At 71.9% G+C, this 57,217-nt stretch carries 50 protein-coding genes (2 of these 50 only partly in view); 9 read left to right on the top strand and 41 right to left on the bottom strand.

All coding sequences use genetic code 11. The features are described from left to right. The 5 genes from ACSURM_RS30150 to fmt all read right to left on the bottom strand — a co-directional run. Positions 1–110, bottom strand: the 5' end (the start) of a protein-coding gene (locus tag ACSURM_RS30150; protein WP_436958924.1) for a ribonuclease domain-containing protein. Its footprint begins 295 nt before the window's first position; only the first 110 of its 405 coding nucleotides appear in the window; its start codon is at positions 108–110; its stop codon lies beyond the left edge, outside the window. Positions 111–159: 49 nt separating this feature from the next. Beyond that, a complete protein-coding gene (locus ACSURM_RS30145) occupies positions 160–1,203 on the bottom strand; it encodes a sugar-binding transcriptional regulator (RefSeq protein WP_436958923.1) in 1,044 nt (347 codons plus the stop codon). 90 nt (positions 1,204–1,293) lie between these two features. After that, positions 1,294–1,980 carry a ribulose-phosphate 3-epimerase gene (gene rpe, locus ACSURM_RS30140; RefSeq protein WP_359050505.1) on the bottom strand — a complete coding sequence of 229 codons (687 nt, stop codon included), beginning with the start codon at positions 1,978–1,980 and terminating at the stop codon, positions 1,294–1,296. A gap of 55 nt (positions 1,981–2,035) precedes the next feature. Further along, a complete protein-coding gene (locus ACSURM_RS30135) occupies positions 2,036–3,454 on the bottom strand; it encodes an RsmB/NOP family class I SAM-dependent RNA methyltransferase (protein WP_436958922.1) in 1,419 nt (472 codons plus the stop codon). Positions 3,455–3,528: 74 nt separating this feature from the next. Next, positions 3,529–4,461, bottom strand: coding sequence for a methionyl-tRNA formyltransferase (fmt, locus tag ACSURM_RS30130; RefSeq protein WP_436958921.1), 933 nt, complete (start codon positions 4,459–4,461; stop codon positions 3,529–3,531). Positions 4,462–4,675: 214 nt separating this feature from the next. Here fmt and ACSURM_RS30125 point away from each other — a divergent pair, with 214 nt between their 5' ends. Then, positions 4,676–5,218 (top strand): hypothetical protein, encoded by a 543-nt coding sequence (locus ACSURM_RS30125; RefSeq protein ID WP_436958920.1) that lies wholly within the window; start codon positions 4,676–4,678, stop codon positions 5,216–5,218. 215 nt (positions 5,219–5,433) lie between these two features. Here the strand turns inward: ACSURM_RS30125 and ACSURM_RS30120 are convergent, their stop codons facing one another. Then, positions 5,434–7,593, bottom strand: a complete 2,160-nt coding sequence (locus tag ACSURM_RS30120; RefSeq protein WP_436958919.1) for a primosomal protein N' — start codon at positions 7,591–7,593, stop codon at positions 5,434–5,436. Between the two features lie 329 nt (positions 7,594–7,922). Here ACSURM_RS30120 and ACSURM_RS30115 point away from each other — a divergent pair, with 329 nt between their 5' ends. The 4 genes from ACSURM_RS30115 to ACSURM_RS30100 all read left to right on the top strand — a co-directional run bounded on the left by ACSURM_RS30115 (position 7,923) and on the right by ACSURM_RS30100 (position 13,072). Next, positions 7,923–9,218 (top strand): helix-turn-helix domain-containing protein, encoded by a 1,296-nt coding sequence (locus tag ACSURM_RS30115; RefSeq protein WP_436958918.1) that lies wholly within the window; start codon positions 7,923–7,925, stop codon positions 9,216–9,218. Between the two features lie 13 nt (positions 9,219–9,231). After that, entirely contained in the window at positions 9,232–9,981 is a 750-nt protein-coding gene (locus tag ACSURM_RS30110; RefSeq protein ID WP_436958917.1) for a toll/interleukin-1 receptor domain-containing protein, read from the top strand. Continuing rightward, positions 9,978–11,924 carry a hypothetical protein gene (locus ACSURM_RS30105; protein WP_436958916.1) on the top strand — a complete coding sequence of 649 codons (1,947 nt, stop codon included), beginning with the start codon at positions 9,978–9,980 and terminating at the stop codon, positions 11,922–11,924. Before ACSURM_RS30110 ends, ACSURM_RS30105 begins: the two co-directional genes overlap by 4 nt. Before the next feature lie 71 nt (positions 11,925–11,995). Continuing rightward, complete coding sequence (locus ACSURM_RS30100; protein ID WP_436958915.1) at positions 11,996–13,072, top strand: hypothetical protein; 1,077 nt, start codon at positions 11,996–11,998, stop codon at positions 13,070–13,072. Positions 13,073–13,145: 73 nt separating this feature from the next. Here ACSURM_RS30100 and metK read toward each other — a convergent pair whose 3' ends face one another. The 13 genes from metK to pyrR form a co-directional block, all read right to left on the bottom strand. Then, positions 13,146–14,354, bottom strand: a complete 1,209-nt coding sequence (metK, locus tag ACSURM_RS30095) for a methionine adenosyltransferase (protein WP_436958914.1) — start codon at positions 14,352–14,354, stop codon at positions 13,146–13,148. 248 nt (positions 14,355–14,602) lie between these two features. Further along, positions 14,603–15,808 (bottom strand): bifunctional phosphopantothenoylcysteine decarboxylase/phosphopantothenate--cysteine ligase CoaBC, encoded by a 1,206-nt coding sequence (gene coaBC / locus ACSURM_RS30090; RefSeq protein ID WP_436958913.1) that lies wholly within the window; start codon positions 15,806–15,808, stop codon positions 14,603–14,605. 99 nt (positions 15,809–15,907) lie between these two features. Next, on the bottom strand, positions 15,908–16,180 hold the full coding sequence (rpoZ, locus tag ACSURM_RS30085; protein WP_030620214.1) for a DNA-directed RNA polymerase subunit omega: 273 nt from the start codon (positions 16,178–16,180) through the stop codon (positions 15,908–15,910). A gap of 53 nt (positions 16,181–16,233) precedes the next feature. Beyond that, entirely contained in the window at positions 16,234–16,791 is a 558-nt protein-coding gene (gene gmk, locus ACSURM_RS30080; RefSeq protein WP_436958912.1) for a guanylate kinase, read from the bottom strand. Between the two features lie 61 nt (positions 16,792–16,852). Continuing rightward, entirely contained in the window at positions 16,853–17,176 is a 324-nt protein-coding gene (locus tag ACSURM_RS30075) for an integration host factor (protein WP_003977346.1), read from the bottom strand. Positions 17,177–17,476: 300 nt separating this feature from the next. Further along, positions 17,477–18,379 carry an orotidine-5'-phosphate decarboxylase gene (gene pyrF / locus ACSURM_RS30070; protein WP_436958911.1) on the bottom strand — a complete coding sequence of 301 codons (903 nt, stop codon included), beginning with the start codon at positions 18,377–18,379 and terminating at the stop codon, positions 17,477–17,479. Continuing rightward, the gene (locus tag ACSURM_RS30065; RefSeq protein ID WP_436958910.1) at positions 18,376–19,482 is read right to left on the bottom strand and encodes a quinone-dependent dihydroorotate dehydrogenase; all 1,107 of its coding nucleotides are present in this window, start codon (positions 19,480–19,482) and stop codon (positions 18,376–18,378) included. Before ACSURM_RS30065 ends, pyrF begins: the two co-directional genes overlap by 4 nt. A gap of 51 nt (positions 19,483–19,533) precedes the next feature. Continuing rightward, complete coding sequence (gene carB, locus ACSURM_RS30060; protein ID WP_436958909.1) at positions 19,534–22,842, bottom strand: carbamoyl-phosphate synthase large subunit; 3,309 nt, start codon at positions 22,840–22,842, stop codon at positions 19,534–19,536. Next, positions 22,835–23,977, bottom strand: a complete 1,143-nt coding sequence (carA, locus tag ACSURM_RS30055) for a glutamine-hydrolyzing carbamoyl-phosphate synthase small subunit (protein ID WP_436958908.1) — start codon at positions 23,975–23,977, stop codon at positions 22,835–22,837. Before carA ends, carB begins: the two co-directional genes overlap by 8 nt. Next, a complete protein-coding gene (locus ACSURM_RS30050) occupies positions 23,974–24,534 on the bottom strand; it encodes a hypothetical protein (RefSeq protein WP_436958907.1) in 561 nt (186 codons plus the stop codon). The genes carA and ACSURM_RS30050 overlap by 4 nt, the downstream gene beginning before the upstream one ends. Then, complete coding sequence (locus tag ACSURM_RS30045) at positions 24,531–25,817, bottom strand: dihydroorotase (protein ID WP_436958906.1); 1,287 nt, start codon at positions 25,815–25,817, stop codon at positions 24,531–24,533. The genes ACSURM_RS30050 and ACSURM_RS30045 overlap by 4 nt, the downstream gene beginning before the upstream one ends. Before the next feature lie 4 nt (positions 25,818–25,821). Further along, complete coding sequence (locus ACSURM_RS30040) at positions 25,822–26,799, bottom strand: aspartate carbamoyltransferase catalytic subunit (protein WP_030620241.1); 978 nt, start codon at positions 26,797–26,799, stop codon at positions 25,822–25,824. Between the two features lie 90 nt (positions 26,800–26,889). Further along, the gene (pyrR, locus tag ACSURM_RS30035) at positions 26,890–27,471 is read right to left on the bottom strand and encodes a bifunctional pyr operon transcriptional regulator/uracil phosphoribosyltransferase PyrR (RefSeq protein ID WP_030795014.1); all 582 of its coding nucleotides are present in this window, start codon (positions 27,469–27,471) and stop codon (positions 26,890–26,892) included. A 253-nt stretch (positions 27,472–27,724) separates the two neighbouring features. Here pyrR and bldD point away from each other — a divergent pair, with 253 nt between their 5' ends. After that, positions 27,725–28,228 carry a transcriptional regulator BldD gene (gene bldD, locus ACSURM_RS30030; RefSeq protein ID WP_014671524.1) on the top strand — a complete coding sequence of 168 codons (504 nt, stop codon included), beginning with the start codon at positions 27,725–27,727 and terminating at the stop codon, positions 28,226–28,228. Positions 28,229–28,391: 163 nt separating this feature from the next. On the opposite strand, the gene nusB is transcribed toward bldD, so the two are convergent. From nusB to ACSURM_RS29965, 13 genes are all read right to left on the bottom strand, one after another. After that, positions 28,392–28,826, bottom strand: a complete 435-nt coding sequence (gene nusB / locus ACSURM_RS30025) for a transcription antitermination factor NusB (protein WP_189996298.1) — start codon at positions 28,824–28,826, stop codon at positions 28,392–28,394. A gap of 2 nt (positions 28,827–28,828) precedes the next feature. Next, complete coding sequence (efp, locus tag ACSURM_RS30020; protein ID WP_289972538.1) at positions 28,829–29,395, bottom strand: elongation factor P; 567 nt, start codon at positions 29,393–29,395, stop codon at positions 28,829–28,831. Positions 29,396–29,439: 44 nt separating this feature from the next. Then, complete coding sequence (locus ACSURM_RS30015; RefSeq protein ID WP_436958905.1) at positions 29,440–30,546, bottom strand: aminopeptidase P family protein; 1,107 nt, start codon at positions 30,544–30,546, stop codon at positions 29,440–29,442. Between the two features lie 70 nt (positions 30,547–30,616). Next, positions 30,617–31,600, bottom strand: a complete 984-nt coding sequence (locus ACSURM_RS30010) for an AAA family ATPase (RefSeq protein WP_436958904.1) — start codon at positions 31,598–31,600, stop codon at positions 30,617–30,619. A gap of 167 nt (positions 31,601–31,767) precedes the next feature. Beyond that, positions 31,768–32,859, bottom strand: a complete 1,092-nt coding sequence (gene aroB, locus ACSURM_RS30005; RefSeq protein ID WP_436958903.1) for a 3-dehydroquinate synthase — start codon at positions 32,857–32,859, stop codon at positions 31,768–31,770. Further along, positions 32,856–33,338, bottom strand: a complete 483-nt coding sequence (locus ACSURM_RS30000) for a shikimate kinase (RefSeq protein ID WP_436961209.1) — start codon at positions 33,336–33,338, stop codon at positions 32,856–32,858. Before ACSURM_RS30000 ends, aroB begins: the two co-directional genes overlap by 4 nt. Before the next feature lie 32 nt (positions 33,339–33,370). Beyond that, complete coding sequence (gene aroC / locus ACSURM_RS29995) at positions 33,371–34,555, bottom strand: chorismate synthase (protein WP_436958902.1); 1,185 nt, start codon at positions 34,553–34,555, stop codon at positions 33,371–33,373. 161 nt (positions 34,556–34,716) lie between these two features. Beyond that, positions 34,717–35,556 (bottom strand): shikimate dehydrogenase, encoded by an 840-nt coding sequence (locus ACSURM_RS29990; RefSeq protein WP_436958901.1) that lies wholly within the window; start codon positions 35,554–35,556, stop codon positions 34,717–34,719. Continuing rightward, positions 35,537–37,186: an endolytic transglycosylase MltG gene (mltG, locus tag ACSURM_RS29985; protein WP_436958900.1), complete on the bottom strand. Its 1,650-nt coding sequence runs from the start codon at positions 37,184–37,186 to the stop codon at positions 35,537–35,539. Before mltG ends, ACSURM_RS29990 begins: the two co-directional genes overlap by 20 nt. A 122-nt stretch (positions 37,187–37,308) precedes the next feature. Next, the gene (gene ruvX, locus ACSURM_RS29980) at positions 37,309–37,773 is read right to left on the bottom strand and encodes a Holliday junction resolvase RuvX (protein WP_436958899.1); all 465 of its coding nucleotides are present in this window, start codon (positions 37,771–37,773) and stop codon (positions 37,309–37,311) included. Positions 37,774–37,788: 15 nt separating this feature from the next. Beyond that, entirely contained in the window at positions 37,789–40,461 is a 2,673-nt protein-coding gene (alaS, locus tag ACSURM_RS29975) for an alanine--tRNA ligase (protein WP_436958898.1), read from the bottom strand. After that, positions 40,461–40,820, bottom strand: coding sequence for a hypothetical protein (locus ACSURM_RS29970; protein WP_030780949.1), 360 nt, complete (start codon positions 40,818–40,820; stop codon positions 40,461–40,463). Before ACSURM_RS29970 ends, alaS begins: the two co-directional genes overlap by 1 nt. Before the next feature lie 16 nt (positions 40,821–40,836). Beyond that, positions 40,837–41,274, bottom strand: a complete 438-nt coding sequence (locus ACSURM_RS29965) for a DUF948 domain-containing protein (protein ID WP_106980632.1) — start codon at positions 41,272–41,274, stop codon at positions 40,837–40,839. A 153-nt stretch (positions 41,275–41,427) separates the two neighbouring features. Here ACSURM_RS29965 and ACSURM_RS29960 point away from each other — a divergent pair, with 153 nt between their 5' ends. Continuing rightward, complete coding sequence (locus tag ACSURM_RS29960) at positions 41,428–43,599, top strand: ATP-binding protein (protein WP_436958897.1); 2,172 nt, start codon at positions 41,428–41,430, stop codon at positions 43,597–43,599. A gap of 20 nt (positions 43,600–43,619) precedes the next feature. Here the strand turns inward: ACSURM_RS29960 and rpsD are convergent, their stop codons facing one another. From rpsD to ACSURM_RS29935, 5 genes are all read right to left on the bottom strand, one after another. Then, positions 43,620–44,234, bottom strand: coding sequence for a 30S ribosomal protein S4 (rpsD, locus tag ACSURM_RS29955; protein WP_344350542.1), 615 nt, complete (start codon positions 44,232–44,234; stop codon positions 43,620–43,622). Positions 44,235–44,537: 303 nt separating this feature from the next. After that, positions 44,538–45,893: a replication-associated recombination protein A gene (locus tag ACSURM_RS29950; RefSeq protein ID WP_436958896.1), complete on the bottom strand. Its 1,356-nt coding sequence runs from the start codon at positions 45,891–45,893 to the stop codon at positions 44,538–44,540. 43 nt (positions 45,894–45,936) lie between these two features. Then, positions 45,937–46,593, bottom strand: coding sequence for a vitamin K epoxide reductase family protein (locus ACSURM_RS29945; RefSeq protein WP_359044743.1), 657 nt, complete (start codon positions 46,591–46,593; stop codon positions 45,937–45,939). A 207-nt stretch (positions 46,594–46,800) separates the two neighbouring features. Further along, a complete protein-coding gene (gene hisS / locus ACSURM_RS29940; RefSeq protein ID WP_436958895.1) occupies positions 46,801–48,063 on the bottom strand; it encodes a histidine--tRNA ligase in 1,263 nt (420 codons plus the stop codon). 13 nt (positions 48,064–48,076) lie between these two features. Continuing rightward, positions 48,077–48,784 (bottom strand): MBL fold metallo-hydrolase, encoded by a 708-nt coding sequence (locus ACSURM_RS29935; RefSeq protein WP_436958894.1) that lies wholly within the window; start codon positions 48,782–48,784, stop codon positions 48,077–48,079. A 169-nt stretch (positions 48,785–48,953) separates the two neighbouring features. On the opposite strand from ACSURM_RS29935, the gene ACSURM_RS29930 reads away from it, so the two are divergent. Then, positions 48,954–49,778 (top strand): peptidylprolyl isomerase, encoded by an 825-nt coding sequence (locus tag ACSURM_RS29930; RefSeq protein WP_436958893.1) that lies wholly within the window; start codon positions 48,954–48,956, stop codon positions 49,776–49,778. Between the two features lie 189 nt (positions 49,779–49,967). Further along, positions 49,968–51,197: a DUF349 domain-containing protein gene (locus ACSURM_RS29925; RefSeq protein WP_436958892.1), complete on the top strand. Its 1,230-nt coding sequence runs from the start codon at positions 49,968–49,970 to the stop codon at positions 51,195–51,197. Positions 51,198–51,302: 105 nt separating this feature from the next. Here the strand turns inward: ACSURM_RS29925 and relA are convergent, their stop codons facing one another. The 4 genes from relA to secD form a co-directional block, all read right to left on the bottom strand. Continuing rightward, a complete protein-coding gene (relA, locus tag ACSURM_RS29920; RefSeq protein ID WP_436958891.1) occupies positions 51,303–53,840 on the bottom strand; it encodes a GTP pyrophosphokinase in 2,538 nt (845 codons plus the stop codon). 311 nt (positions 53,841–54,151) lie between these two features. Continuing rightward, positions 54,152–54,691, bottom strand: coding sequence for an adenine phosphoribosyltransferase (locus tag ACSURM_RS29915; RefSeq protein WP_436958890.1), 540 nt, complete (start codon positions 54,689–54,691; stop codon positions 54,152–54,154). Next, positions 54,688–55,794: a protein translocase subunit SecF gene (gene secF, locus ACSURM_RS29910; protein ID WP_436958889.1), complete on the bottom strand. Its 1,107-nt coding sequence runs from the start codon at positions 55,792–55,794 to the stop codon at positions 54,688–54,690. The genes ACSURM_RS29915 and secF overlap by 4 nt, the downstream gene beginning before the upstream one ends. A gap of 3 nt (positions 55,795–55,797) precedes the next feature. Then, on the bottom strand, positions 55,798–57,217 hold the 3' portion of the coding sequence (secD, locus tag ACSURM_RS29905) for a protein translocase subunit SecD (RefSeq protein ID WP_436958888.1). Its footprint extends 389 nt past the window's final position; the window shows 1,420 of its 1,809 coding nt (coding positions 390–1,809); its start codon lies beyond the right edge, outside the window; it ends in the stop codon at positions 55,798–55,800.

The raw sequence follows: 57,217 nt of genomic DNA, 5'->3' as shown, positions 1-57,217 counted from the left end.
GCGGACGCACCCGGGGAGGCCGGCGGGGAGCCGCCGGAGCATCCCGTCAGGAGAACGGCGAGACAGATCAGCAGCCCGGCGAGGGCGCGGGGGACGAACCGTGGCGGCATGCGTCGATGCTGCCACGGCCGTCCCGCCCGGGCCCGCCGGGAGGCGCCGTCAGGCTCCGTCGGGGTCCTGACGGCTGAGCGCCGGCCGCGGTGCCTGGCCCGCCGTCAGCAGGTGGTCGGCGGCCGAGGTGTCGGTCACCAGGCTGGTGACCAGCCCGGAGCGCAGCACCGCGTCGATCGCGGCGGCCTTGCGCTGCCCGCCCGCGATCGCCACCACCTCCGGGATACGGCGCAGCTGGTCGGTCTTGACCGTGATGCACCGCTCCCCCAGGTCCCGGCCGATCCGGCGCCCCTCGGCGTCGAAGAGGTGCGCCGACATCTCGGCGGCGACACCGAGCGAGGCGTAGTGCGCGCGCTCCTCGTCGCTCAGCATGTCGTGCACGGTCGAGATGCCCGGCTCCCAGGAGCCGATGGAGACACAGGCGACGGTGACCTTGTCGAAGTACTCGAAGGCCCGGGCGATCCCGGTCTGGCTGCGCAGGGCCGCCGCGGTGGCCGCGTCCGGCAGCAGCATCGGCGCGTAGATGGGGTGCGCGTCGCCGCCCGAGACCTGGGCGGCCCGGCGGACGGCCTCCACCGAGCCGCGCTCGGCGGTCCCGGCGTCGTACACGCCCGTCAGCTGCACCACCGTGCACGGCGGCAGCCGGTCGAGCGCCGCCGCCATGTGGATGGTGGACCGGCCCCAGGCCAGCCCGAGCACGTCGCCCTCGTTGACGAGTTCGCCGAGCAGGTCGGCGGCCACCTCACCGAGGTTCTCGGGGTCCGGGGTCTCCTCCGCCTCGGCCGGGGACTCGACCACGACGGCGTGCCGCAGGCCGTAGCGGGCGCGGAGCGCGTCGGAACGCTCGGCGTCCAGCTCGGCCGGCACCCGGATCTCGATGCGTACGAGGTCCCGCTCGAGGGCGGTCTCCAGGACCCGGGCCACCTTGAAGCGGCTGACGCCGAACTCCTCCGCGATCTGGATCTTGGACTTGCCCTCGAGGTAGAAGCGGCGGGCCATGGCCGCCGCCTGCACCAGCTCAGCGGGTCCCATCCGCATGGCTGACCGGCCCGCCGACATACCCGACACGGCGATCTCCTCACTGCTGTTCACACTCTGGATTCGCCGTTCATCCTCGCAGATTCGGGGCGACTGATCCGCCCTGATGGGCGGGCTTCATTCAACCGTTCACTTCGCCGTGGCTCAGTGGTCGCATGCCCAGGACGCCTTGGCGGTGGCCGACTCCGCCTGGGCGCGCAGCGCGCGCACGGCCTCGGCCGGGTCCTCGGCCCCGTACACGGCCGAGCCGGCGACGAACACGTCCGCTCCCGCGTCCGCGCACCGCTCGATGGTCGCGGCCGAGACACCGCCGTCGACCTGGAGCCACAGCTGCAGTCCGTGCTTCTTGATCAGCTCCCGGGTGCGGCGGATCTTCGGCAGCATGATGTCGAGGAACGCCTGGCCGCCGAAGCCCGGCTCCACCGTCATGATCAGCAGCATGTCGAGTTCCGGCAGCAGGTCCTCGAACGGCTCGATGGGCGTCGCGGGCTTCAGCGCCATGGACGCGCGGGCGCCCTTCGCGCGGATCTCCCGGGCGAGCCGCACCGGGGCGGCCGCGGCCTCCACGTGGAAGGTGACCGACGACGCCCCCGCCTCGACGTACTGAGGGGCCCAGCGGTCGGGGTCCTCGATCATCAGGTGGCAGTCCAGCGGGGTGTCCGTCGCCCGGGCCAGGGACTCCACCACCGGCACGCCGAGGGTGAGGTTCGGGACGAAGTGGTTGTCCATGACGTCGACATGGAGCGAGTCGGCGCCGCGGACCGCCTCGGCCTCGTCCGCGAGGCGGGCGAAGTCGGCGGACAGGATGCTGGGATTGATCTGCACGGACATGGCCCCCAGCCTATGCCCTGCCGGGGAGGGCGGGTCAGGCCCGGGGCGGCCCGCGCTACGCGGTCCTGCGGATCAGGGCCAGGTACATCGCGTCCGTGCCGTGCAGATGGGGCCAGAGCTGGACGTCCGGGCCCTCGCCGAGGGCGGGGAGGCCGGGGAGCAGGGGCCGGGCGTCGATCAGGTCGGTGTCGGGGCGCTGCTTGAGGACGTCGGCCACCACCGCCCGGGTCTCGGCGAGGTGCGGGGAGCAGGTGGCGTAGCCGACGACCCCGCCGACGCGCACGGAGTCCAGGGCGGTGCGCAGCAGGGCGCGCTGGAGCGGGGCGAAGCTGTCCAGGTCCTCGGGGCGGCGGCGCCAGCGGGCCTCGGGGCGGCGGCGCAGCGCGCCGAGGCCGGTGCACGGGACGTCCACCAGCACCCGGTCGAAGCTGCCGGGGCGCCACGGCGGACGGGTGCCGTCGGCGGCGATGACCTGGTACGGGCCCGGGTTGCCGTGCAGCGCCTTGGCGACCAGGCCGGCCCGGTGCGGCTGCTTCTCGGAGGCGAGCAGCACGGCACCGCGTTCGGCGGCGAGGGCGCCGAGCAGCGCGGCCTTGCCGCCGGGTCCGGCGCAGCCGTCGAGCCACTTCTCGTCGGGCCCGTCCAGCGGGGCGTTCGCGAGCGCGAGGGCGACCAGCTGGCTGCCCTCGTCCTGCACGCCGGCCCGGCCCTCGCGCACGGCCTCGACCGCGCCCGGCTCGCCGCCCTCCGCGAGCCGTACGGCGTACGGCGACCAGCGGCCCGGTACGGCGGCGTCCTCGCGCAGCAGCTCCTCGGTGGTGGCCCGCCCGGGGCGGGCGACCAGGGTCACCTCGGGCCGTTCGTTGTCGGCCGCCAGCAGCTCCTCGATGCCGGCCCGGCCGCCGCCGAGGGAGTCCCAGAGCGCGGAGACGACCCAGCGCGGGTGCGAGTGCACGACGGCCAGGTGGTCCTCGGGGTCCTCGTCGTAGGGCGGCGCGACCTTCTCGGTCCAGCCCGCCAGGTCGTCCTGCGCGACCTTGCGGAGCACGGCGTTGACGAACTTGGCCCGGCCGTCCCCGAGCACCACCCGGGCCAGCTCCACGGAGGCGGAGACGGCGGCGTGCGTCGGGATCCGGGTGCCGAGCAGCTGGTGCACGCCGAGGCCGAGCACGTCCAGCACCGGCGGGTCGACCTCGCGCAGCGGCCGGTCGACACAGGCGGCGATGACGGCGTCGTAGGTGCCCTGCCGGCGCAGCGTGCCGTACACCAGCTCGGTGGCCAGCGCGGCGTCCCGGGCGTCGAAGTCGCCCTTGTCACGGGCCTTGCGCAGCAGCGGCGGCAGCACGAGGTTGGCGTAGGCGTCCCGCTCGTCCACCGCGCGCAGCGCCTCGAAGGCCAGGATGCGGACGGGGTCCTTCTGGGGACGGCGGTAGGGCTTGGCGGGCCTGCGGGGCCGCCGGGAGGACTCGCTCACGAAAAAGGTGCTCCGGAGATAGAAGGGGATGCCTCTCCAGCCTAGTCGGCGCCTCCCCACCCCCGTCCGGGGCGTCAGCCGCCGAGCGTCTCGTCTTCCGCGATGCGCACCCCGCGCGCCCAGTCGGCCGCGCGCATCGGCTTCTTGCCCTGGGCCTGCACCCAGAGCAGTTCGACCGCGTACGAACCGGTGCCCACGTGCACGCTGTTCTTGCCGACCGCGAGCCGGCCCGGCGCGAGACCGGTCCGCTCGGGTACGGGGGTGACCTGGACGAGCTTGAGCCGCTCGCCGCGGAAGGTGGTCCAGGCGCCGGGCGCCGGGGTGCAGCCGCGCACGACCCGGTCGACGCGCAGCGCGGGCGCCGTCCAGTCCACCCGGGCGTCGTCGACGGTGATCTTCGGCGCGAGGGAGACGCCCTCGGCGGGCTGCGGCACGGCCTTCAGGGAGCCGTCCTCGATGCCGTCCATGGTGGCGGCGAGCAGTCCGGCGCCCGCGAGGGCGAGCCGGGTGAGCAGGTCGCCGCTGGTGTCGGTAGGGCGGATCTCCTCGGTGACGGTGCCGTAGACGGGCCCGGAGTCCAGGCCCTCCTCGATGAGGAAGGTGGACGCCCCGGTGATCTCGTCGCCCGCCATGACGGCGTGCTGCACGGGCGCGGCACCGCGCCAGGCGGGCAGCAGCGAGAAGTGCAGGTTGACCCAGCCGTGGGCCGGGATGTCCAGGGCGGGCCGGGGCAGCAGGGCGCCGTAGGCGACGACCGGGCAGCAGTCCGGGGCGATCTGCTTCAGCCGCTCCAGGAAGTCCGGGTCCCGGGGCTTGAGCGGCTTCAGCACCTCGATCCCGGCCTCCTCCGCCCGCTCGGCCACGGGGGACGCGACCAGCCTGCGCCCGCGCCCGGCCGGCGCGTCGGGCCGCGTGACGACGGCGGCCACCTCGTGCCGTCCGGAGGCGAGCAGGGCGTCCAGGGCGGGAACGGCGACCTCGGGGGTACCGGCGAAGACGAGCTTCATGGGCGGGATCGGGCCTCTCGGGCGGGGTCGGTCGGGCAGCGCACCAGTCTATGACCATGGACGGCGCACGGGTGGGCGACCGGCGTACGCATATGCCCGTACGCCCCCACCCCGTGACCAGCGGAGGGTCGGCGCGTTGGTCAAGAAAGAGTTGACCACATCGGGCCGCTTTCGCGGCCGAATTCCTTTCAACGCCGGTTCGAGAGGCTTGTTCATGGCCGACCACGCAACCCACGACGCCCAGGCCCGGGCCAGCCTGCACTTGCTGGTGCGGGACATCGAGCGGGTCCGCCGGCAGGTGGACGCGCTGCGCACGCTCACCGCCCAGCTGGGCAACGTCTACCGCCCGCGCCGCTCCGGCCCGTCCACGGGCTTCGTCGTCTACGGACGCGCCCCCGCCCCGACGGTCCGCCTCGCCCAGGAACTCCGCGACAGTGTCGAGACGCTGGTCACGGCCGCGGTGGACTTCGACCGCTCACTCGGTTTCTCGTGGGACGCGGTGGGCTCGGCGCTCGGGGTCACCAAACAGGCGGTGCACCGCCGTTACGGCGCCCGCCGGGCGGCGGCCCAGGCGGCGGCCGAGGCGGAACGGACGACGGAGCCGTCCGGCACCCGCACGATCAATGTGAACACCGGGCTGCCCACCGTGCCGACGGTGCCCGCGGCCCGCTCCATGCCCACCCAGCCGACCGCGACCACCCCCGCCCGGCGCGACGACACCCGCCCCGCCACCTTCCCCAGCCCGCGCAACGGCTGACCCCACCGACCACCCGACCCCGCCCTCCCGGGGAGAGCCGGGAGGGCGGATGTGCGGGGCGGGCACCCCGTCACACCCCGTCACGCCCCGGAGCCCACCCGGCGCCCGGCAGCCCGTCCCCCGTCCGACACCCGGCTGGCACCCGGTCCGGCCGCCCGCTGCCGCTGCCGCTGCCCGGCGGTTCAGCCGATGTGCCGCTGCCGCTGCCCGGCGGCTCAGCCGATGTCCGGTGGGTCGACGCGGACCCGCACCTGGTCGGCGCCGCCGCGGGCCATGCGGGCGGCCTGGGCGGTCTTCAGGGCCGTGGCCAGGGCGGCACCGCTGCCCGGCGGGACGCGGACGAGCGCCCGTTCCCAGTGTTCGCCGGGCGGGGGCGCGCCGGGCCGGCGCGGCCGGCCGGGCAGCGGGGGCGGCAGCGGGACCGGGCCCAGGACCTCGGCGTCCGGCGGCAGTTCGACGGCCGTCAGGAACTCGGCGACGGCCGCCGGCGGCCCGGACACGGCCGCCATCCGGGACACCGGCGGGAAGCCCAGTTCGGCCCGCTCGGACAGCTCCCGCACGGCATGCCCGACGGGGTCCCAGCGCACCAGCGCCTGGACGGGCCGCAGGGTGGGCTCGGCCACCACGACCACGGTGCCCCCCTCGCCCTGCGGCCGCACCAGCGCACCGGCCGCGATCCACCGGCGCAGCGCGTCCTCCCCGGCCCGCAGATCGGGACGCCCGAGCATGGCCCAGCCGTCCAGGAGCAGGGCCGCCGCGTAGCCGCCCTCGGCCACCGGTTCGGCGCCCGGCGTGCTGACCACCAGCGCGGGCGTGTCCGGAACGGTGTCCAGCACGTGCTCGCGCCCCGAGGTGCGCACCGGTACGGCGGGAAACGCGCGCCCCAGTTCCTCGGCGGTGCGGCGCGCGCCGACGATCTGGGCGCGGAGCCGGAAACCGCCGCACTCGGGGCAGTGCCAGGCGCTCTCGCCCTGCCCGCACCAGCCGCACCGCAGCACGCCGCCGTCCTGTCCCTCCAGCGGGCCCGAGCAGTGCCGGCACCGGGCGGGCGCCCGGCACCGGGCGCAGGCCATGCGGGGGGTGTAGCCGCGCCGGGGGACCTGCACCAGCACCGGCCCGTGCCGCAGGCCCTCGCGGGCCGCCTGCCAGGCGAGGCTGGGCAGCCGGGCGGCGCGGGCCGCCTCGTCCCGCGCGAGGTCCTCGTCGCCGACGGTCCGGACCAGGGGCGCGCTCCGGCGCACCTGCTCGCGCCCGGCGACCAGCGGCCGGGCCCAGCCGGTCTCGACGAGCTGGGCGGCCTCCACGGTGCAGCCCCAGCTCCCCAGCAGGAAGCCGCACCGGTCCAGCGCGGCCCGCAGCAGCAGCACGTCGCGGGCGTGCGGCTGCGGGGCGTGCGGCTCGCTGTGGCTGTCGTCGCCGTCGTCCCAGACGGCGACGAGACCGAGGTCCCGCACGGGCGCGAACATCGCCGCCCGCGTCCCGACGACGGCGCGCACGGATCCGCGCCGCACCGCCAGCCACTGCGCGTACCGCTTCTCGGGGCCGGCGTCGGCGGTGAGCAGCGCGTGCCGGCCGGGGCCGAGCAGCGCGGTCAGCGCGGCGTCGACGCGCGCGGCGGCCCGCCCGTCCGGTACGACGACCAGGGCGCCCCGCCCGGAGGCGAGGGCGGCGGCGACGGCCCGGGCCAGTTCCTCGCTCCACGCCGGTCCGGGCAGCGCGTGCCACACGGCCCTGGGCGCCCCGCCGGAGGCCAGCGCGTCGAGGAAGGCGCCCCCGTGCTCGTACCGCGCCCAGGGACCGGCGTCGGGCGCCTCGGGCGGGGGCAGCGGCGCGGGGGACGGCCGCTGTTCGGCGCGGGCGTTGCGCGGCGGTACGGCCAGTTGCAGCACGTCGGCGAGGCTGCCCGCGTACCGGTCGGCGACGGCGCGCGCGAGGCCGAGCAGTTCCTCGCTCAGCACCGGCTCCGGCGAGACGACCTGGGCCAGCGCGGCCAGCGGTCCCGAGTAGTCGGACTCGGCCCGGCGCTCGACGAGGAAGCCGTCGATGAGCCCGCCGCCCTCCCGGCGCCCCTCGCGCACCCGGTGCCGCCCGGCCCCGAACCGCACCCGCACCCGCACCCCGGGCTGGGCCTGGGCGTCCAGCTCGGCGGGCACCGCGTAGTCGAAGTACCGGTCGAGGTGGAGCACGCCCTTGTCGACCAGCACCCGGGCGACGGGCAGCTCCGGCGCCAGCGCGGCCCCCCGCCAGGTCCGCGGCTTGGCCCGCGGCACCTTGGCCTTGCGCACACTCTCCCGGATCAACGCGAGCTGCTCCGGCGGCGCCTCCTCGGCCCCACCGCCCCCGTCTCCCCGGGAAACCCCGTCCTCGCTGCTCACGCCTGCATTCTTACCAAACGGCACCGACAATGCCGCCGGGCGCCGGCCTCCTGCCGGCGGGGCAGCGGTACGCGTGCCCTCCGGCGGTGCCCTACGTCCGCGCTGCGTGTCCCCGACGCGTCAGTGCCCTGCTCGACCGCTCCTCACACCCGGTTCTCACGACGGCGCCACCGGTGGCCGGAATCGCTTTCTCGACATGCCCCCGCCATTCGGTTTCGCTCCGGATGAGGAAACGGGAAACGCCTGTTTCACCTTGTCCGGCCCAGCCGCCCGGCGCACTCTGATTCGCGTCTCCTTCGGCTGCCGGCCGGGGAGCAACGGAGGTAGGAGTGCGGGAGCACTGGCAGGATTTCGGGCGTGAGCTGCGCAGACGGCGCATCGCGGCCGGGCTTTCTCTGCAACAGCTGGGACAACGGGTCCACTACAGCAAGAGTCAGTTGAGCAAGGTGGAACGAGGACTCAAACGCCCCACAGCGGAGCTGGCGCGCCTCTGCGATTCCACACTCGGTGCCGGTGGTGAACTGACCTGTCTGGTCGATGTCCCGCACCCTCAGCCACCTTCGCCCAATTCCGGCAACGACGACGAGGTGTGGTTGATGCAACTCCGCAAGGACGGTTCCGGGTCCTTCCAACGCCTGAGGCGGCGTGATCTGATCGCGGCCGGCGCTGCGTCGGTGCTGACTCTTCAGACATCCGCTCCGCCGCCGGCGCTGCCGCGCCTGGAAGGGGCCGAGGCGGTGGTCGACGCCTCTCGATCACTGTTCGAGCAACTGCGCCGGCTCGGCCAGGCGGCGGGAGCGGCCCATGTGCTGCCACCGCTGATCGCCCAGACTCACAGCCTCGAGCAGTTGGCGGTGGCCAGCGGGCCCCGGGGCCGCGAGGAGCTCCTGGTGCTGGCCTCACGCTACGCCGAGTACGCGGGCTGGATGGCGCAGGAGTCGGGTGACGAGGCGGCCGCTCTCTGGTGGACGGACCGCGCCGTACAGCTCGCCTCGGCAGGGGCGGACAAGGCCCTCACCGTCTACGCGCAAGTGCGACGGTCCCTGATCAGTCTCTATCGCGGAGACGTCGCGGAATCGATGGAATTGGCCGCCCACGCCCTGGAAAGCGAGGCGCCGACGCGTGTTCGGGGACTGGCCGCACAGCATCTGGCGCAGGGCAGGGCGGTGAACGGGGACCACACCGGTTGCATGCGCAGCCTCGACCGTGCCAGGGAACTGCTCGCGCAGGCGGCGACGGACCCCGCACAGCCGGTACTCGGTGCCTCGAACCTGCCCGACGTGGTCTCGATGTTCACCGGCTGGTGTCTGTACGACCTGGGGCGCCCCCGGCAGGCCGCCGCCGTCCTCGACGAGGAGACCGCCCGCATCCCCGGACACGCGCTCCGCACGAGGACACGGTATGGGGTCCGCCGTGCTCTGGCCCATGCCTCGGCCGGCGATCTCGACCAGGCCTGCCACATCACCGCCGAACTGCTTCCAACGTCACGGCTCATCAGCTCCGCGACCGTGCAGGCCGACATACGCCGCCTCTGCCGAACACTGGGCAGGCATTCCCGCAACGCGGCGGTACGGGAATTGCTTCCGGAGCTGACGGCGGCGGCAGCGCACCCCGCCCATCCCTGAGGAGGAATCCGAAATGCATGAGATCTTCATCAACTACCGCACCAAAGGCGGCAAACCCTTCGCGTACAGGTGCCACGACGTGCTCACGAACCGGTTCGGCGAAGACAGCGTCTTTCTCGCCAGGAAGTCGATCGCCGAGGGGACGGACTTCGCCGAGGCCCTGTTACGAGGAGCCCGGGACTGCCGGGTCCTGCTGGCGCTGATCGACGAGGAGTGGCTGAACACGCCCGACCGTCGACAGCCGGACCGGCGCGCCCTGGACAACCCTGATGACTGGGTGCGACGTGAGATAGAGGAGGCGCTGGCCTCGGGAGCGGTCGTGGTCCCTCTCCTGATCGCTCGCAAGGTGGAGCAGCTGGACGCACGCACTCTGCCGCACTCGATCGCCGAACTCGCCCATTGCCAGTACGCACGGGTGGACCACGCCACTCTCGCGGCGGATCTGAACAGGCTGGCGGACAGCCTCGTGCGACGCATCCCGGCCCTCGCCGCACTGGACCGGGCCCGGGATGCGGTGTCGGACGACCGCCAACCGGAATCCGGGGTGCACACCGATCACCAGAGCGGTGGCATAGGCAACGTGGGCGGATCCGTGGGAACCTTCGTCAACGAAGCGCACGCCCCGTTCCACACCGGCCGCGGCAACATCTACGGCGGCCCGCATTTCAGCGGGGACGGCGCGAACTACGTCGCCGGTGACAACCACGGCGGCATCCGCCAGGGATTCGGCACCCGGACGCCTCGCGGAGGCGACGAGCGGTGACCGCGGCCTCGCACTTCGCCTCCTTCGTCGGAGAGGCTCGCGGCTCCGTCCACAGCGGAGAGGGAGCCCAGTACAACTTCTACTTCCAGTCCACCGAACAGTGGCTGCGTGATCAGGCGCGCAGGCGTCCACGTTCCGTCGCCGAGGAGGACCGCCGGCACCTCCATGAGCGTTTCGTGGCCCCGCCCGGCCTGCAACACGCGCGCGATCTGCTGCGGGCCGAGCACACGGTTCTCGTTCGCGGCCACTCGGGCAGTGGGCGGCGTGCGGCGGCCCTGATGCTGCTCCATGAGCTACCGGTACGCGAAGGCACTCTGCACGAGTTGCCGGACACCTCCGACGACACCACCGGCCCGCCTCTGGACGGTCGTGACGTCGGCCGGGGTGACCGGCTGCTCCTGGATCTCTCGGAGGCCGACGAGACGCGCTACATCGCCGTACAGAACGCTCTGTCGGACTTTCGCAGCTCCGTGGCCGCCAACGGCGCCTACCTCGTGGTGGTACTGCCCCACCATCTCGGCTACCTCCTTCGCGGGGACCTCCGGTATCTCATGGCGGAGATCTCCCGTCCGAGCGCCCGACGTGTGCTCGCCACCCATCTCAGGTGTGCCGGTATCCATCCGTCCGAGGCGCTGCTGGGCGGTACTGAACTCGCTTCCTTCCTGGCCCGGGCACCGTTGCGCGACGTGGCCGCGCTCGCCGATCGCATCAACCGGCTCCGGATGGCCTCCCCCGCCGACCGGGGTTTCCCGGACTGGCTGAAGCAGGCGCTGGAAGAACAGCACGATCAGGCCGAGAGGGTCGCGGCGGACTTCTCGGCAGCTCAGAACGGACGCCACAGAGCGCTTCAGCTGGCGGTCGCCATGTTCCACGAGGCGACACCGGACGTGGTTCTGTACGCGGCGAACGGGCTGCTGGAACTGCTGAGCCACCCTCCGGATCCGGCACCTCGCCTGGAGCAGGCGGACCTCCACGCAAAGCTGGCCGCCGTCCACGCGGAAACGGGCCCGGACGGTCGCGTCCGCTTCACCGTCGACGGTTACGACCGTGCCGTACGGCAGCACTTCTGGACATTCCTGCCGGACATACGCCGAGAACTGCGTGATTGGCTCATGCGACAAGCCGCCAATCCCGCACTGGATGCCGCGATACGGCGCGAGGCGGTCAACCGATTCGCTCACGAGGCCCTTCGTGTCGCCCGTCCTGAAGACCTCGCCTGGCTCGCACAGCAGTGGACGGCATCAAGAGCCCCTGCCTGGCTCATCCCGGAAGCCGCCCGCGCACTTGTCCTGGGCCTGGAGGACGACCGCCACGGCCGTTTCTTCCGTCAGCGCATCTACGACTGGGCCACATCGGACGACACAGGCGTTCACTTCCTCCGGGTCCTGATCATGGTGTGTTCGCAGACGATGGCGAGCTCGCACCCCGATCAGGCGCTGGTGCGTCTGCATCATCTGGCCCGCCGCTCCCATGAAGGGGTGCGGTGGGAAGCCCGGAAAGCCATGATCCAGTTGTCGGCAGCCGACGACCGTCTGTACCAGTTGCTGCTGGAGCGACTCGCTGCCGGAGTCGGTCAGCGATCGGCCCAAGCCGATCTGGACATCTTCCGGGGCCTACCGGACCCCGTCCGCCTGATCGGCCGCCGAAGCGTGCGCCATTCGCTGACAGCCTGCTGGGCCGGCCTCCTGAGCGGCACGGCGGACTGGCCCGCGCATCTGCGCCTCTGGCTCGCGGCCGGCGAGACCGCGGCTCAGCGCGATCTCATCGCCCGGGTTCTCGCTGCCGCCTGCGCCGAGGACACACGGCGGTTCGGGCGCCTCTACCGGGTCGCCTTGGACTGGGCCCGCATCCGGCCCGAGCCCAGCCGGGCGGACATGGCGTCCCGTCTCCTGCTGGCGATCAACGAGGCCCAGGGCATTCACGCGTACGGCCGCACCGCCTGACACCGGCCCTGCGCCGTGCCCCATCTAGAACACCATGACGGGAGCTCTTCATGAGTTCTGGCCATCGGGCCATGACCCTCTTCGTCACCCTTCTCCTGGGGCTGACGCTCGTCATACTCGGTCTGACCATGAACTGGCCCTGGTGGGCTTGGTCGGCCAGTGGTCCGCTGTTACTGATCACCGCGTTGGCGACATACCGAATGCTGCGGCCGGAGCGGTCGGAGATCGGCCTGTCCGCGCCGGACCTGCCGTTACCCGAAGCACAACGACAGGAGCACCGGATCACGCATGTCGCACTGCCCAGTTGCGTCGCCGACTACGACTTCTCCTTCTCGGCCACCGTCCGCTGGACCGTGCTGGACGCCCCCGACGATGCCCCTTGGGTCAATGCGGCAGGACTCGCGGTGGAGGCGGTGCTGGAGCGGGCCAGGTCCGTCGCGGCACAGCAGCCACCGAACCGCAGCTCGCTGGCCCGGCACCAGTTGGACGGCGCCCTGGCCACCATGCGAGTGGACGCCAGCGGACGTGTGATGGCCATGGCACACAGCATCGAGCTGGACCTGCCTGAACACGACCGCGAGCGCCTCGCCCGGCTCTCGAACGTGCGCAAGGACGAAGACGTGTGGGAGCACGAACGCAATTACGAGCGGAGCAAGAGGGCCTATCTGGGTGAGGACGTCCTGAAGGACACCGGCAGCGCCGTGGTGTGGTGGCTGTCCAGGAACGAGGAGGAGGTCGAGGGTGCGGTCGATCGCATCGGGGTGTTCGCGCAGCTGTCCGCAGCGGCCAGGAACGAAAGCGTGGCGCCGCAATTCGAGCATCTGGTGTACCGGCCCGGAGACCGCTCCGACGAAGCAGAACCCGGCGAGACCCCGCTGACACCCAACGACCCGGTCGGTACCGAATCGGCCGAGGAGGCGGAGCCCCCTTTCCCCGCAGACTCCGTGCTCGCCTGCTTCGGTATCTCCCCCGACGACCCCGACCGGGACCTGTTCGCCACGCGCCTCGCCGATGTGGCGAGGGCCCACGGCAAACACCGCGCCGAGGCCGCCTTGCGAGGCAGCTGCCTCACCGACGACAGGTGTGACGGCAACGGGGAGGGGTACGACCCCGAAAAGCCTGCCGAGGACGAATACGACGGCGGATAGACGCCACCTCGGACACGCCGAGGCCCGGCCCCCCTGGCGGGAGACCGGGCCTCGGTCGGCTGTCGGGCGTGGGTTACAGGCCCGCGGCGGCGCGCAGGGCCTCGACGCGGTCCGTGCGCTCCCAGGTGAACTCGGGCAGCTCGCGGCCGAAGTGGCCGTACGCGGCGGTCTGGCCGTAGATCGGGCGGAGCAGGTCGAGGTCGCGGATGATCGCGGCCGGGCGGAGGTCGAAGACCTCGTCGATCGCCTTCTCGATCTTCTCGGGCTCGATCTTGTGGGTGCCGAAGGTCTCCACGAACAGACCGACGGGCTCCGCCTTGCCGATCGCGTAGGCGACCTGAACCTCGCAACGGGACGCCAGGCCCGCCGCCACGACGTTCTTGGCGACCCAGCGCATCGCGTACGCCGCCGAGCGGTCCACCTTGGACGGGTCCTTGCCCGAGAAGGCGCCGCCGCCGTGCCGGGCCATGCCGCCGTAGGTGTCGATGATGATCTTGCGGCCGGTCAGGCCCGCGTCACCCATCGGACCACCGATCTCGAACCGGCCCGTCGGGTTCACCAGCAGCCGGTACCCCTCGGTCTCCAGCTTGATGCCCTCGTCCAGCAGCGCCTTCAGCTCCGGCTCCACGACGAACTCGCGGATGTCCGGGGCGAGCAGCGACTCCAGGTCGATGTCGGAGGCGTGCTGGGAGGAGACGACCACCGTGTCCAGACGGACCGCCTTGTCACCGTCGTACTCGATGGTGACCTGGGTCTTCCCGTCGGGGCGCAGGTAGGGGATCGTGCCGTTCTTGCGGACCTCGGACAGGCGCTTGGACAGGCGGTGCGCCAGGAAGATCGGCAGCGGCATCAGGGTCGGCGTCTCGTCGGACGCGTAGCCGAACATCAGACCCTGGTCGCCCGCGCCCTGCCGGTCCAGCTCGTCCTCGTCGCCCTCGACCCGGGCCTCGTACGCGGCGTCGACACCCTGCGCGATGTCCGGGGACTGCGCGCCGATGGACACCGACACGCCGCAGGAGGCGCCGTCGAAGCCCTTCTTGGAGGAGTCGTAACCGATGTCCAGGATCTTGTTGCGGACAAGGGTCGCGATGTCCGCGTAGGCCTTGGTCGTCACCTCGCCGGCCACGTGCACCAGGCCGGTGGTGATGAGCGTCTCCACGGCGACCCGGGAGGTCGGGTCCTCACGCAGAAGCGCGTCGAGAATGGTGTCGCTGATCTGGTCAGCGATCTTGTCGGGGTGACCCTCGGTCACGGACTCCGAGGTGAACAGGCGACGGGACACAACGCTCCCTGTGGTTGCAGCGGCTGCTGGCTGATCATTTGCGATCGACGCGGGGCTGCGCCCGGCGTCGACCGTGAACAGTTTATCGGTCGCACTCCGCCGACGGGCCACCCGTCTCGCCTCTCGGGAGCGCTGTGACCTGCGGCACGGGCATTCTGCCCAATCCCCGGGGGCCTTGACCAGGGGCGCCACGCCCATTTCGGGCGTGGCGTGAACACGACCCGGGCGGACCCGACCGGGTGACGCCGTCAGCCCAGGCGCCGGACGACCAGGTCCCAGACGGTGTCGGCGAGGTCCTCCTTGGGGCCGTACGGCACCGGGGTCTCGCTGCCGTCGGCGCCCAGCACCACGGCCTCGCTCTCCTCGGCGCCGAAGGTCTTGCGCTCCCCCACCTCGTTGACCACCAGCAGGTCACAGCCCTTGCGGGCGAGCTTGGCGCGGCCGTTGGCGAGGACGTCGTCGGTCTCGGCGGCGAAGCCCACGATCACCTGTCCGGGCCGGGCCCGCTCGGCCGAGATCTCCGCGAGGACGTCCGGATTGCGCACCAGGACGATCGGGTCGGGCTCCTGGCCGTCCTTTTTCTTGATCTTCCCGGCGGCGTAGGCGGCAGGCCGGAAGTCGGCCACGGCGGCGGCCATGACGACGGCGTCGGCGTCCGCGGCGGCCTTCAGGACGGCCTCGCGCAGCTGCACGGCGGTGCCCACCGGGACGACGTCCACGCCCGCCGGGTCGGGCAGGCCGGTGTTGGCCGCGACCAGCGTGACCCGGGCGCCGCGGGCGGCGGCGGTGCGGGCGAGGGCGTAGCCCTGCTTGCCGGAGGAGCGGTTGCCGAGGAAGCGGACCGGGTCCAGGGGTTCGCGGGTGCCGCCGGCGGAGACGACGACGTGCCGTCCTTCGAGGTCGGGCGCGGCACCGCCGCGGGCCAGCAGCCGGCGGCAGACCTCGAAGATCTCGCCCGGGTCGGGCAGCCGACCCTTGCCGGTGTCGACGCCGGTGAGGCGGCCGACGGCGGGCTCGATGACGACGGCGCCGCGCCGGCGCAGGGTGGCGACGTTCTCCTGGGTGGCCGGGTGCTCCCACATCTCGGTGTGCATCGCGGGGGCGAAGACCACCGGGCAGCGGGCGGTGAGCAGCGTGTTGGTCAGCAGGTCGCCGGCGAGGCCGTGGGCGGCCTTGGCGAGCATGTCCGCGGTGGCCGGGGCCACCACCACGAGGTCGGCGTGCTGGCCGATGCGGACGTGCGGGACCTCGTGGACGTCGTCCCAGACCTCGGTGGCGACCGGGTTGCCGGACAGCGCGGACCAGGTGGCGGCGCCGACGAAGTGCAGCGCGGAGGCGGTGGGCACCACCCGGACGTCATGGCCCGACTCCGTGAACCTTCTCAGCAGCTCACAGGCCTTGTACGCGGCGATGCCGCCGCTGACCCCCAGCACGACCTTCGGCTTGTCCACCATGACTCCTCGCGTTCGAGAACCTGCACCACCCATGACACACCACAGGCCCGGCAGCAGGACTGCCGGGCCTGTGGATAAGTCAATCGCGATCTGAAAGTACTACTGCGCGGGGCCGTCGACAGCCTCGGAGGTCAGCAGACCGGCGTTGATCTCGCGCAGGGCGATCGAGAGCGGCTTCTCGTGCACGTGGGTGTCGACGAGCGGACCGACGTACTCGAGGAGGCCCTCACCGAGCTGCGAGTAGTACGCGTTGATCTGGCGGGCACGCTTGGCCGCGTAGATCACGAGGCTGTACTTCGAGTCGGTCGCCTCAAGAAGCTCGTCGATCGGCGGGTTGATGATGCCCTCGGGCGCGGTGATGGAAGAGGACACGCTCTACCTTCCGATGGATGGAAAAGAATCAGACATCGTGATCACAGTCACGATCACACAACGTCCATCAAGGCTAGCAGCTCGCGGGCCACGTCCTCGACGGAGGTGTTGACCAAGGTCACGTCGAACTCCGGCTCGGCCGCCAGCTCGGTCCGCGCCGCCTCGAGACGACGCTCGATGACCTCCGGCGACTCGGTCCCCCGGCCGGTCAGCCTGCGCACCAGCTCCTCCCAGGAGGGCGGGGCCAGGAACACCAGCTGGGCGTCCGCCATGGACTCGCGGACCTGCCGGGCGCCCTGGAGGTCGATCTCCAGCAGGACGGGCTCGCCGTTCTCCAGCCGCTCCAGCACGGCCGCGCGGGGCGTGCCGTAGCGGTTGCCGGCGAACTCGGCCCACTCCAGCAGCTCACCGTTGGCGATCAGCTTGTCCATCTCCTCGTCGGTGACGAAGAAGTAGTGGACTCCGTGCTGCTCGCCGGGGCGCGGCTTGCGGGTGGTCGCCGACACCGAGAGCCAGACCTCGGGGTGTTCCTTGCGCATATGGGCGACGACCGTGCTCTTGCCGACCCCCGAGGGGCCGGAGAGCACGGTCAGCCGCGGACGTTCACTCATGCAGCGATTATTCCAGCAATCCCGGGGTGCCCGGGACTCCCGGTCCGCCGGGCGGGCGGACTCAGGAGCCGGTGCTGCCGAACTCACGCTCCAGGGAGGCGATCTGGTTCGAACCGAGACCGCGCACGCGGCGGCTCTCGGAGATGCCCAGACGCTCCATGATCTGCTTGGCGCGGACCTTGCCCACGCCCGGCAGGGACTCCAGCAGCGCGGAGACCTTCATCTTGCCGATGACGTCGTTTTCCTGGCCCTGCTTGATGACCTCGTGCAGGGAGGCGCCGGAGTGCTTGAGTCGATTCTTGACCTCGGCCCGCTCCCGGCGAGCCGCGGCGGCCTTTTCGAGCGCGGCTGCGCGCTGTTCAGGGGTAAGGGGCGGAAGAGCCACGCCTACGTCACCTCGGATGTCGAACTGTCGGATACGGACCGGTGAGGAACCTGGACGCCCCACACCTGGGGGCTACGGGCAACACATTGCCCGACCTCCCCGCACTGCCCTGAGGGGCACGGGAGGTTCCCCACTGCCTCGGAGACTAGCGGGCAAGTCCGCAAGAGTCAGCGAGAACAGCGGAAAAGTCCTGGTCAGCCTCCGTCAGGTCGGACATTTTGCACATATCGCCCCCGTTTTGAGTGTGTATTCACACCGGGGACGGCGTGATCGCGCTCCGCGGGACACCGTCACCGCGGCTCAGGGCGCGGTGACGGCCTGCTGGATCTCCGCCGCGAACCGCTCGGCCGCCCCGCGCAGCGCCCCCGCGTCGGGGCCGTGGCGCAGCACACCCCGGCTGACGTTGGGCACGACATTGCGGACGGCCGCCCCGAAGACCCGGGGGAGGTCGGCCGGGGTCGCGCCCTGGGCGCCGATGCCGGGGGCGAGGAGCGGGCCGCCCATGTCCAGGTCGTACGACGACAGGTCGCCGAGCGTGGCGCCGACGACCGCGCCGAAGGAGCCCAGCGGCTCCTCCCCCGCGTTCTCGGCCGCCAGGTGGGCCAGCATGGTCGCGCCGACCGTGCGGCCGTCGGCGCGCACCGCGTGCTGCACCTCGCCGCCCTCCGGGTTCGAGGTGAGCGCCAGCACGAACAGCCCGGCGCCGCTCTCCCGGGCCAGCGCGACGGCCGGGGAGAGCGAGCCGTACCCGAGGTACGGCGAGACGGTCAGGGCGTCGGAGAACAGCGGGGCGTCCGGGCGCAGGAACGCCTCGGCGTAGGCGGCCATGGTGGAGCCGATGTCGCCGCGCTTGGCGTCCATCACGACCAGGGCACCGGCCGCGCGAGCCTCCTGCACCGACTTCTCCAGCACGGCGAGGCCGCGCGAGCCGAACCGCTCGAAGAAGGCGCTCTGCGGCTTCAGGACGGCCACCCGGCCGGCCAGCGCCTCGACGACCGTGCGGCTGAACCGCTCCAGGCCGGCGATGTCGTCGTCCAGGCCCCACTCGGCGAGCAGGGAGGCGTGCGGGTCGATGCCGACGCACAGCGGGCCGCGCTCGTCCATGGCGCGGCGCAGCCGGGCGCCGAAGGGTTCTCCAGAGAATGTCTGCGGCCCGGAGGGCCTCGTCGAGGAGTGGTGGTCGGGCGACGGGTGGGCGGTCATGCGGGCTTCCTCACATCGGCGCCGACCGCGTCGGCGAGGGTGGCGTACGGGCTGGTGCGCAGGCGGGCGGCGAGGCCCTTGTGGACGGACCGGCACCAGAAGGGGCCCTCGTAGATGAAGGCGCTGTAGCCCTGGACCAGCGTCGCACCGGCCAGGATGCGCTGCCAGGCGTCCTCGGCGGTCTCGACACCGCCGACGCCCACCAGGGTGATCCGGTCGCCCACGCGCGCGTACAGGCGCCGCAGGACCTCCAGGGAGCGTGCCTTGAGGGGTGCTCCGGACAGGCCGCCGGTCTCCGCCACCAGCGCGGGCGCGGAGCCGAGGCCCAGGCCCTCGCGGGCGATGGTGGTGTTGGTGGCGATGATGCCGTCCAGGCCCAGTTCCAGGGCGAGGTCGGCGACCGCGTCGATGTCCTCGTCCGCGAGGTCGGGGGCGATCTTCACCAGCAGCGGGACGCGCCGGCCGGGGACGGCGCGGTCGGCGGCCTCGCGCACGGCGGTGAGCAGCGGGCGCAGGTGGTCCACCGCCTGGAGGTCGCGCAGGCCGGGGGTGTTGGGCGAGGAGACGTTGACGACCAGGTAGTCCGCGTGCGGCGCGAGCCGCTCGGCCGACTTCACGTAGTCGGCGACGGCCTCCGCCTCGGGGACGACCTTGGTCTTGCCGATGTTGACGCCGACGACGGTCTTGAAGACCGCCTCGCGCGAGGCCAGGCGGGCCGCCACGGCCAGCGAACCATCGTTGTTGAAGCCCATGCGGTTGATCAGCGCGCGGTCGGCGACGAGCCGGAACAGCCGCTTTTTGGGGTTGCCGGGCTGCGGCTCCCCCGTCACCGTGCCGATCTCGACGTGGTCGAAGCCCAGCATCGACATGCCGTCGATCGCGACGGCGTTCTTGTCGAAGCCGGCGGCCAGCCCGAACGGGCCGTGCATCCGCAGCCCGAACGCCTCGGTGCGCAGCTCCTTGTGACGGGGCGCGAGGACGGCGGCGACGAAGGTGCGCAGCACGGGGACGCGGGCGGCCAGACGGATCCAGCGGAAGGCCAGGTGGTGCGCCCGCTCCGGGTCCATGCGGCGGAAGACCAGCTGGAAAAAGAACTTGTACATGGTGTCCTCGTGAAGAGGGGGACACCGTTTCCGGTGTCCCCCTCGGGGCTGCTAGTCGCGGGCGGCGGTCAGGCGTTCCGCGTGTTCCTGGAGGGAGCGGACGCCCACGTCGCCGTGGTTGAGGGCGTCGATGCCCTGGACGGCCGCGGCGAGCGCCTGGACGGTCGTCAGGCACGGCACGGAGCGGGCCACCGCGGCCGTACGGATGTCGTAGCCGTCGAGGCGGCCGCCGGTGCCGTACGGCGTGTTGACGATGAGGTCGACCTCGCCGTCGTGGATGAGCTGGACGATGGTCCGCTCGCCGTTCGGGCCGGTGCCCTCGGACTGCTTGCGCACGACCGTGGCGTTGATGCCGTTGCGCTTGAGGACCTCGGCGGTGCCGGAGGTGGCCAGCAGCTCGAAGCCGTGGGCGACCAGCTCGCGCGCCGGGAAGATCATCGAGCGCTTGTCGCGGTTGGCGACCGAGATGAACGCGCGGCCCTTGGTGGGCAGCGGGCCGTAGGCACCCGCCTGCGACTTGGCGTACGCCGTGCCGAAGACGGAGTCGATGCCCATGACCTCGCCCGTGGAGCGCATCTCCGGGCCGAGGACGGTGTCCACGCCCCGGCCGTGGATGTCGCGGAACCGCGACCACGGCAGGACGGCCTCCTTGACGGAGATCGGCGCGTCCAGCGGCAGCTCGCCGCCGTCGCCGGTCTTCGGCAGCAGGCCCTCGGCGCGCAGCTCGGCGATGGTCGCGCCCAGCGAGATGCGGGCGGCGGCCTTGGCGAGCGGCACCGCGGTCGCCTTGGAGGTGAAGGGCACCGTGCGGGAGGCGCGCGGGTTGGCCTCCAGGACGTAGAGGATGTCGCCGGCCATCGCGAACTGGATGTTGATCAGTCCGCGCACGCCGACGCCCTTGGCGATGGCCTCGGTGGAGGCGCGCAGCCGCTTGATGTCGAAGCCGCCGAGGGTGATCGGGGGCAGGGCGCACGCCGAGTCGCCGGAGTGGATGCCGGCCTCCTCGATGTGCTCCATCACACCGCCGAGGTACAGCTCCTCGCCGTCGTAGAGCGCGTCGACGTCGATCTCGATGGCGTCGTCCAGGAAGCGGTCGACGAGGACCGGCCGGGAGGGGCTGATCTCGGTCGACTCGGCGATGTAGGAGGCGAGGCGGGTCTCGTCGTAGACGATCTCCATGCCGCGCCCGCCGAGCACGTACGACGGCCGGACCAGGACCGGGTAGCCGATCTCGTCGGCGATGGCCTTCGCCTCGGCGAAGGTGGTGGCCGTGCCGTGCTTGGGGGCCGGCAGGCCCGCCTCGGCGAGGACGCGGCCGAAGGCGCCGCGGTCCTCGGCGGCGTGGATGGCCTCCGGGGAGGTGCCCACGATCGGCACGCCGTTGTCCTTCAGGGCCTGCGACAGGCCGAGCGGGGTCTGGCCGCCGAGCTGGACGACGACGCCCGCGACCGGGCCGGCCTGCTGCTCCGCGTGGACGATCTCCAGCACGTCTTCCAGCGTCAGCGGCTCGAAGTACAGGCGGTCGGAGGTGTCGTAGTCCGTGGAGACGGTCTCCGGGTTGCAGTTGACCATCACCGTCTCGTACCCGGCGTCGGCCAGCGCGAAGGAGGCGTGGACGCAGGAGTAGTCGAACTCGATGCCCTGGCCGATGCGGTTCGGGCCGGAGCCGAGGATGATGACGGCCGGCTTCTCGCGCGGCGCGACCTCGCTCTCCTCGTCGTAGGCGGAGTAGAAGTACGGCGTCTTCGCGGCGAACTCGGCGGCGCAGGTGTCGACCGTCTTGTAGACCGGGCGGATGCCGAGGGCGTGCCGGACCTCGCGGACGACGTCCTCGCGCAGGCCGCGGATCTCGCCGATCTGCTGGTCGGAGAAACCGTGCCGCTTGGCCTCGGCGAGCAGGTCGCCGGTCAGCTCGGGGGCCTCGGCCAGCTCGTCCGCGATCTCCTTGATCAGGAAGAGCTGGTCCACGAACCAGGGGTCGATCTTCGTGTACTCGAAGACCTCCTCGGGCGTGGCGCCGGCGCGGATGGCCTGCATGACGGTGTTGATCCGGCCGTCGGTGGGCCGTACGGCCTCGCGCAGCAGGGTCTCCTTGTCGCCGGGGTCGCCGACGAAGGTGAACTGGCTGCCCTTCTTCTCCAGCGAGCGCAGCGCCTTCTGGAAGGCCTCGGGGAAGTTGCGGCCGATGGCCATGGCCTCGCCGACCGACTTCATGGTGGTGGTCAGCGTGGAGTCGGCCTGCGGGAACTTCTCGAAGGCGAACCGGGGGGCCTTGACGACCACGTAGTCCAGGGTCGGCTCGAAGGAGGCCGGGGTCTCGGCGGTGATGTCGTTCGGGATCTCGTCCAGCGTGTAGCCGACGGCCAGCTTGGCGGCGATCTTGGCGATCGGGAAGCCGGTGGCCTTGGAGGCGAGCGCCGAGGAACGCGACACGCGCGGGTTCATCTCGATGACGATGACGCGGCCGTCCTCGGGGTTGACCGCGAACTGGATGTTGCAGCCGCCGGTGTCGACGCCGACCTCGCGGATGATCGCGATGCCGACGTCGCGCAGCACCTGGTACTCGCGGTCGGTCAGCGTCATCGCCGGGGCGACGGTGATCGAGTCGCCGGTGTGCACGCCCATCGGGTCGAAGTTCTCGATGGAGCAGACGACCACGACGTTGTCGTTCTTGTCGCGCATCAGCTCCAGCTCGTACTCCTTCCAGCCGAGGATGGACTCCTCCAGGAGCACCTCGGTGGTCGGGGAGAGCGTCAGGCCCTGGCCGGCGATGCGGCGCAGCTCCTCCTCGTCGTGCGCGAAGCCGGAGCCGGCGCCGCCCATGGTGAAGGAGGGGCGGACGACGACCGGGTAGCCGCCGAGGGTCTCGACGCCGTTGAGGACGTCGTCCATGGAGTGGCAGATGACCGAGCGGGCGGACTCGCCGTGCCCGATCTTCTTGCGGACCTCCTCCACGACGTCCTTGAACAGGTCGCGGTCCTCGCCCTTGTGGATCGCCTCGGGCTTGGCGCCGATCAGCTCGACGCCGTACTTCTCCAGGACGCCGTTCTCGTGCAGCGAGATCGCCGTGTTCAGCGCGGTCTGGCCGCCCAGGGTGGGCAGCAGGGCGTCCGGGCGCTCCTTGGCGATGATCTTCTCGACGAACTCGGGGGTGATCGGCTCGACGTAGGTGGCGTCGGCGATCTCCGGGTCGGTCATGATCGTCGCCGGGTTGGAGTTGACGAGGATCACGCGCAGGCCCTCGGCCTTGAGCACGCGGCACGCCTGGGTGCCGGAGTAGTCGAACTCGGCGGCCTGGCCGATGACGATCGGGCCGGAGCCGATGACCAGGACGGACTGGATATCGGTGCGCTTAGGCACGCTGGCCCTCCATCAGGGAAACGAAGCGGTCGAACAGGTAGGCGGCGTCGTGGGGACCGGCTGCCGCTTCGGGGTGGTACTGGACGGAGAAGGCGGGCTGGTCGAGCAGCTGGAGCCCCTCCACGACGTCGTCGTTCAGGCAGACGTGCGAGACCTCGGCGCGGCCGAACTTCGTCTCGCTGACCTTGTCGAGCGGCGCGTCCACGGCGAAGCCGTGGTTGTGCGCGGTGACCTCGACCTTGCCGGTCGTACGGTCCTGGACCGGCTGGTTGATGCCGCGGTGGCCGTACTTCAGCTTGTAGGTGCCGAAGCCGAGGGCGCGGCCGAGGATCTGGTTGCCGAAGCAGATGCCGAACAGCGGCGTCCTGCGCTCCAGGACCGCGGTCATCAGGGCCACCGGGCCGTCGGCGGTCGCCGGGTCGCCGGGGCCGTTGGAGAAGAACACGCCGTCCGGGTCGACGGCGTAGACGTCGTCGGCGGTGGCGGTGGCGGGCAGGACGTGCACCTCGATGCCGCGCTCGGCCATGCGGTGCGGGGTCATGCCCTTGATGCCGAGGTCGATGGCGGCGACGGTGAAGCGCTTCTCGCCGACGGCCGGGACGACGTACGCCTCCTTGGTCGCGACCTCCTCGTAGAGGCTCGCGCCCTTCATGTGCGGCTGGGCCTGCACGCGCGCCAGCAGCTCCGCCTCGGGGGCGATGGCCGCGCCGGAGAAGATGCCGGCCCGCATCGAGCCGCGCTCGCGCAGGTGGCGGGTGAGGGCGCGGGTGTCGATGCCGGAGATGCCGACCACGCCCTGGCGCTCCAGCTCGTCGTCCAGGGAGCGCTTGGCCCGCCAGTTGGACGGCACGCGCGCGGGGTCGCGCACGACGTAGCCGGAGACCCAGATGCGGCCCGACTCGTCGTCCTCGTCGTTCCAGCCGGTGTTGCCGATCTGCGGGGCGGTCGCGACGACGATCTGGCGGTCGTACGACGGGTCGGTGAGGGTCTCCTGGTAGCCGGTCATGCCGGTGGAGAACACGGCTTCGCCGAAGGTCTCCCCCACGGCCCCGTAGGCGCGGCCGCGGAAGGTGCGGCCGTCCTCCAGGACGAGTACGGCGGGAACCCTCGCGGCTCCCCTGGTGGAGGTCGTCATCGTGCGCCTTCCGTGTCGTTGGTCATCTTGTTCAGGGTGTCGGCCCACTCGGCGTGCTCGGCCGAGCGGTCGGAGCGGAAGCCGGAGTCGATCAGCTTGTCGCCGTGCTGCCAGGTCACCACCAGCAGTCCGCCCTCGGTGAGGACCTTGCCGGCGATGCCCTTGTCCAGGCGGGCGCCGCGCAGGGCGGCCCGGGGGACGAAGAAGTCGGCCGCGCCGGGGCGCTCGACCTCCAGGCCCGCGTCGGTCAGGGTGAGCTCGGCCCGGCTGCGGGTGCCCAGGCCGTGGGCCACGATGCGGTCCAGCCACTGCCCGGCGGTGGTGGAGCCGTGGTAGCGGCCGCTCATGCTCAGTCTGGCCGGGCCGGCGTCCTCGGGCGCGGCGGGCAGCGGCGGCAGGCCCGCCTGGAGGGTGCCGCGCCACTTCCAGCCCTCGCGCATCAGCCAGTAGACCAGCGCGATGAACAGGGCCAGACCGACGAGCCAGCCGATCCGGGCCCCCCAGTCGGTGACCTCGGCCGACTTCTGCGCCTCGGCCAGCAGGATTACAGGTGTCACGTGAGCTTCCCGTCGACGAGCGTGGCCTTGCCCCGCAGCCACGTGTGCGTCACACGGCCCGGCAGCTCACGGCCCTCGTAGGGGGTGTTGCGGCTGCGCGAGGCGAAGCCCGCGGGGTCCACCGGGCCACGGTATGCCGTGTCGACGAGGGTGAGGTTGGCGGGCTCACCAGCCGAGACGGGACGGCCGTGGCCGGCGGCCTGTCCGATCCGCGCGGGCTTGACGGACATCCGGTCGGCGACGCCGGCCCAGTCCAGCAGGCCCGTGTCGACCATGGTCTCCTGGACCACCGACAGCGCGGTCTCCAGGCCGACCATGCCCATGGCGGCGGCGGCCCACTCGCAGTCCTTGTCCTCGTGCGGGTGCGGGGCGTGGTCGGTGGCGACGATGTCGATCGTGCCGTCGGCCAGCGCCTCGCGCAGGGCCATGACGTCGCGCTCGGTGCGCAGCGGCGGGTTGACCTTGTAGACGGGGTTGTAGGTGCGCACCAGCTCGTCGGTCAGCAGCAGGTGGTGCGGGGTGACCTCGGCGGTGACCCGGATGCCGCGGGACTTGGCCCAGCGGACGATCTCGACGCTGCCGGCGGTCGACAGGTGGCAGATGTGGACGCGGGAGCCGACGTGCTCGGCGAGCAGCACGTCCCGGGCGATGATCGACTCCTCGGCGACGGCGGGCCAGCCGCCGAGGCCCAGCTCGGCGGAGACGACGCCCTCGTTCATCTGGGCGCCCTCGGTGAGCCGGGGCTCCTGCGCGTGCTGGGCGACGACGCCGTCGAAGGCCTTCACGTACTCCAGCGCGCGGCGCATGATCACCGCGTCGTCCACGCACTTGCCGTCGTCGGAGAAGACGGTGACACCGGCGGCGGACTCGTGCATGGCGCCGAGCTCGGCGAGCTTCTTGCCCTCCAGGCCGACGGTGACGGCGCCGATGGGCCGGACGTCGCAGTAGCCGTGCTCCCGGCCGAGCCGCCAGACCTGCTCGACCACGCCGGCGGTGTCGGCGACCGGGAAGGTGTTGGCCATGGCGAAGACGGCCGTGTAGCCGCCGCTCGCCGCGGCGCGGGTGCCGGTGAGGACGGTCTCGGAGTCCTCGCGGCCCGGTTCGCGCAGGTGGGTGTGCAGGTCGACCAGGCCCGGCAGCAGCACCTTGCCGTCGGCCTCGACCACCTCGGCGCCCTCGGCGGTGAGGCCCGTGCCGACCTCGGCGATGATCTCGCCGTCGATCAGCACGTCCTGCGGCTCGCCGCCGAGCACCTTCGCACCACGGATCAGGATCTTGCTCATGGTCTTACTTCTCCTCGGTACGAGAGTGGGTGACGGCGGGCTCGTTGCCACCGAGCAGCAGGTAGAGGACGGCCATCCGGATGGAGACGCCGTTGGCGACCTGCTCGACGGCCGTGCAGCGGCCGGAGTCGGCGACCTCGGCGGTGATCTCCATGCCGCGGACCATCGGGCCGGGGTGCATCACGATCGCGTGCTCGGGCAGCCGGGCCATGCGGTCGCCGTCGAGGCCGTAGCGCCGGGAGTACTCGCGCTCGGTCGGGAAGAAGGCCGCGTTCATGCGTTCGCGCTGGACGCGGAGCATCATCACGGCGTCGCACTTGGGCAGCGTGCTGTCCAGGTCGTAGGAGACCGCGCACGGCCAGGACTCGACGCCGACCGGCACCAGGGTGGGCGGGGCGACCAGGGTGACCTCGGCGCCGAGGGTGTGCAGCAGGTCGACGTTGGAGCGGGCGACCCGGCTGTGCAGGACGTCGCCGACGACGGTGATCCGCTTGCCGGACAGGTCCTGGCCGAGCCCGGCGTCGCGGCCGACCAGCCGGCGGCGCAGGGTGAAGGCGTCCAGCAGGGCCTGGGTGGGGTGCTGGTGGGTGCCGTCGCCGGCGTTGATGACGGCCGCGTCGATCCAGCCGGAGTTGGCGAGCCGGTACGGGGCCCCGGAGGCGCCGTGCCGGATGACCACGGCGTCGACGCCCATGGCCTCCAGGGTCTGGGCGGTGTCCTTCAGGGACTCGCCCTTGGACACCGACGAGCCCTTGGCGGAGAAGTTGATGACGTCCGCGGACAGGCGCTTCTCGGCGGCCTCGAAGGAGATGCGCGTCCGCGTGGAGTCCTCGAAGAAGAGGTTGACGACCGTCCGGCCGCGCAGGGTCGGCAGCTTCTTGATCGGCCGGTCGGCGACCCGGGACATCTCCTCGGCGGTGTCGAGGATCAGGACGGCGTCGTCGCGGGTGAGGTCGGCGGCCGAGATGAGATGGCGCTGCATCTGACAGGCTCCGTAAGGCAGTTCATTCGGGAGATTTCGGGCAGACAGGCGCATGCGAGGGCACGCCGGGGCGGCCGTGCGCCTGTCGTGCTACTGGGCGGCCGGCTTCGCACCGAGCAGCACGGTGTCGCGACCGTCCTCCTCGGCGAGCTGGACCTTGACCGTCTCCCGCAGCGACGTGGGGAGGTTCTTGCCGACGTAGTCGGCGCGGATCGGCAGTTCGCGGTGGCCGCGGTCGACCAGGACCGCGAGCTGCACCGCGCGGGGGCGCCCGATGTCGTTCAGGGCGTCCAGGGCGGCGCGGATGGTGCGGCCGGAGAAGAGCACGTCGTCGACGAGGACGACCAGCTTGCCGTCGATGCCGTCACCGGGGATCTCGGTGCGGGCCAGCGCACGCGGCGGGTGCATGCGCAGGTCGTCGCGGTACATGGTGATGTCGAGGGAGCCGACCGGGATCTCGCGGTCGGTGATCTGCGCCAGCTTGGCGGCGAGCCGCCGGGCGAGGAAGACGCCCCGGGTCGGGATGCCGAGGAGCACCACGTCGTCCGCGCCCTTGGCGCGCTCGACGATCTCGTGGGCGATCCGGGTCAGCACCCGCGCGATGTCAGGGCCCTCGAGCACGGGCCGGGCATCGGACGCTTGCGGATGCACGGGCGTGTCGTGCTTGTCCATACGAAACGGACCTCCTTCTCCGCCTCACGGGACGGACCTTAAAGGACGTCGGAATTGCGCCATCCACCGTACCAGGTCCCACGAGGGCCTTCTGTCACCCGCTTGGCCTAACGGGGGGCCGCTACCACGGAAGAGTCGGTGTGGACCATTCGGCTTGACGCAGGAGAGTCACGCTGCGTAACCTCACAGTGAGTTACCAGCCGCGCGGCGGGAAGACAGTCCGGTCGCGTCGACACAGTGTCCGGGGAGCTATATGTCCAGCGAATACGCCAAACAGCTCGGGGCCAAGCTCCGGGCCATCCGCACCCAGCAGGGCCTTTCCCTCCACGGTGTCGAGGAGAAGTCCCAGGGGCGCTGGAAGGCCGTGGTGGTGGGTTCGTACGAGCGCGGCGACCGTGCCGTGACCGTGCAGCGCCTCGCCGAGCTGGCCGATTTCTATGGCGTCCCGGTGCAGGAGCTCCTGCCGGGCACCACGCCGGGCGGCGCCGCCGAGCCGCCGCCGAAGCTGGTCCTGGACCTGGAGCGGCTGGCCACCGTGCCGGCCGAGAAGGCGGGCCCCCTGCAGCGCTACGCGGCGACGATCCAGTCCCAGCGCGGTGACTACAACGGCAAGGTGCTCTCCATCCGCCAGGACGATCTGCGCACACTCGCCGTCATCTACGACCAGTCGCCCTCGGTCCTCACCGAGCAGCTGATCAGCTGGGGCGTCCTGGACGCGGACGCGCGCCGCGCGGTGGCCACGCACGAAGAGGCGTGACAACCGGCCATATCTGAGCAGAAACGTGCCGCCGGGGTGGCCGGAATCTTACGGTTCCGGCCGCCCCGGCGGCTTTTTTCCCGCTCGTCGGCGCCCAGACCTGCGCAGGAGGGCCCGTGGCACGAACCGTGCCACGGGCCCTCCTGCGGTGTCGTACCGGGCTCTACGCCTCGTCCCGGCGCAGGGACGGCTTGAGTTCCTTCAGCCGTCCCAGCAGGCCGTTGACGAACGACGGAGACTCGTCGGTGGAGAACTCCTTCGCCAGCTGCACCATCTCGTCCAGGACGACGGCGTCCGGGGTCTCGTCGACCCAGATCAGCTCGTACGCCCCCAGCCGCAGGATGTTGCGGTCCACGACCGGCATCCGGTCGAGCGTCCACCCCACCGCGTACTGGGAGATCAGCTCGTCGATCCGCCGCGCGTGCTCCGCGTAGCCCTCGACCAGCTGCATCGTGTACTCGCTGACCGGGGGCTGCCGGGTGTCGGCCCGGGAGAGCCGGACCCAGTCCGCGAGGACCGTCAGGACGTCGGCGCCGCGCTGGTCACCCTCGAAGAGGATCTGGAAGGCGCGCTTGCGGGCCGTGTTGCGGGCAGCCACGGTTAGCTGTTCACCCGGCCGAGGTAGTCGCTGGTGCGGGTGTCGACCTTGATCTTCTCACCGGTGGTGATGAAGAGCGGGACCTGGATCTGGTGGCCGGTCTCCAGGGTGGCGGGCTTGGTGCCACCGGTGGAGCGGTCGCCCTGGACGCCCGGCTCGGTCTCGGAGACGGTCAGCTCGACGGCGGCCGGCAGCTCGACGAAGAGCACCTCGCCCTCGTGCTGGGCGACGGTGGCGGTGAAGCCCTCGATGAGGAAGTTGGCGGCGTCGCCGACGGCCTTGCGGTCGACCATCAGCTGGTCGTAGGTCTCCATGTCCATGAAGACGAAGTAGTCCCCGTCCATGTACGAGAACTGCATGTCGCGCTTGTCGACAGTGGCCGTCTCGACCTTGACGCCGGCGTTGAAGGTCTTGTCGACCACCTTGCCGGACAGCACGTTCTTGAGCTTGGTGCGCACGAAGGCCGGGCCCTTGCCGGGCTTGACGTGCTGGAACTCGACGACGGACCAGAGCTGGCCGCCTTCGAGCTTGAGCACCATGCCGTTCTTGAGGTCGTTCGTGGAAGCCACGGTTGCGGAATCTCCTGGACTGACGTACGACCCCGGGTCACGCGCTACAGCGCGAGCAGCTCCTTGGTCGTGATGGTGAGTAGCTCGGGTCCGCCGTCCGCCTCGGGGCGCACGACGAGCGTGTCATCGATCCGGACACCGCCCCGGCCCGGGAGGTGGACCCCCGGTTCGACGGTGACCGGCACGCAAGCGTCCAGTTTACCCATGGCCGAGGGGGCCAACTGCGGGTCCTCCTCGATTTCGAGTCCGACCCCGTGCCCGGTCATCGGTGGCAGGGCTTCCGCATAGCCCGCCGAGTCCAGCACCTGTCGTGCCGCGCGGTCGACGTCGCGGCAGGCGGCGCCCGGCGCGAGGAACTCCCGTCCGGCGCGCTGGGCGGCGAAGACGAGGTCGTACAGCTCGATCTGCCAGTCGGCCGGCGAGGTGCCGATGACGAAGGTGCGGCCGATCTCGCAGCGGTAGCCGCGGTAGGTGGCGCCCAGGCACACGGAGAGGAAGTCGCCCTCCTCCACGCGCCGGTCGGTGGGGCGGTGACCGCGGCGGCCGGCGTGCGGCCCGGTGGCCACGGAGGTGGGGAAGGCCGGGCCGTCGGCGCCGTGGTCGACCAGGCGCCGCTCCAGCTCCAGCGCCAGGTGCCGTTCGGTGCGGCCGACCAGGATGGACTCCAGCAGCTCGCCGAGGGCCTGGTCGGCGATCTCGGCGCCGATGCGCAGGCAGGAGATCTCCTCCTCGTCCTTGACCACCCTGAGCTGTTCGACGGCCCCGCCGAGGTCGGTCAGGCGCAGCCCGGGGGCGACCGAGGCGAGGGCGCGGTGGCGGGAGACGGTGAGGTGGTGCTCCTCGACCGCCAGGGAGTCGGCGCCCTGGGCCAGGGCGAGACCGGCCGCGGCCACGGCGGTGTCGCCGCCGTTCACCGGCAGGACGTGCGGGCGCACGCTCTCGTCCGGCCTGCCCTCGTAGGGGCGGTCGTCCGGCGGGCCGGCGCACACCAGGCGGTCCTCGCTCCTGCCGAGCAGCAGGACGGAGCCCTGCGGGGCCGCGGCGGCGAGATAGCGGACGTTGGCCGGACGGGTGACGAGCGCTGCCGCGGTGCCGGCCGCGTTGATGTGGTCCCTCAGCCGGGATCGGCGGTTCGCGTACACCTCTGACATGAGATGAGCGTAGGAGTTTTGTCCGGGTTGTGCCGATCGGGAGGGGCCGAGTGGGGTCGCGGACGGCCGCCTACCAGCTCGGTGGGCTCGCTATCGCTCTCGCCAGGACCTCGTCCAGGACCCTCGCCGTGCCGGGGATGTCCAGCTGGGAGTTGTCGATGATCGGCAGGCCCGAGCCGTACCAGCCGGCCATGCGGCCGTGGATACGGGCCACCTCCTCGTCGGTGAGGCGGCGGTTGCCGGTGCGTTCCGCGTTGCGCTCCAGGACGATGTCCAGGCCCGGCAGCAGGACCACCGGGAGCAGGCCGGGGCCCACGTGCCGCTTCCAGCCGCCGAGGCCCACGACCGGGCGGTCCGGGAAGACGGCGTCGTCCAGGATGCAGGAGATGCCGTTGGCCAGGAAGTTCCGGGCGGCGAAGCCGCAGGTGCGGCGGGCCAGGCGGTACTGGGCCTCGGAGTTCTCGTTCCAGCCGGTCTGCGGGTCGGCGAAGCCGGAGCGGACCCATTCGCGCACGTCGTCCAGGCTGATGTGGGCGGTGGGCACGCGCCGGTGGTCCGCCCAGTACTTGGCGACGCTGGTCTTGCCCGCACCGGCCGGGCCGATGAGGAGGACGGCGAGGGTGGCGGCCGCCGGGTCAGGGGCCGGGGCCGTCGCGGGCTGTGCCGCGGGCGTGCCGACCGGGCCGCCGGGCGGCAGCGGCACATGCCCGGTGGCGTCGTGGCCGGTCGGCGCCGCAGCGGGCCGCGCGGGCGCCGGACCGGCGGGCGCGGACGGCTGCCGCGGGGTCGTGGGCGGGTGTGCCACGGGGGGCTGCTGCGGCGCCGGGGGCCGGTGGGAGGCCGGGGGCCGCTGCGGGGCCGGCGGGACGGGGCCCGACGGGGTGGCCGGGAAGCCCGGGGGCGGCGGGGGCACGGGCGCGGGCCGCCGCGGGGCTCCCGGGTGCGGGCCCTGGGGGTGGGCGGCCGACTGATAGGCGGCCGGCGCCCAGCCGGCGTGCGGCCCCTGCCCCGGCTGGTGGGGCGGCGGCAGCGGAGAACCCACTGCGTGCTGCATCCGTTGCCACTTTCGTCTCGTACAGGCACTGTGCTGCCGGCGGCGGGGGCACGCCCCCACTGCCTACCGAACGGTACCGTCCCCGGCCGTCGTCCGGTGAAACGGCCGGGGGCGGTCCGAAGTGCCCGGGCGGGGAAGGGAATCGGACGGAGGGAGCGGTCCGGGAGCTACTGCCCGACCTCGCCGTACGCGGCGAGGAGGACGGCCGGGTCGGGGCCTTCCAGGACGGTGGGCTTGGCCAGTCCGTCCAGGACGATGAAGCGGAGCAGGTCGCCGCGGGACTTCTTGTCGACCTTCATCGTCTCCAGCAGCTTGGGCCACTGGTCGTAGCGGTAGTGCAGCGGCAGGCCGACGGCTTCCAGGACGGCGCGGTGCCGGTCGGCGGTCGCGTCGTCCAGGCGGCCCGCCAGGCGGCCGAGTTCGGCGGCGAAGTGCATGCCGACGGAGACCGCGGCGCCGTGCCGCCACTTGTACCGCTCGTTCTTCTCGATCGCGTGGCCCAGGGTGTGGCCGTAGTTGAGGATCTCCCGCAGCCCGGACTCCTTCAGGTCCGCGGAGACCACCTCGGCCTTGACCCGGATCGACCGCTCGATCAGCTCGGCGGTGTGCGGGCCGGCCGGGGTGCGGGCGGCCTCGGGGTCGGCCTCGATCAGGTCCAGGATCACCGGGTCGGCGATGAAGCCCGCCTTGATGACCTCGGCCAGGCCGGAGACGTAGTCGTGGACCGGCAGCGAGTCGAGCGCGGCCAGGTCGCACAGCACCCCGGCGGGCGGGTGGAAGGCGCCGACGAGGTTCTTGCCCTCGGCGGTGTTGATCCCGGTCTTGCCGCCGACCGCCGCGTCCACCATGGCCAGCACGGTGGTCGGGACCGCCACCCAGCGCACCCCGCGCAGCCAGGTCGCCGCGACGAACCCGGCCAGGTCCGTGGTGGAGCCGCCGCCGACGCCGACGATGACGTCCGTGCGCGTGAAGCCGCACTGGCCCAGCGCCTTCCAGCAGTAGGCGGCGACCTCGGCGGTCTTGGCCTCCTCCGCGTTGGGGACCTGGATCGCGACGGCCTCGTACCCCTGCCCGGCAAGGTCGGCGCGCAGCGCCTCGCCGGTCTCCGCGAGCGCCTCCGGGTGGATGACCGCGACCCGCTTGGCGCGGTCGCCGATCAGTCCGGCCAGCTCGCCCAGCAGTTGCCGGCCGACCAGCACCTCGTAGGCGTCCGTGCCCGCGGTGGCCCCGACCTGGATCCGGGTGACTGCGTCGCTCATCGCTGCTTCAACTCCAGTGCGTCCAGCACGCTCTGCGTGACCTCTTCGGGGGTACGGCCGTCCGTCGCGACCACCGCGACCGCGACCTGTTCGTACAGGTGCCGACGTGCTTCCATCAGCTCGCGCCACTGCTTGCGCGGGTTGACCGCGAGCAGCGGGCGGGCCACGTTCAGACCGGTGCGCTTGACGGCCTCCTCGACCTCCATCGACAGGTAGACCACCCGGTGCCCGGCCAGCAGCGCCCGCGTCTCCTCGGCCAGGACGGCGCCGCCGCCCAGCGCCAGGACGCCGTCGTGCTCGGCGAGGGCCGCCCGCACGGCCGACCTCTCCAGCGCGCGGAAGGCACTCTCGCCCTCGTCCACGAAGATCTCGGCGATGGTGCGGCCCTGGGCGGCCACGATGTCGTCGTCGGTGTCCCGGTAGCCCACGCCGAGGTGCTCGGCCAGCAGCCGGCCCACCGTGGACTTGCCCACGCCCATCGGCCCGACCAGCACGATCGCCGGCACGGCGCTCACCTGATCGCCAGGCTGTCGAGGTAGGAGCGGACGTTGCGGCGGGTCTCGGTGACGCTGTCACCACCGAACTTCTCGGCCACCGCGTCCGCCAGGACCAGGGCGACCATGGCCTCGGCGACGATCCCGGCGGCCGGCACCGCGCACACGTCCGAACGCTGGTGATGGGCCTGCGCCGCCTCACCCGTGGCCACGTCCACCGTCCGCAGCGCCCGCGGCACCGTCGCGATCGGCTTCATCGCCGCCCGCACCCGCAACACCTCACCCGTGGACAGACCGCCCTCCGTGCCCCCGGCACGGCCCGTGACCCGCCTGATCCCCTCGTCCGTGACCACGATCTCGTCGTGCGCCTTCGAACCCGGCACCCTGGCCAGCTCGAAACCGTCACCGACCTCCACACCCTTGATCGCCTGGATCCCCATCAGCGCCGCCGCCAGCCGAGCGTCCAGCCGCCGGTCCCAGTGCACATGCGAGCCCAGCCCCACCGGCACCCCGTACGCCAGCACCTCCACCACACCACCCAGGGTGTCACCGTCCTTGTGGGCCTGGTCGATCTCCGCGACCATCGCCTTCGACGCGTCCGCGTCCAGGCAGCGCACCGGATCCGCGTCCAGCCGCTCCACATCCCCCGGCGTCGGGTACACCCCGTACGGCGCCCGCGCCGAGGCCAGCTCCACCACATGCGAGACGATCTCGATCCCGGCCGTCTCCTTCAGGTACGACCGCGCCACCGCGCCCAGCGCCACCCGCGCCGCCGTCTCGCGCGCCGAGGCACGCTCCAGGATCGGACGGGCCTCGTCGAAGCCGTACTTCTGCATCCCCGCCAGATCCGCGTGCCCCGGACGCGGACGCGTCAACGGAGCATTACGCGCCAACTCCTTCAGCACCTCGGGGTCGACCGGGTCGGCCGCCATGACCTGCTCCCACTTCGGCCACTCGGTGTTCCCCACCATCACCGCCACCGGCGAACCCAGCGTCAGCCCGTGCCGGACACCACCCAGGAAGGTGACCTCGTCCCGCTCGAACTTCATCCGCGCACCACGGCCATAGCCGAGCCGCCGCCGCGCCAGATGATCCGCCACCATCTCCGTGGTGATCGGCACGCCGGCGGGAAGACCCTCCAGCGTCGCGACAAGTGCGGGACCGTGGGACTCCCCAGCGGTCAGCCAACGCAGCCTGCTCAACGGTGCTCCTCAGTGCTCGCGCCCGGTACTGCCCGGCGTACGCGTCCTCGCGCACGGCGACGGCGTCACCGGGTGCGCGACCCCGGCACGCCACCTCCGATCCTCCCACGTCCCGGGGCGCGGGACAGCCGCCGGTCCAGCACGCGGACGCCCGCGGGGCGTCAGCGGCCGGCGAGCGCCTTCTCCCCGGCCTGCCGCATGGCGTCCAGCGGGCCCGAGGCCTGCCCGGTCATCTGCTCGAACTGGAGCACGGCCTGGTGGACCAGCAGGTCGAGACCGCCGACCACGGCGCCGCCGAACATGGACCAGCGGGCCGCGAGTTCGGTGGGCCAGGGGTCGTAGAGCACGTCGAAGAGGGTGGCGGGGCGTTCGGGTACGGCGGCGGCGAGCGCGTCAGTCGTCCCGGCGGGTGTGGTGGCGATCACCAGCGGGGCGCTCAGCGCCCGGGCGGCGTCGGCCCAGTCCGCGGTGCGTACCTCCACGTCGAGCCGCTCCCCCCACTGCCGCATCTCGGCGGCGCGGGCCTCGCTGCGGACGTAGGCGACGACCTCCCCGGTGCAGATCCGGGCCAGCGCGGCGAGCGCGGAGGAGGCGGTGGCGCCGGCGCCCAGGATGGCGGCGGAGCCGACCTCCTCGATGCCGTGCTCGCGCAGGGCGGCCACCATGCCCGGGATGTCGGTGTTGTCGCCGCGCCGGCGTCCGTCCTCGGTGAAGATCAGCGTGTTGACCGCGTCGACCGAGGCCGCGGTGTCGCTGACCTCGTCCAGCAGCGGGATGACGGCCCGCTTCAGCGGCATGGTCAGCGACAGCCCGGCCCACTCCGGCCCGAGCCGGTCCAGGAAGCCGGGCAGCGCCGCCTCGTCGACGTCGAAGCTGTCGTACGACCAGTCGGTGAGGCCGGCCGCCTCGTACGCCGCCCGGTGCAGCACCGGGGAGAGCGAGTGGGCGATCGGAGAGCCGAGCACGGCGGCACGACGGCCGTCAGTTGCCCGTGTTGGCATTGAACTTGTCCTTGAGCTCTAGGAATTCCGCGTACGTCTTGGCGAACTCGGTGTTGCTCATGCCGTCCGTCGCCACGAAGTAGACCCAGCCGTCGTGCGTCGGGTTCAGCATCGCCTTCAGCGCGTCCTCGCCGGGGTTGCCGATCGGGCCGGGCGGAAGCCCCGGGTGCTTGTACGTGTTGTACGGGCTCGGGTTGCTGTTGATCTCCTCCTCGGAGATGTGGATGTTGCTCTTGCCGAGGAGGTAGTTGTACGTCGAGTCGAACTGCAGCTTGCGGTTGGTCTCGGTGTTGTCGGGCTTGAGGCGGTTGTAGACCACCTCGGCCATCTTGCGGAAGTCGTCGTGGGTCTTGCCCTCGGCCTGGACCAGGCTCGCGACCGTGACGAGCTCGTACGCGCTGTCGAGGTCGAATTCCCTGGCCTTGTCGTTCAGGCCGTAGGCGGCGTACTTCTGCTTGGCCTGGCTGACCATCTGCTGGAGGATGGCCTCCGGTTTCATGCCCTTGGCGGCCGGATAGGTGCCCGGGAAGAGGAAGCCCTCCAGCGGGTCCTTGACGTCGGTGTGGTTCTGCGCCCACGCCGGCAGGCCGAAGTCCTTGTACTGCTTCTCGGCGACCTTCTTGGTCGTGCCCGAGGACAGCTCCAGCTTCTTGTCGATGGCCGCGTAGACGCCCGAGTTGCGCTCGCCGGGGGTGACGACCACGTTGTTCTGGCTGCGCGGGTCCAGCATCAGCCGGACGGCGCTGGCGGCGGACATCTCCTTCTTCAGGAGGTAGGCACCGGCCTGGATGCCGTCGGCGCCCGGGGTGTTGGTCTGGGCGTGGACGAACGCCTCGGCGCTCTTGACCACCCCGGCCTCCTTCAGGCGGCGGCCGATCTCCCAGCCGCCCGCGCCCTTGGGGATCTCGACGGTGACCGACTCGCCGGTGCCCTCGCCCGCGTAGTCGGGGGCCGTGCCGAAACGATTTTGGTAGAACTGGTACCCGAAATACCCGACTCCGCCGAGGCCGCCGCCGAACACCAGGACGACGACCATGCAGGCGCAGCCGGTGCGCCGTTTCTTGCTCTTGACCGGCTTGCGGCCCTTGCCGCGCCGCTCCCGCCGGCTCGCGGGCTCGTGCTCCCCGTCGTCACCCGCGCCGCCGCCGGCCACCGCCGGGGCGTGCTCCTCCTCGTCGCCGGCCGCCGCCGGGCCCGGCTCGGGCCGCCTGCGGCCGGGCGGCTCCGGCGGCGGATAGGCGTCCTCGGTGCCGTAGAGGTCGGGCTGCTCCCCGCCGTAGGCCACGGGCTGCTGACCGTAGGGATCGCCGGGGTCGGCGGCGTAGGGCGCCTGGCCGAGGGTGCCGGTCGCGTCCCAGCCGCCCTGGTGGAACTGGTGCTGGGTATGTCCGGCGAGCTGCTCGTCGTACTGCCGGCCGTCGTGGTGCGGGTGCTGCTGCCCCTCGTATCCGGGCTGCTGCCCCTGGCTCCAGTCGCCGTATCCCGGCGCCTGCGGATAGTGCTGCGGCCGGTCGCCGTACGGGGACTGCGAGCCCTGCTGGGCCTGCTGCCCGCCCCATCCGCCGTCCCCGGACAACGGGTCCTCCGGATTCCACGGTTCGGAGCCTTGGCCCCGGCCATACTCAGTCATCGATCCCCTAGAGCCGCGAGGCCCACGGTCCCGCGGCCCGTCGGCCGGATCCCGCTCCGCCTCTTGCTGTGCCCCGGCTGTTCGAACACCGGCGCATCGCGCGGAACGTTACCGTATCGCGATCAGATGACCACTTCGACGCCCTCACCGGGTGGTTTGTCTGACACCCGTTCGGATTCCAGGGCCTGCTGCAGGATGATCACGGCCGCCGCCTGGTCGATGACCGAACGGCCCTTCTTGGACTTCACGCCGGAGGCGCGCAGTCCCTGACTGGCCGTCACGGTCGTCATCCGCTCGTCCACCAGGCGCACCGGCACCGGCTGGATCCCCCTGGCCAGTTCCTGCGCGAAGGCACGGACCTTGACGGCGGCCGGGCCCTCGCCCCCCTTGAGGGAGCGGGGGAGGCCGACGACGACCTCGATCGGGTCGTACTCCTCTACCAGTTGACGGAGGCGGCGGTGGGCGGCGGGGATGTCCCGGCCGGGGACGGTCTCCACCGGGGTGGCGAGGATCCCGTCGGGGTCGCACGAGGCGACCCCGATCCGGGCGTCCCCGACGTCGATCGCGAGCCGACGTCCTCTGCGCATCTGCTTGAGCCGTTCCTACTTGGCGGTCTCGGCGACGAGCCGCTCGACGGCCTCGACGGCCTCGCCGACGGCGGCCGGGTTCTGGCCGCCGCCCTGGGCCACGTCCGGCTTGCCGCCACCGCCGCCGCCGAGGGTCTTGGCGGCCGTGCGGACCAGGTCACCGGCCTTGAGGCCGCGGTCACGGGCGGCGTCGTTGGTGGCGATGACCGTCAGCGGCTTGCCGCCCGTGACCGCGAACAGGGCCACCACGGCGGCCCGGCCGCCCTGGATCCGGCCGCGCACGTCCAGGACCAGCTTGCGCAGGTCGTCGGGCGTCGTGCCGTCCGGCACCTGGCCGGTGACCACGGCCACGCCGCGGACGTCCTTGGCGGACTCGGCGAGGCCGGCGGCGGCCTGGAGGACCTTCTCGGCGCGGAAGCGCTCGATCTCCTTCTCGGCGTCCTTCAGCTTGCCGAGCATCGCGGAGACCTTCTCGGGCAGCTCCTCCGGGCGGCCCTTGAGCAGCTCGGTCAGCTGGTTGACGACCGTGTGCTCACGGGCCAGGAAGTTGTAGGCGTCCACGCCGACCAGGGCCTCGATACGGCGCACACCGGAGCCGATGGAGGACTCGCCGAGCAGCTTCACCAGGCCCAGCTGGGCGGTGTTGTGCACGTGCGTGCCGCCGCACAGCTCCTTGGAGAAGTCGCCGATCGTCACGACGCGCACCCGCTCGCCGTACTTCTCGCCGAACTCGGCGATGGCGCCCTGCTTCTTGGCCTCGTCGATGCCCATGACCTCGGCGTGCACGTCCAGGTCGCGGGCGAGCACCTCGTTGATCTTCTGCTCGACGTCGGTCATCACGGCCGTCGGTACGGCGGACGGGGAGCCGAAGTCGAAGCGGAACCGGCCGGGCTGGTTCTCCGAACCGGCCTGGGCGGCCGTCGGGCCGAGGGCGTCGCGCAGGGCCTGGTGGGTCAGGTGGGTGGCCGAGTGGGCGCGGGCGATGGCGTGGCGGCGGCGGGCGTCGATGGCGGCGTGGGCCTTGGCGCCGACGGTCACCTCGCCGACCTGGACGACGCCCTTGTGGACGTACACGCCCGGGACCGGCTTCTGGCAGTCGCGGACCTCGATGACGGCACCGGAGTCCACCTTGATGCGGCCGGTGTCGCCGATCTGGCCGCCGCCCTCGGCGTAGAACGGGGTGCGGTCCAGGACGATCTCGACCTCGTCGCCCTCGGTGGCGGCCGGGGAGGAGGCGCCGTCGACCAGGATGCCGACGATGGTGGACTCGCCCTCGGTGTCGGTGTAGCCGATGAAGTCGGTGGCGCCGGCGCTGTCCGCGATCTCGCGGTAGGCGCCCAGGTCGGCGTGGCCGGTCTTCTTGGCCTGGGCGTCGGCCTTGGCGCGCTCCCGCTGCTCCTTCATCAGGCGGCGGAAGCCGTCCTCGTCCACGGTCAGGCCCTGCTCGGCGGCCATCTCCAGGGTGAGGTCGATCGGGAAGCCCCAGGTGTCGTGGAGCAGGAACGCCTTGTCGCCGGAGAGGACGGTGCCGCCGGAGGCCTTGGTCTCGGAGACGGCGGTGTCCAGGATGTTGGTGCCGGCCTTCAGCGTCTTGAGGAAGGCGTTCTCCTCGGCGAGGGCGACCTTCTCGATGCGCTCGCGGTCGGTGATCAGCTCCGGGTACTGCTGCCCCATCATGCCGATCACGGTGTCGATCAGGTCCTTGACGACCGGACCGGTGGCGCCGAGCAGCCGCATGTTGCGGATGGCGCGGCGCATGATGCGACGCAGGACGTAGCCGCGGCCCTCGTTGCCGGGGGTGACGCCGTCGCCGATGAGCATGGTGGCGGTGCGCATGTGGTCGGTGACCACGCGCAGGGAGACGTCCGAGTCGTGGGCCTCGCCGTAGCGCACGCCGGTCAGCTCGGTGGCCTTGTCGATGACGGCCATGGAGGTGTCGATCTCGTACATGTTCTGCACGCCCTGCAGAATCATGGCGAGCCGCTCCAGGCCGAGGCCGGTGTCGATGTTCTTGCTCGGCAGGTCCCCGAGGATCTCGAAGTTGTCCTTGCCGGTGCCCTCGCCCCGCTCGTACTGCATGAAGACGAGGTTCCAGATCTCGACGTACCGCTCGTCGTTGACGGCCGGGCCGCCCTCGACGCCGAACTCGGGGCCGCGGTCGTAGTTGATCTCGGAGCAGGGGCCGCACGGGCCGGGCACGCCCATGGACCAGAAGTTGTCCTTCTTGCCGAGGCGCTGGATGCGCTCCTTCGGCACGCCGACGACCTCGTGCCAGATCCGCTCCGCCTCGTCGTCGTCCTGGTAGACGGTGATCCACAGGCGCTCGGGGTCGAGGCCGTAACCGCCCTTGTCCTGGGGCGTGGTGAGCAGCTCCCAGGCGAGCTTGACGGCGCCTTCCTTGAAGTAGTCGCCGAAGGAGAAGTTGCCGCACATCTGGAAGAACGTGCCGTGCCGCGTGGTCTTGCCGACCTCTTCGATGTCGGGCGTGCGCACGCACTTCTGCACGCTGGTGGCGCGCGGGAACGGCGGCTTGACCTCACCCAGGAAGTAGGGCTTGAAGGGCACCATGCCGGCGGGGACGAGGAGCAGAGTCGGGTCGTCCGCGATGAGCGACGCCGAAGGGACGACGGTGTGCCCGCGCTCCTCGAAGAAGCTCAGCCAGCGGCGGCGAATCTCGGCCGACTCCATCAGTGGTCCTCATTCCGGTTGTACGAGTACATCGGGGCTTCGATGTACTTCGGTGTGCTGCGGTTGTCGCTGTGGTGGTTCTCGATGGCGGTGTACCGCCGGGGCGCGGGGAGCTCGGGGTCCTCGTGGATGCCGAGGGCCTCCTCCAGCTCGGCCTCCCGCCGGGCCATGTTGTCGCGGACGTCGAACGCGAAGCCGACCGCGCGGTCCTTCAGGCGCTGACCGGTCTCCAGGGCCTTGTTCGCCGCGGTGGCGGCCAGGCTCTCCGGGGTCAGCTGCCTGATCTTGCGGTTGACCTTGGTGGTGGCCCACACACCGGCGGCGACACCGGTGGAGAACCAGAACGTACGGCGGAACATCGCTCGGTCTCAGTCCTTACTTCCGCTTGCGTCGTGCGGCGGGGACCGTCCGGCCCACGATCACGGTACGCCGGGCCGACTTGGCGGGCACGTCCTCCCCCTTGCGGCCGCCGAGCGCGCGGCGGACGCCGTAGCCGAAGGCCGCGACCTTGACCAGAGGGCCGCCGAAGGTGGAGGCGACGGTGGTCGACAGCGCGGAGGCGTTGGAGGTGACCTCCTGGACGTCGGAGGCGATCGCGTCGACCCGGTCGATCTGGGTCTGCGCGGAGCGCACCGCCTGGGAGGCGTCGGCGAGCAGCGGGACCGCCTGGTCGGTCACGTCCGCGACGAGCTTGGTGGTCGCCTTGAGCGTCTGGGCCAGCCTCGCCAGCGCGACCGCGAGGAAGGAGACCAGGATCGCCCAGAAGACGGCCACCAGGATCCCGGCCACCTCTGTACCGGACACTGTGCGCACCCGCTCCCTGAAACGTGCCTGAGCATCGGAAAAGTCGTGTCCCGAGCCTATCGCGCCGGGGCCCCGGCTCCGTACCGGATTCCCCGCCGGGGCGGGCGCACGCGCGCCGGGTGATTGTACGCGGTGAACACGGTTCAGTACGCTCCGTGTCCCATGCGAGATCCTCACGCTCCCGGCCCCTGGACGGGCGGCGCCCCGCCCCTGGAACTCACCGCTTTCGTCGGGCGCTCGGCGGAGCTGGCCGAGCTCACGGCCGCCCTCGGCCGGGCCCGGCTCGTGACCGTCACCGGGGCGGGCGGGGTGGGCAAGTCCCGGCTGGCGGTGCGGGCGGCGGCGCGGTGGGCGGCCGGTGAGCCGGGGGGCGCGGGCTGGGGCCGGGCGGAGCTGGCCGAGGTGCGCGATCCGCAGTTCGTGGAGTACGCGGTCGTGGAGGCGCTGGGACTGACCGACCACACCACCCGGCTGCCCCGCCAGACGCTGCTGGAGCAGCTGGCGGACCGGCGGACGCTGCTGGTGCTGGACGGGTTCGAACATCTGGCGGGGACCTGTGCCCGGCTGGTGGCCCGGCTGCTGCGCGGGCTGCCGGAGCTGCGGGTGCTGGCGGTGGGCCGGCGCCCTCTGGGCCTGGCGGGCGAGCGGCTGTTCCCGCTGGCGCCGCTCGGCCCCGAGGAGGCGGTGGAGCTGTTCGCCGACCGGGCCCGGGCACACGGGGTGCCGGTGGCCGACGGCCCCGAGGTACGGGAGCTGTGCCGCCGGCTGGAGGGCATCCCGCTGGCGCTGGAGCTGGCGGCCGGACGGCTGCGCGCGCTGTCCCCGGCGCAGTTGCTGCACCGCCTCGGCGACCGGTTCCGGCTGCTGACCGGCGGCGCGCGGGACGCCCTGCCCCGGCACCGGACGCTGCGCACCGCGATCGGCTGGAGCCACGAGCTGTGCACCCCGGCCGAACGGCTGCTGTGGGCGCGGCTGTCGGTGTTCGCGGGGTCCTTCGACCTGGAGGCGGCCGAGTACGTGTGCGCCGGGGCGGGGCTGCCCGCCGAGGACGTGCTGGACGTGCTGTCGGAGCTGCTCGCCCAGTCGGTCGTCGCCCGTGAGGAGAGCCCGGCGGGCCCGCGCTACCGGATGCTGGACACCGTCCGGGAGTACGGCGCCGAGTGGCTGGCGGCGGCCGGGGACGCGGACCGGCTGCGCAGACGGCACCGGGACTGGTACCTGGGCCTGGCGGCCTGGTGCGAGCTGGAGTGGTTCACGCCCCGGCAGCGGGAGGTGGCCGCGCGGGTGGACGTGGAGCTGCCGAATCTGCGGGCCGCGCTGGAGTGCTGCCTGACCGAGCCGGGCGAGGCGCACCTCGGCCAGCAGCTGGCGGGTTCGCTGTGGTTCTGCTGGGTGGGCTGCGGGCGGCTGTCGGAGGGGCGGCGCTGGCTGGAGCGCGCCCTGGAGCCGGAGTCGGGGTACGAGCGGGCCCGGCTGAAGGCGCTGTGGGTGCTGGGCTACGTGGCGATCCTCCAGGGCGACACCGGGCCGGCGCTGCGCGCGCTGCGGGCGTGCCGCGAGCGGGCGGAGCGGGCGGGCGATCCGGTGGCGGTGGCGTACGCCGAGCACCGCACCGGCTGTCTGGCCCTGGTCACGGACGACATGGCCGGTGCGGAAACGCTGCTGCGCTCGGCGCTGGAGCGCTACCGGGCGGTCGGCGAGCTGAACAGCAATGTCCTGATGGGCCGGGTGGAGCTGGCGATGGCCCGGGCGTTCCAGGGCGACCTGCCGGGCGCGGTGCGGCTGTGCGAGGAGGTGCGCCGGGTCTGCGAGGACCACGGGGAGCGCTGGGCGCGTTCGTACGCGCTGTACGTGCTGGCGTACGCGGCCTGGGCCGACGGGGACCCGGCCGGCGCGCGGGAGCTGCTCGCGGACGCGCTGGCCGACGCGCACGCGTTCCGGGATCTGCTGGGCTCGGTGCTCGTCATCGAGCTGCTGGCGCTGGTGACGGTGGCGCAGGGCGATCCGGTGGAGGCGGCGGTGCTCCAGGGCGCCGCCGGGCGGCTGTGGCCCTCGGTGGGGCTGCCGCTGTTCGGTTCGGCGTACTTCGACGCGCCGCACGAGCGGTGCGAGGCCGCCGCGCGGCGGGCGCTCGGCGACGCGCGGTACGCCGAGTGCGTGCGGGCGGGGGCCGGGCTGGACCGGGAGGCGGCGGTGGCCCGGGCGCTGCGGCACCGGGAGCCGGGGGCGCTGGGCGCGCTGCCGGCGCCGCGCGGTCCGGTTGCGGGCACCGGCCCCGGACAGCGCGAACCCGCCGCCTCACCCACCCGGAAGGGCGGGGAGACGGCGGGCTGAGGACTGTGCCGTGACCTGGGTCAGCGGGCGTAGTACTCGACGACGAGCTGCTCGTCGCAGATCACCGGGATCTCCTTGCGGTTCGGCTCGCGGTCCAGGCGGAACGCCAGGGCCCGGAGGTTCACCTGGAGGTAGCGCGGGGTCTCGCCGTCGGGGGCGAAGCCACCCTCACGGGCGATCTGGAACAGCGTCTTGTCCTTGGAGCGGTCGCGGACCTGCACGACGTCGTCCGGGCGGACACGGAAGGACGGCTTGTCGACCTTCTGGCCGTTGACCTGGATGTGGCCGTGGACGACCATCTGGCGGGCCTGGTAGATCGTGCGGGCGATGCCCGAACGCAGGACCAGCGCGTCGAGGCGGCGCTCCAGCTCCACGATCAGGGCCTCACCGGTCTTGCCCTGGACCTTGGAGGCACGCTCGTAGGCGCGCACCAGCTGGCGCTCGGAGATGTCGTACTGAGCGCGCAGGCGCTGCTTCTCCAGCAGACGGACCTTGTAGTCCGAGTTCTGCTTGCGGCCGCGGCCGTGCTCGCCCGGCGGGTAGGGGCGGGCCTCGAAGTACTTGACGGCCTTCGGGGTCAGCGCGATGCCGAGGGCACGCGACTTCTTGACCTTGGGGCGGGACTGGTTCGCCACAGTTATCTCATTTCCTAGATTCCGGCTCGTCAGGATTAGGGAGGTCGCATCCGCAGCCGGGAAAACCCGTCGGGTCCGCGCGGGACCTGCCGGGCAGCCGCTTCCCTGGTCTGGGCACATACGTGCAGCACGCGAGTGGCCCACCGACCGTCCCGGGATCTCACGGGGGGTGGTGGGCTGCCCGCGACACCGTTCGACGGTGCGCGACGCTCCTGGAGCCGGTCCGCGGGGAACCGGGTCTCCGGCCGGGTGTCCCGCTCTGACAGCACGGAACTCGGCACTTCGCAGCAGTCTACAGGCTGCTCAGGACCGCTTGCGACCGAGGTGCCTGCGGGTCCACTCGACGGCGTCCGCGTACCTGGCCTCGGCGCCGTGCCGGCCCGGGGTGTAGTACTCGCGGTCCTTCAGGGCGTCCGGGGCGTACTGCTGCTCGGCGATGCCCTCGGGCAGGTCGTGCGGGTACACGTACCCCTGGGCGTGGCCGAGCTTGGCGGCGCCCTTGTAGTGCCCGTCGCGCAGGTGCGGGGGGACCGGGCCGGACAGGCCCTTGCGTACGTCGTCCAGGGCGGCGCCGATCGCGGTGGTCGCCGAGTTGGACTTGGGGGCGAGGGCCAGGGCGATGGTGACGTGGCTGAGGGTGAGGGCGGCCTCCGGGAAGCCGATCATGGCGACGGCCTGGGCGGCGGCGACCGCGATCGGCAGCGCGGTGGGGTCGGCGAGGCCGATGTCCTCGCTGGCGGAGATCATCAGCCGGCGGGCGATGAACCGGGGGTCCTCGCCGGCCTCGATCATGCGGGCCAGGTAGTGCAGGGCCGCGTCGACGTCGGAGCCGCGGATGGACTTGATGAGGGCGCTGGCGACGTCGTAGTGCTGGTCGCCGTCGCGGTCGTACTTCACGGCGGCGCGGTCGACGGTCCGCTCCAGGGTCTCCAGGGCGATCTCGCCCTCGCCCTGGTCCAGGGCGGCGCCGGCGGCGGCCTCCAGGGCGGTCAGCGCGCGCCGGGCGTCGCCGCCGGCGATCCGCAGCAGGTGCTCCTCGGTCTCCTCGGGGAGCGTGACGGCGTTCTTCAGGCCGCGTTCGTCGGCGAGGGCGCGGCGCAGCAGGCCGCGGATGTCGTCGTCGGTGAGGGGTTCGAGGGTGAGCAGCAGGGAGCGGGAGAGCAGCGGGGAGATCACCGAGAAGTAGGGGTTCTCCGTGGTGGCCGCGATCAGGGTCACCCAGCGGTTCTCCACGGCCGGCAGCAGGGAGTCCTGCTGGGCCTTGCTGAAGCGGTGGATCTCGTCCAGGAAGAGGACGGTCTCCTTGCCGTAGCCGCCGGTGGCGCGGCGGGCGCCGTCGATGACCGCGCGGACCTCCTTGACGCCCGCGGTGATCGCGGACAGCTCCACGAACCGCTTGTCGGTCGCCTTGGACACCACGTACGCCAGGGTGGTCTTGCCGGTGCCGGGCGGGCCCCAGAGGATCACCGAGGACGGTCCGGCGGGCCCGCCGGAGCCCTCGCCGACCAGGCGGCGCAGGGGTGAGCCGGGCGCCAGCAGATGCTGCTGGCCCACGACCTCGTCGAGCGAGCGCGGGCGCATGCGCACCGCCAGGGGGCTGCCCGCCGGGTCCTTCTCCTGGCGTTCTTCTGCTGCGGCGGTGAAGAGGTCGGGTTCCACGCTGAAACCCTAGAACACCGCACTGACAATCCCGCCGGGGCCGTCAGCCGGTCCAGAACTCCCACCAGCGGGTCAGCACCAGCATGCCGATGATGCCGATGTGCGCGACCGGCACGACCCAGGTGAACTCGCCGAAGAAGGACCGCAGCCAGCGCGGGGCCGGCAGGAAGGCGTTGCGGACGTTGAACGAGGTGACGTACCAGAACATGGTGATCGTGGCGACCCAGGCCAGCGAGCACCACAGGCACAGCGCGTTGATCCGGTACAGGGACTGGAACTGCAGCCAGGTGCAGAAGCCCACGCCGAACAGGGTGCCGAAGTTGAACGTCAGCCAGTACCAGCGGGGGAACCGGGCGCGGGCCAGCAGGCTCATGCCGACGCAGATGACGATGCCGTAGGCGACCAGTCCGAGCATCGGGTTGGGGAAGCCGAAGGCGGCGGCCTGCTTGCTCTCCATGACGCTGCCGCAGGAGACCACCGGGTTGAGGCTGCACCCGGGGGTGAAGGTCGTGCCCGCGACCTTGGCTTCGAGGATCTTGAACTTGTCGATCGTGATGACCCACGAGGCCAGCAGTCCGGCCGCGCCGGTGATCACCAGCAGGATGGCGAGGGCACGGCTGCCGCCGGCCGCGCGCGGGGCGTCGGCGGCGCGCTCCGGACCGGGCTCCGCGGAGACGTCGTTCACTGTCGTCTTGCTCATCACGCCGATTCCGTCACTCGAGAGTCGGACCATCTTCGGGCAGGGGTCATTGTGCCGCACGCACCTGGGTGCGCACCGTTCGTTGCGCATAAGGATCTGCGTACGACCGGTGCCCCCGCCGGATTCCGGACAGCGGCCGGCCCTCCTGTGACAAGGGCGCCGGACACCCCCGCTCGGGGAGTGTCCGGCGCCCACGCGCGCGTGCGGCTAGCCGAGCCGGGACTCCAGTTCCGCCACGATCTCGTTGACGCCGATCGCGGTCTGCTCGCCGGACTCCATGTCCTTGAGCTGGACGACGCCCTCGGCCAGGTCGCGCTCGCCGGCGACGAGCGTGTAGCGGGCGCCGGAGCGGTTGGCGTTCTTCATGGCGCCCTTCAGCCCCTTGCCGCCGTAGGCGAAGTCGGCCGCGATGCCCACCTTGCGCAACTCGGTGACCTTGGTGAACAGCACCCGGCGGGCCTCCTCGCCGAGCGGGACGGCGTACACGGACGTCGAGGTCGGCAGGTCCAGCTCCACGCCCTCGGCCTGGAGCGCGAGGACCGTGCGGTCGACGCCCAGGGCCCAGCCGACGGACGGCAGCGCGGGGCCGCCGATCATCTCCGACAGGCCGTCGTACCGGCCGCCGCCGCCGACCGCGGACTGCGAGCCCAGGCCGTCGTGGACGAACTCGAAGGTGGTGCGGGTGTAGTAGTCCAGGCCGCGCACCAGCCTGGGGTCGTCCTCGAAGGAGACGCCGGCGGCCGTGATCAGTTCGCGGACCTCCTCGTGGTACGCCTTGCAGGCGTCGCACAGGTAGTCGCGCAGCAGCGGGGCGCCGGCGAGCTGCTTCTGGACCGACTCGCGCTTGTCGTCCAGGACCCGCAGCGGGTTGATGTCGATGCGCCGGCGGGTGTCCTCGTCCAGGTCCAGGCCGCGCAGGAAGTCCTGGAGCGCGGCCCGGTACACCGGACGGCACTCCTTGTCGCCCAGGCTGTTGAGCAGGATGCGGAAGTTCCTGAGGCCCAGCGAGCGGTACGCCTGGTCGGCCAGGATGATCAGCTCGGCGTCCAACGCCGGGTCCTCCGCGCCGATCGCCTCCGCGCCCACCTGGGAGAAGTGGCGGTAGCGGCCCTTCTGGGGGCGCTCGTAGCGGTAGTAGGAGCCGGAGTACCAGAGCTTGACCGGGAGGTTGCCCGTCTTGTGCAGGTTGGCCTCCAGGGCGGCCCGCAGCACGGACGCGGTGCCCTCGGGGCGCAGGGCGAGCTTGTCGCCGCCCTTGGTCTCGAAGGCGTACATCTCCTTGGTCACGATGTCGGTGGACTCGCCGACACCGCGCGCGAACAGTTCGACGTTCTCGAAGCCGGGGGTCTCGATGTAGCCGTAGCCGGAGGTGCGCAGCGGGGCGGCGATGGCCTCACGGACCGCCAGGTAGGCGGCGGAGTCCGGCGGGATCAGGTCGTAGGTGCCCTTGGGGGCCTGAAAAGTGCTCAACGTAGGTCTCTCGTCACATTCCTCGTCGGGGAGCGTCCGCGCTTCCCGGGCCGGCGGCCACCTGCCGCAGATAGGGGTTGGTGGCGCGCTCCTGGCCGATGGTCGTCTGGGGGCCGTGGCCGGACAGCACCACGGTGGAGTCGTCGAGCGGCAGGCACACGCGGGCCAGCGACTCGAGCATGTCCTCCATGGATCCGCCCGGCAGGTCGGTGCGTCCGATGGAGCCGGCGAACAGCAGATCCCCGGAGAAGAACACCGACGGGACGTCGGCGCTCTCGGGCATCCGGAAGGTCACCGACCCCTTGGTATGGCCCGGCGCGTGCGCGACGGAGAACGTGAGGCCGGCCAGTTCCAGGGCCGTGCCGTCCGTCAGCTCCCTGACGTCGTCCGGCTCCCCCACGGTCAGCTCGCCCAGCAGCGGCATGCCGATGGAACGGCCGAGCGCCTTCTCCGGGTCGCTCATCATGTACCGGTCCTCGGGGTGGATCCAGGCCGGTACCTCGTGCGCGCCGCAGACGGGGACGACCGAGGCGACGTGGTCGATGTGGCCGTGGGTGAGGACGACGGCGACGGGCTTGAGCCTGTGCTTCCTCAGCGTTTCCTCGACGCCTTCGGCGGCCCGGTGGCCGGGGTCGATGATCACGCACTCCTCACCGGCGGCGGGGGCGACGAGATAACAGTTCGTCCCCCAGGCCCCGGCGGGGAACCCGGCAATGAGCACGATCGTCCTTCGTTGTGTCGGTCGCAGGCGGCTTCAGCTGCTCCCAGAGCCTACCGGCGCTGCCGTTTCCTCAGCGAACCCATATACGGTACGGGGCTACACGCAGCGGTCGGAGCACGAGGACGCACGCGTGCCGCCCGACACACGACACGCATGAGGAGAGAACCCGGTGGTCAGCCAGGAGCAGCGGCGGCGTCAGCTCGCCCGGGAGAAGTTCTTGCGGCAGCAGCAGCGGCGCACCCAGGCGCGGCGCAAGGCGCGCCTGCGCAACTCCGTGATCGCGTCGGTCCTGGGCGTGGTCGTGATCGGCAGTGTCGCCCTGTACACGACCGGTGTGCTCAAGGACGACGGCAAGAAGAAGACGGAGGCGAGCGGCGAGGTCACCCCGAGCGCGGCGCCGACCAGCAAGGCGCCGGACCCCTGCGAGAAGCCGGCGGCCGGCTCGGTGAAGAAGCTGAGCTGGAAGAAGGAGCCGGCGATGACGATCGACACGTCGGCGAAGTACACGCTGAAGCTCGCGACGACGTGCGGTGACATCGGCGTCGCGCTGAAGACGTCGGCGGCGCCGCACACGGTGAACTCGTTCGGCTTCCTCGCCGGCGAGGGCTACTTCGACCACACCAAGTGCCACCGGCTGACCACCCAGGGCATCTACGTCCTGCAGTGCGGTGACCCGCAGGGCACCGGCTCGGGTGGTCCCGGTTACACGCTCCCGGACGAGAACCTCAAGGACAAGAGCCTGAAGAACAACACCTACCCGGCGGGCACGGTGGCGATGGCCAACACCGGGCAGCCGCACTCCGGCGGCAGCCAGTTCTTCCTCGTCTACAAGGACAGCCAGCTGCCGCCCAGCTACACGCCGTTCGGCACGGTCGACGCGGCGGGCATGAAGGTGCTGGAGAAGATCGCGGCGGCCGGTGAGAACACGGGCGCCGGCGACGGCGCGCCGAACGCGACGGTCGTGATCGACAAGGCCGCGGTCGTCAAGTCCTGACCCCCGCTTCCGGACCCCCGCCGGCCCCGTCCGGCACCTGGACCCGAAGGTCAACGGGGCGGGCGGCGGAATTTCGGTCGCGCTGGATGCGGACAGGCCACCCGCTGGTCGCCTATGTTGGCCGTGACGAAACTGTGGACGATGCCCGGGGTGCTGCGGCCCCCGCAGGCATCATGTGGAGGAGGCGCTGTGAGCAGCGACCCGTGGGGCCGCGTCGACGAGACGGGGACCGTGTACGTGCGTACGGCCGACGGCGAGAAGGTCGTCGGTTCCTGGCAGGCAGGCTCCCCCGAGGAGGCGCTGGCCTACTTCGAGCGCAAGTACGAGGGCCTGGTTGTCGAGATCGGCCTCCTCGAGAAGCGTGTGCGGACCACCGACCTGTCGGCGAAGGACGCCCAGGCCGCCATCGGCCACCTGCGCGAGCAGGTGGACGCGCACCACGCGGTCGGTGATCTGGACGCGCTGCGCAAGCGGCTGGACAAGCTGGTCGCGACCGTCGAGGCGCGCCGCGAGGAACGCAAGGCGCAGCGGGCCCGGCAGTCCGACGAGGCCCGCAAGGCCAAGGAGGACCTGGTCGCCGAGGCCGAGCGGCTGGCGCAGTCCGACCAGTGGCGGGCCGCCGGTGAGCGGCTGCGGGCGCTGGTGGACACCTGGAAGGGGCTGCCGCGGCTGGACCGCAAGTCCGACGACGAGCTGTGGCACCGCTTCTCGCACGCCCGGTCGGCGTTCTCCAAGCGCCGCAAGGCGCACTTCGCGCAGCTGGACGCGCAGCGCGAGGAGGCCCGGCGGGTCAAGGAGCGGCTGGTCGCCGAGGCGGAGGCGCTGTCCGGGTCGACGGACTGGGGTCCGACGGCCGCCCGGTACCGCGAGCTGATGGCGGAGTGGAAGGCCGCGGGCCGCGCGCAGCGCGAGCACGAGGACGACCTGTGGAACCGCTTCCGCGGCGCCCAGGACGTGTTCTTCGCCGCCCGCAGCTCGGTGTTCGCCGAGCGCGACGCCGAGCAGTCGGAGAACCTGAAGCTGAAGGAGGAGCTGGCCGAGGAGGCCGAGAAGCTCCTGCCGGTCACCGACCTGAAGGCCGCGCGGGCCGCCTTCCGCTCGATCAACGAGCGCTGGGAGGCCATCGGTCACGTCCCGCGGGACGCCCGGCCGAAGGTCGAGGGCCGGATGCACGCCGTGGAGCGGGCGATCCAGGAGGCCGAGGAGGCCGAGTGGCGCCGGACGAACCCGGAGGCACGCGCGCGTGCCGAGGGTCTGACCGGTCAGCTCCAGGCCGCCGTGGACAAGCTGCGGTCGCAGATCGACCAGGCGCGCGCCCAGGGCAACAACGCCAAGGCCGACAAGCTCCAGAAGGAGCTCGACGGCCGTCAGGCGCTCCTGGACCAGGCTCTGAAGGGCCTGCAGGAGTTCGGCGGCTGAATCCCTCACCGCATCACTGAAAGGGCCCCGTACGCGCGTACGGGGCCCTTCCTCTCTGTGCCGGTGGGGCCGCGCCCGGTGGCCGGGCGGCCGCGCGGGCCGTCGCTACGAGCGGCTGCGTCCCGACGTCACGCGGTACACGTCGTACACGCCCTCCACGCCCCGGACCGCCTTCAGCACGTGGCCGAGGTGCTTGGGGTCGCCCATCTCGAAGGTGAACCGGGAGGTGGCCACCCGATCCCGGGAGGTCTGCACGGCCGCCGACAGGATGTTGACGTGCTGGTCCGACAGCACCCGGGTGACGTCCGACAGCAGCCGCGACCGGTCCAGCGCCTCCACCTGGATGGCGACCAGGAAGACCGAGGACTGGGTCGGCGCCCACTCGACGTCGAGGATGCGCTCCGGCTCCCGGGACAGCGAGTCGACGTTGACGCAGTCGCTGCGGTGAACCGATACGCCGCTGCCGCGGGTGACGAAGCCGATGATGGGGTCCCCAGGGACCGGCGTACAGCAGCGGGCCAGCTTGACCCACACGTCGTCGACGCCCTTGACGACCACGCCCGGGTCGGCGGTGGAGCGCCGCTTGCGCCCGCGGCCCCGGGACGGCGGGACCGACTCGTCGATCTCCTCGGTGGCCGCCTCCTCGCCGCCGAGCGCCTGGACGAGCTTCTGCACGATGTTCTGCGCGGAGACATGGCCCTCGCCGATCGCCGCGTACAGCGCGGAGATGTCCGAGTAGCGCATCTCGTGCGCGAGCGTCACCAGCGAGTCGCCGGTGAGGATCCGCTGGATCGGCAGGTTCTGCTTGCGCATGGCCCGCACGATGGCGTCCTTGCCCTGCTCGATCGCCTCGTCCCGGCGCTCCTTGGAGAACCAGGCGCGGATCTTGTTGCGTGCCCGCGGCGACTTGACGAAGCCGAGCCAGTCCCGGGACGGGCCGGCGCCGGGCGCCTTGGAGGTGAACACCTCGACCAGGTCGCCGTTGTCCAGGGTGGACTCCAGCGGGACCAGCCGCCCGTTGACCCGCGCCCCTATGGTGCGGTGGCCGACCTCGGTGTGCACGGCGTACGCGAAGTCCACCGGGGTGGCGCCGGCCGGCAGGGCGATGACGTCGCCCTTGGGCGTGAAGACGAAGACCTCGTTGCGGGACAGGTCGAAGCGCAGGGACTCCAGGAACTCGCCCGGGTCCTCGGTCTCCTTCTGCCAGTCCAGCAGCTGCCGCAGCCACGCCATGTCGTTGATGGCGTCCTTGTCCTTCGCGGACGTCTTGGGCGCGTCGGTGCGGATCTTGGAGGCTCCGGCGACGGCCTCCTGCTTGTACTTCCAGTGCGCGGCGATGCCGTACTCGGCGCGGCGGTGCATGTCGAACGTGCGGATCTGGAGTTCGACCGGCTTGCCGTTGGGGCCGATGACCGTCGTGTGCAGCGACTGGTACATGTTGAACTTGGGCATCGCGATGTAGTCCTTGAACCGGCCGGGGACCGGGTTCCATCGCGCGTGCACCGTGCCGAGGGCGGCGTAGCAGTCGCGGACCGTGTCGACGAGGACGCGGATGCCCACCAGGTCGTAGATCTCGGCGAAGTCGCGGCCCCGCACGATCATCTTCTGGTAGACGCTGTAGTAGTGCTTGGGGCGGCCGGTGACGGTGGCCTTGATCCGGGCGGCGCGCAGGTCGGACTGGACCTCGTCGGTCACTATGGCCAGGTACTCGTCGCGCTTGGGCGCCCGCTCGGCCACCAGCCGTACGATCTCGTCGTACATCTTGGGGTAGAGGATCGCGAACGCGAGGTCCTCCAGCTCCCACTTGATGGTGTTCATGCCGAGGCGGTGGGCGAGCGGAGCGTAGATCTCCAGCGTCTCGCGCGCCTTCTTCTCCTGCTTCTCGCGCTTGAGGTAGCGCATGGTGCGCATGTTGTGCAGCCGGTCGGCGAGCTTGATGACCAGGACCCGCGGGTCCTTGGCCATGGCCACGACCATCTTGCGCACGGTCTCGGCCTGCGCGGCCTCGCCGAACTTGACCTTGTCCAGCTTGGTCACGCCGTCGACGAGCAGGGCGACGACGTCGCCGAAGTCGCGGCGCAGGTCCTCGAGGCCGTACTCGGTGTCCTCGACGGTGTCGTGCAGCAGCCCCGCCATCAGGGTGGCCGGGTCCATGCCCAGCTCGGCGAGGATGGTGGTGACGGCGAGCGGGTGCGTGATGTACGGGTCGCCGCTCTTGCGTTTCTGGCCGCGGTGCCAGCGTTCGGCGACCTGGTAGGCGCGCTCGATCTGGCGCAGCGTGGAGTTCTCGATCTTGGGGTCGTTGCTGCGCACTATCCGCAGCAGCGGCTCCAGGACCGGGTTGTAGGGGTTCGCGCGCTGGACGCCGAGGCGGGCGAGGCGGGCCCGGACCCGGTTGGAGGAGGCGGTGCGGGTGGGCTGCGCGGCCGGCTGGCGGACCACCGGGGGCTGTGCCGGGCGCTCGGCCGGGGCCTGCTTGGGACGCGCCGACTCCGCGCTCTTCTCCACGGGCGCGGAGTGGGCGTGCTCGACCGCTCCGCGGGTGTCGTTCTTCACCTGGGAAGCGCTCGGCGCGGGTTTCGCCGCGGCGGCCGAGGCGGGCTCGGGCTTGGCGGCGGTCAGTGGCTGGGCCTCGTCTGGCAAGAGGACTCCTCGTGCGCGATCCGGGTCCCCCGGTCAGGCTCCGGAGTCCCCATGGTAGCGATCCTGCGCCCCGTCATCGCCTTCAGGCGGCTGTGAGGACCGTCTACCCCCGCAACGCGGGAGGCTGTCACGGGATTCCGGACAACCGGCCGCGAAGCGCCCGCGCTGACCTCCGCGGCGGACGGACGAACCCGTGCGGACCTGCGAAAACGCCGGGCCGGGGGCCGCTGAGCACCGGCTGCGGGCCCGGCGGGAACGACACGGCCGCCCCGGCATGTGGGTGCCGGGGCGGCCGTCGCACAGCGGCGTCGTCAGACCTGGAGCAGCGCCTGGAGCGGAGCCCCGTGCAGCGCGGTCTCCAGCCGGGTGCGGCCGTTCAGGAAGCCCAGTTCCATGAGCACGGCGAGGCCGGACACCTCGGCTCCGGCGCGCTGGATCAGCTGGATCGCCGCCTCGGCCGTACCGCCGGTGGCCAGGACGTCGTCGACGATCAGCACGCGGTCGCCGGCGGACAGGTCCTCGGCGTGCACCTCGATCTCCGCCGAGCCGTACTCCAGGTCGTAGGCCTGGCGCAGGGTGGCCCCGGGCAGCTTGCCCGCCTTGCGGACCGGGATGAAGCCCAGGCCGGCGCGGACGGCGACCGGGGCGCCGAGGATGAAGCCCCGGGCCTCCAGGCCGACGACCTTGGTCGCGCCGGTGTCGGCGGCGATCTGCGCCAGCGCGTCGGTGAGCGCGGTGAAGGCCGCCGGGTCGGCCAGGAGCGGGGTGATGTCCTTGAACACCACGCCCGGCTCCGGGTAGTCGGCCACATCGCGGATGCGGCTCAGCAGCAGTTCCTGGATGTCGGTCATCGGCGCTTTCCGGAGGTACGGCCGCGGCCTCGGCCGCGTGCGGGCTGGTTGCGCGGGCCCACTACGGCGGGGGCGCCGTCGTCGCCGTCGTCACCGGCGGTGGCGCGGACCTCGGCGAGGTCCTCCTCCGCGGCGGCCTGGGCGCGCTTGGCCAGGACCCGCTTGGTGAGGTTCTTCATCGCCGGGTCGCGTTCCTTGAGGTCGGCGACGAGCGGGGTGGCGATGAAGATCGAGGAGTAGGCACCGGCCGCGAGGCCCACGAACAGCGACAGCGAGATGTCGTTGAGCGTGCCCGCGCCGAGGAAGCCGCCGCCGATGAAGAGCAGACCGGCGACCGGCAGCAGCGCGACGACCGTGGTGTTGATGGAGCGGACCAGGGTGCCGTTGATCGACCGGTTGGCGATCTCGCTGTAGGTGAACCGGGTCTGCTTGGTGAGGTCCTTCGTCTGCTCCTTGAGGCTGTCGAAGACGACGACCGTGTCGTAGAGCGAGTAACCGAGGATGGTCAGCAGACCGATGACCGTGCCGGGCGTGACCTCGAAGCCGACCAGGGCGTAGATGCCGGTCGTGATGGTGATGTCGTGGATCAGCGCGATCAGCGCGGCCACGGCCATGCGCCACTCGAAGGCGATCGCCAGGTAGATCACCACGAGGACCATGAAGATCGCCAGGCCCTGCCATGCCTTGTTGGCGATCTGCTCGCCCCAGCTCGGGCCGACCAGGTCGGCGGCCAGCTTCTCGGGGTCGAGCTTCAGGTCCTTGGCCAGCTCCTGCTTGATCCGGTCCGACTGACCGGTGTCGATGCCGGCGATCTGGATGCGCAGGCTGCCGTTGCCCAGCTTCTGCACGATGGCCTGGTGGCCGGAGGCCTTGTTGGCGTAGTCCTCCGCCTGGGCCACCGAGGTGCTCATCTTCGTGGGCGTCGTGAAGACCGCGCCGCCCTCGAACTCGATGCCCATGTTCAGGCCGCGCACCGCCAGGCCGACGATGGCCGTGATGGTGATCAGGATCGAGATGCCGTACCAGAGCTTCCGCTTGCCGATGAAGTCGTACGCGATCTCGCCGCGGTGCAGCCGGGCGCCGATGGTGCCGAGTTTCGACATGGCTCACGCCTCCTTCGGGTCGACGGGGCCGGCGGCGGGTCCGGCGGGACGGCGGGTACGGCGCAGCGGGGGCTTGGCGCCCAGGCTCCTGGGGTCGAGACCGGACCACTTGTGGCCGTCCGCGAAGAACTTGCGGCGGGCGAGCAGCGTCATCAGCGGCTTGGTGAAGAGGAAGACGACGACCACGTCGAGCAGGGTGGTCAGGCCCAGCGTGAAGGCGAAGCCCTGCACCTTGCCGACGGTGACGACGAACAGCACGGCGGCGGCCAGGAACGACACGAAGTCGGAGACCAGGATGGTGCGCCGGGCGCGCGGCCAGGCCCGCTCCACCGCGGGGCGCAGCGTGCGGCCCTCACGGATCTCGTCCCTTATGCGCTCGAAGTACACGATGAACGAGTCCGCGGTGATACCGATGGCGACGATGGCACCGCACACGGCCGGCAGGTTCAGCGCGAAGCCGATGGCCGGGCCGAGCAGCGACATGATCACGTAGGTGAGGATCGCGGAGACCAGCAGCGAGGCCATGGCCACGAGCGACAGGCCGCGGTAGTAGACCACCAGGTAGATCACGACCAGCGCCAGGCCGATCGCGCCCGCGAGCAGACCTGCGTGCAGCTGCTCGCCGCCGAGCGCGGCGGTGACGGTGGTGACGGACTGCTCCTGGAAGGACAGCGGCAGGGCGCCGTACGACAGCATGTTGGCGAGGCCCTGCGCCTCGTCCTGCTGGAAGCTGCCGGAGATCTCCGCCTGGCCGCCGGTGATGGACTGCTGCACATACGGGCTGGAGACGACCTCGCCGTCCAGCACGATGCCGAACTCGTTCTGCGGCTGCGGCTTGCCGGCCAGCTCGCCGGTGATGTCGGCGAACTTCTTGGCACCCTTGGAGGTGAAGTTCATCTGGACCTGCCAGCCGGCGGCGCCCTGGGTGTCGAAGACGGCCTGCGCCTTCTTCACCTCGGTGCCGTCCACGGCGGCCGGGCCGAGCAGGTACTTGTACCAGGCGTCGTCGATCTGGCCGCAGGCCACGGTGGGCTGGCCCGGCTTGGCGTTCTTGCCGGCCTTCGCCCGGTCGGTGGGCTTGGTGCAGTCCAGGGCCGCGTACTGCGCCTGGAGCTTGGCGTCCGCGCCGGAGCCGTCGCCGGCCGGGGCCGAGGGCGTGGTGGAGGGCTTGGCGCTGCCGGAGGCGGAGCCGCTCGGCGAGGGGGTGGCGTCGGCCTTCAGGGCGTCGGTGACCGCGCGGCCCTGGGACGTGGCCGAGGCGGAGGGAGACGCGGAACCGGACGCCGTCTCCTTGCCGGAGCCGGACGCCTTCTCGCCGGCCGAGGCGGACGCCGACGGGCTGCTGCCCGGCTTCGGCGAGGAGCCGTCCTTGGAGGACGCGCTCGGCGACGGGCTCTTCGTGGCGGGGCCGCTGGGCTCGCTC

The sequence above is a fragment of the Streptomyces sp. SudanB182_2057 genome (assembly GCF_964272715.1).
GTDB lineage: Bacteria > Actinomycetota > Actinomycetes > Streptomycetales > Streptomycetaceae > Streptomyces > Streptomyces rubradiris.
Note: the sequence above shows the minus strand (reverse complement) of the source record. Positions and strands in the feature narration are given on the sequence as shown.

Excerpts from the sequence above, each read along its gene's own strand:
- pyrR (WP_030795014.1), bottom strand. The coding sequence starts at position 27,471 with ATGGACAAGCACGACACGCCCGTGCATCCGCAAGCGTCCGATGCCCGG.
- ACSURM_RS29945 (WP_359044743.1), bottom strand. The coding sequence starts at position 46,593 with ATGAGCAAGACGACAGTGAACGACGTCTCCGCGGAGCCCGGTCCGGAG.
- ACSURM_RS29990 (WP_436958901.1), bottom strand. The coding sequence starts at position 35,556 with ATGCCAACACGGGCAACTGACGGCCGTCGTGCCGCCGTGCTCGGCTCT.
- coaBC (WP_436958913.1), bottom strand. The coding sequence starts at position 15,808 with ATGGTGGACAAGCCGAAGGTCGTGCTGGGGGTCAGCGGCGGCATCGCC.
- ACSURM_RS30125 (WP_436958920.1), top strand. The coding sequence starts at position 4,676 with ATGGCCGACCACGCAACCCACGACGCCCAGGCCCGGGCCAGCCTGCAC.
- ACSURM_RS30065 (WP_436958910.1), bottom strand. The coding sequence starts at position 19,482 with ATGTACAAGTTCTTTTTCCAGCTGGTCTTCCGCCGCATGGACCCGGAG.
- ACSURM_RS30000 (WP_436961209.1), bottom strand. The coding sequence starts at position 33,338 with ATGGGCGTGGGCAAGTCCACGGTGGGCCGGCTGCTGGCCGAGCACCTC.
- secF (WP_436958889.1), bottom strand. The coding sequence starts at position 55,794 with ATGTCGAAACTCGGCACCATCGGCGCCCGGCTGCACCGCGGCGAGATC.
- bldD (WP_014671524.1), top strand. The coding sequence starts at position 27,725 with ATGTCCAGCGAATACGCCAAACAGCTCGGGGCCAAGCTCCGGGCCATC.
- ACSURM_RS30110 (WP_436958917.1), top strand. The coding sequence starts at position 9,232 with ATGCATGAGATCTTCATCAACTACCGCACCAAAGGCGGCAAACCCTTC.
- ACSURM_RS30040 (WP_030620241.1), bottom strand. The coding sequence starts at position 26,799 with ATGCAGCGCCATCTCATCTCGGCCGCCGACCTCACCCGCGACGACGCC.
- ACSURM_RS30010 (WP_436958904.1), bottom strand. The coding sequence starts at position 31,600 with ATGCAGCACGCAGTGGGTTCTCCGCTGCCGCCGCCCCACCAGCCGGGG.
- pyrF (WP_436958911.1), bottom strand. The coding sequence starts at position 18,379 with ATGACCGCCCACCCGTCGCCCGACCACCACTCCTCGACGAGGCCCTCC.
- ACSURM_RS29960 (WP_436958897.1), top strand. The coding sequence starts at position 41,428 with ATGCGAGATCCTCACGCTCCCGGCCCCTGGACGGGCGGCGCCCCGCCC.
- mltG (WP_436958900.1), bottom strand. The coding sequence starts at position 37,186 with ATGACTGAGTATGGCCGGGGCCAAGGCTCCGAACCGTGGAATCCGGAG.
- alaS (WP_436958898.1), bottom strand. The coding sequence starts at position 40,461 with ATGGAGTCGGCCGAGATTCGCCGCCGCTGGCTGAGCTTCTTCGAGGAG.
- aroB (WP_436958903.1), bottom strand. The coding sequence starts at position 32,859 with ATGAGCGACGCAGTCACCCGGATCCAGGTCGGGGCCACCGCGGGCACG.
- ruvX (WP_436958899.1), bottom strand. The coding sequence starts at position 37,773 with ATGCGCAGAGGACGTCGGCTCGCGATCGACGTCGGGGACGCCCGGATC.
- fmt (WP_436958921.1), bottom strand. The coding sequence starts at position 4,461 with ATGAAGCTCGTCTTCGCCGGTACCCCCGAGGTCGCCGTTCCCGCCCTG.
- ACSURM_RS30015 (WP_436958905.1), bottom strand. The coding sequence starts at position 30,546 with ATGTCAGAGGTGTACGCGAACCGCCGATCCCGGCTGAGGGACCACATC.
- gmk (WP_436958912.1), bottom strand. The coding sequence starts at position 16,791 with ATGAGTGAACGTCCGCGGCTGACCGTGCTCTCCGGCCCCTCGGGGGTC.
- rpe (WP_359050505.1), bottom strand. The coding sequence starts at position 1,980 with ATGTCCGTGCAGATCAATCCCAGCATCCTGTCCGCCGACTTCGCCCGC.
- ACSURM_RS29915 (WP_436958890.1), bottom strand. The coding sequence starts at position 54,691 with ATGACCGACATCCAGGAACTGCTGCTGAGCCGCATCCGCGATGTGGCC.
- ACSURM_RS30045 (WP_436958906.1), bottom strand. The coding sequence starts at position 25,817 with ATGAGCAAGATCCTGATCCGTGGTGCGAAGGTGCTCGGCGGCGAGCCG.
- carA (WP_436958908.1), bottom strand. The coding sequence starts at position 23,977 with ATGACGACCTCCACCAGGGGAGCCGCGAGGGTTCCCGCCGTACTCGTC.
- ACSURM_RS30100 (WP_436958915.1), top strand. The coding sequence starts at position 11,996 with ATGACCCTCTTCGTCACCCTTCTCCTGGGGCTGACGCTCGTCATACTC.
- ACSURM_RS29970 (WP_030780949.1), bottom strand. The coding sequence starts at position 40,820 with ATGTTCCGCCGTACGTTCTGGTTCTCCACCGGTGTCGCCGCCGGTGTG.